General features: G+C 66.8%; 55 protein-coding genes (2 of these 55 cut by a window edge). 37 read left to right on the top strand and 18 right to left on the bottom strand.

What is annotated here, in order from left to right; all coding sequences use genetic code 11:
* The 3 genes in view from V6D40_RS06625 to V6D40_RS06615 are tightly spaced (each overlapping or abutting the next) and all read left to right on the top strand, a layout consistent with a single transcriptional unit that may run on beyond the window.
* Positions 1-1,519 carry the 3' portion of a valine--tRNA ligase gene (locus V6D40_RS06625; protein ID WP_334289578.1) on the top strand. 1,226 nt of this gene lie to the left of the window's left edge, so 1,519 of the gene's 2,745 nt are visible here — the last part of the coding sequence; its start codon lies beyond the left edge, outside the window; the stop codon is at positions 1,517-1,519.
* Positions 1,512-3,020: a bifunctional tetrahydrofolate synthase/dihydrofolate synthase gene (gene folC / locus V6D40_RS06620; protein ID WP_334289577.1), complete on the top strand. Its 1,509-nt coding sequence runs from the start codon at positions 1,512-1,514 to the stop codon at positions 3,018-3,020. The genes V6D40_RS06625 and folC overlap by 8 nt, the downstream gene beginning before the upstream one ends.
* Complete coding sequence (locus tag V6D40_RS06615; RefSeq protein WP_334289576.1) at positions 3,020-3,481, top strand: DUF4233 domain-containing protein; 462 nt, start codon at positions 3,020-3,022, stop codon at positions 3,479-3,481. The genes folC and V6D40_RS06615 overlap by 1 nt, the downstream gene beginning before the upstream one ends.
* On the opposite strand, the gene V6D40_RS06610 is transcribed toward V6D40_RS06615, so the two are convergent.
* Entirely contained in the window at positions 3,458-4,885 is a 1,428-nt protein-coding gene (locus tag V6D40_RS06610; protein WP_334289575.1) for an AMP-binding protein, read from the bottom strand. The genes V6D40_RS06615 and V6D40_RS06610 overlap by 24 nt on opposite strands.
* Before the next feature lie 54 nt (positions 4,886-4,939).
* Here V6D40_RS06610 and V6D40_RS06605 point away from each other — a divergent pair, with 54 nt between their 5' ends.
* The 20 genes from V6D40_RS06605 to holA all read left to right on the top strand — a co-directional run bounded on the left by V6D40_RS06605 (position 4,940) and on the right by holA (position 25,202).
* Positions 4,940-5,245, top strand: coding sequence for a hypothetical protein (locus V6D40_RS06605; RefSeq protein WP_334289574.1), 306 nt, complete (start codon positions 4,940-4,942; stop codon positions 5,243-5,245).
* 33 nt (positions 5,246-5,278) lie between these two features.
* Positions 5,279-5,689, top strand: a complete 411-nt coding sequence (gene ndk / locus V6D40_RS06600) for a nucleoside-diphosphate kinase (protein WP_087117669.1) — start codon at positions 5,279-5,281, stop codon at positions 5,687-5,689.
* A 256-nt stretch (positions 5,690-5,945) separates the two neighbouring features.
* Positions 5,946-8,765, top strand: coding sequence for a translation initiation factor IF-2 N-terminal domain-containing protein (locus V6D40_RS06595; protein WP_334289573.1), 2,820 nt, complete (start codon positions 5,946-5,948; stop codon positions 8,763-8,765).
* 184 nt (positions 8,766-8,949) lie between these two features.
* Positions 8,950-9,255: a 50S ribosomal protein L21 gene (gene rplU / locus V6D40_RS06590; RefSeq protein WP_334289572.1), complete on the top strand. Its 306-nt coding sequence runs from the start codon at positions 8,950-8,952 to the stop codon at positions 9,253-9,255.
* Positions 9,256-9,291: 36 nt separating this feature from the next.
* Positions 9,292-9,630 (top strand): 50S ribosomal protein L27, encoded by a 339-nt coding sequence (gene rpmA / locus V6D40_RS06585; RefSeq protein ID WP_334289571.1) that lies wholly within the window; start codon positions 9,292-9,294, stop codon positions 9,628-9,630.
* An 82-nt stretch (positions 9,631-9,712) separates the two neighbouring features.
* The gene (locus V6D40_RS06580) at positions 9,713-11,656 is read left to right on the top strand and encodes a hypothetical protein (protein ID WP_334289570.1); all 1,944 of its coding nucleotides are present in this window, start codon (positions 9,713-9,715) and stop codon (positions 11,654-11,656) included.
* A gap of 28 nt (positions 11,657-11,684) precedes the next feature.
* Positions 11,685-13,190 (top strand): GTPase ObgE, encoded by a 1,506-nt coding sequence (obgE, locus tag V6D40_RS06575; RefSeq protein WP_334289569.1) that lies wholly within the window; start codon positions 11,685-11,687, stop codon positions 13,188-13,190.
* Positions 13,191-13,272: 82 nt separating this feature from the next.
* Positions 13,273-14,430, top strand: coding sequence for an ImmA/IrrE family metallo-endopeptidase (locus V6D40_RS06570; protein ID WP_334289568.1), 1,158 nt, complete (start codon positions 13,273-13,275; stop codon positions 14,428-14,430).
* Positions 14,431-14,433: 3 nt separating this feature from the next.
* Positions 14,434-14,931 (top strand): DUF4411 family protein, encoded by a 498-nt coding sequence (locus V6D40_RS06565; RefSeq protein WP_334289567.1) that lies wholly within the window; start codon positions 14,434-14,436, stop codon positions 14,929-14,931.
* Between the two features lie 21 nt (positions 14,932-14,952).
* Entirely contained in the window at positions 14,953-16,074 is a 1,122-nt protein-coding gene (gene proB, locus V6D40_RS06560; protein WP_334289566.1) for a glutamate 5-kinase, read from the top strand.
* 11 nt (positions 16,075-16,085) lie between these two features.
* Positions 16,086-17,000 carry a D-isomer specific 2-hydroxyacid dehydrogenase family protein gene (locus V6D40_RS06555; RefSeq protein WP_334289565.1) on the top strand — a complete coding sequence of 305 codons (915 nt, stop codon included), beginning with the start codon at positions 16,086-16,088 and terminating at the stop codon, positions 16,998-17,000.
* Positions 17,000-18,244 (top strand): glutamate-5-semialdehyde dehydrogenase, encoded by a 1,245-nt coding sequence (locus V6D40_RS06550; RefSeq protein WP_334289564.1) that lies wholly within the window; start codon positions 17,000-17,002, stop codon positions 18,242-18,244. The genes V6D40_RS06555 and V6D40_RS06550 overlap by 1 nt, the downstream gene beginning before the upstream one ends.
* Positions 18,241-18,840 (top strand): nicotinate-nucleotide adenylyltransferase, encoded by a 600-nt coding sequence (nadD, locus tag V6D40_RS06545; RefSeq protein ID WP_334289563.1) that lies wholly within the window; start codon positions 18,241-18,243, stop codon positions 18,838-18,840. The genes V6D40_RS06550 and nadD overlap by 4 nt, the downstream gene beginning before the upstream one ends.
* Positions 18,841-18,897: 57 nt before the next feature.
* Positions 18,898-19,365 carry a ribosome silencing factor gene (rsfS, locus tag V6D40_RS06540; RefSeq protein WP_334289562.1) on the top strand — a complete coding sequence of 156 codons (468 nt, stop codon included), beginning with the start codon at positions 18,898-18,900 and terminating at the stop codon, positions 19,363-19,365.
* Positions 19,366-19,381: 16 nt separating this feature from the next.
* Positions 19,382-20,053 (top strand): histidine phosphatase family protein, encoded by a 672-nt coding sequence (locus V6D40_RS06535; protein ID WP_334289561.1) that lies wholly within the window; start codon positions 19,382-19,384, stop codon positions 20,051-20,053.
* Positions 20,050-20,838, top strand: a complete 789-nt coding sequence (locus V6D40_RS06530) for a DegV family protein (protein WP_334289560.1) — start codon at positions 20,050-20,052, stop codon at positions 20,836-20,838. The genes V6D40_RS06535 and V6D40_RS06530 overlap by 4 nt, the downstream gene beginning before the upstream one ends.
* A gap of 23 nt (positions 20,839-20,861) precedes the next feature.
* A complete protein-coding gene (locus tag V6D40_RS06525; RefSeq protein WP_334289559.1) occupies positions 20,862-21,800 on the top strand; it encodes a hypothetical protein in 939 nt (312 codons plus the stop codon).
* A gap of 157 nt (positions 21,801-21,957) precedes the next feature.
* The gene (locus tag V6D40_RS06520; protein WP_334289558.1) at positions 21,958-22,617 is read left to right on the top strand and encodes a ComEA family DNA-binding protein; all 660 of its coding nucleotides are present in this window, start codon (positions 21,958-21,960) and stop codon (positions 22,615-22,617) included.
* A gap of 2 nt (positions 22,618-22,619) precedes the next feature.
* A complete protein-coding gene (locus V6D40_RS06515) occupies positions 22,620-24,242 on the top strand; it encodes a ComEC/Rec2 family competence protein (RefSeq protein ID WP_334289557.1) in 1,623 nt (540 codons plus the stop codon).
* A 24-nt stretch (positions 24,243-24,266) separates the two neighbouring features.
* Positions 24,267-25,202, top strand: coding sequence for a DNA polymerase III subunit delta (holA, locus tag V6D40_RS06510; RefSeq protein ID WP_334289556.1), 936 nt, complete (start codon positions 24,267-24,269; stop codon positions 25,200-25,202).
* 67 nt (positions 25,203-25,269) lie between these two features.
* On the opposite strand, the gene rpsT is transcribed toward holA, so the two are convergent.
* Positions 25,270-25,545 carry a 30S ribosomal protein S20 gene (gene rpsT, locus V6D40_RS06505; RefSeq protein WP_334289555.1) on the bottom strand — a complete coding sequence of 92 codons (276 nt, stop codon included), beginning with the start codon at positions 25,543-25,545 and terminating at the stop codon, positions 25,270-25,272.
* A 190-nt stretch (positions 25,546-25,735) separates the two neighbouring features.
* Complete coding sequence (locus V6D40_RS06500) at positions 25,736-26,269, bottom strand: type II toxin-antitoxin system PemK/MazF family toxin (RefSeq protein ID WP_334289554.1); 534 nt, start codon at positions 26,267-26,269, stop codon at positions 25,736-25,738.
* Positions 26,270-26,386: 117 nt separating this feature from the next.
* Between V6D40_RS06500 and lepA the strand changes: the two genes are divergently transcribed.
* Positions 26,387-28,258, top strand: coding sequence for a translation elongation factor 4 (gene lepA, locus V6D40_RS06495; RefSeq protein WP_334289553.1), 1,872 nt, complete (start codon positions 26,387-26,389; stop codon positions 28,256-28,258).
* 5 nt (positions 28,259-28,263) lie between these two features.
* The gene (locus V6D40_RS06490) at positions 28,264-28,386 is read left to right on the top strand and encodes a hypothetical protein (RefSeq protein WP_334289552.1); all 123 of its coding nucleotides are present in this window, start codon (positions 28,264-28,266) and stop codon (positions 28,384-28,386) included.
* On the opposite strand, the gene V6D40_RS06485 is transcribed toward V6D40_RS06490, so the two are convergent.
* Positions 28,383-29,093, bottom strand: a complete 711-nt coding sequence (locus V6D40_RS06485; protein WP_334289551.1) for a CPBP family intramembrane glutamic endopeptidase — start codon at positions 29,091-29,093, stop codon at positions 28,383-28,385. The genes V6D40_RS06490 and V6D40_RS06485 overlap by 4 nt on opposite strands.
* A gap of 19 nt (positions 29,094-29,112) precedes the next feature.
* Here V6D40_RS06485 and V6D40_RS06480 point away from each other — a divergent pair, with 19 nt between their 5' ends.
* Positions 29,113-29,250, top strand: a complete 138-nt coding sequence (locus V6D40_RS06480) for a hypothetical protein (RefSeq protein ID WP_334289550.1) — start codon at positions 29,113-29,115, stop codon at positions 29,248-29,250.
* Positions 29,251-29,259: 9 nt separating this feature from the next.
* On the opposite strand, the gene V6D40_RS06475 is transcribed toward V6D40_RS06480, so the two are convergent.
* From V6D40_RS06475 to V6D40_RS06420, 12 genes are all read right to left on the bottom strand, one after another.
* Entirely contained in the window at positions 29,260-30,162 is a 903-nt protein-coding gene (locus V6D40_RS06475; protein WP_334289549.1) for a ribokinase, read from the bottom strand.
* Positions 30,159-31,502, bottom strand: a complete 1,344-nt coding sequence (locus tag V6D40_RS06470; RefSeq protein ID WP_334289548.1) for an ABC transporter ATP-binding protein — start codon at positions 31,500-31,502, stop codon at positions 30,159-30,161. Before V6D40_RS06470 ends, V6D40_RS06475 begins: the two co-directional genes overlap by 4 nt.
* Positions 31,489-32,259, bottom strand: coding sequence for an ABC transporter permease (locus tag V6D40_RS06465; protein WP_334289547.1), 771 nt, complete (start codon positions 32,257-32,259; stop codon positions 31,489-31,491). The genes V6D40_RS06470 and V6D40_RS06465 overlap by 14 nt, the downstream gene beginning before the upstream one ends.
* Positions 32,256-33,161 carry an ABC transporter permease gene (locus V6D40_RS06460; RefSeq protein WP_334289546.1) on the bottom strand — a complete coding sequence of 302 codons (906 nt, stop codon included), beginning with the start codon at positions 33,159-33,161 and terminating at the stop codon, positions 32,256-32,258. Before V6D40_RS06460 ends, V6D40_RS06465 begins: the two co-directional genes overlap by 4 nt.
* The gene (locus V6D40_RS06455) at positions 33,158-34,603 is read right to left on the bottom strand and encodes an ABC transporter substrate-binding protein (RefSeq protein WP_334289545.1); all 1,446 of its coding nucleotides are present in this window, start codon (positions 34,601-34,603) and stop codon (positions 33,158-33,160) included. The genes V6D40_RS06460 and V6D40_RS06455 overlap by 4 nt, the downstream gene beginning before the upstream one ends.
* A complete protein-coding gene (locus V6D40_RS06450) occupies positions 34,600-35,385 on the bottom strand; it encodes a GntR family transcriptional regulator (protein WP_334289544.1) in 786 nt (261 codons plus the stop codon). Before V6D40_RS06450 ends, V6D40_RS06455 begins: the two co-directional genes overlap by 4 nt.
* A 35-nt stretch (positions 35,386-35,420) precedes the next feature.
* Positions 35,421-36,404, bottom strand: a complete 984-nt coding sequence (locus V6D40_RS06445; protein ID WP_334289543.1) for an LLM class flavin-dependent oxidoreductase — start codon at positions 36,402-36,404, stop codon at positions 35,421-35,423.
* 20 nt (positions 36,405-36,424) lie between these two features.
* Entirely contained in the window at positions 36,425-37,843 is a 1,419-nt protein-coding gene (gene brnQ, locus V6D40_RS06440; protein ID WP_334289542.1) for a branched-chain amino acid transport system II carrier protein, read from the bottom strand.
* 76 nt (positions 37,844-37,919) lie between these two features.
* Positions 37,920-38,990, bottom strand: coding sequence for a trehalose synthase (locus V6D40_RS06435; RefSeq protein WP_334289541.1), 1,071 nt, complete (start codon positions 38,988-38,990; stop codon positions 37,920-37,922).
* A complete protein-coding gene (treS, locus tag V6D40_RS06430; protein ID WP_334289540.1) occupies positions 38,987-40,723 on the bottom strand; it encodes a maltose alpha-D-glucosyltransferase in 1,737 nt (578 codons plus the stop codon). Before treS ends, V6D40_RS06435 begins: the two co-directional genes overlap by 4 nt.
* Positions 40,724-40,743: 20 nt before the next feature.
* Entirely contained in the window at positions 40,744-41,877 is a 1,134-nt protein-coding gene (locus V6D40_RS06425; RefSeq protein WP_334289539.1) for a MalY/PatB family protein, read from the bottom strand.
* A gap of 11 nt (positions 41,878-41,888) precedes the next feature.
* Entirely contained in the window at positions 41,889-43,700 is a 1,812-nt protein-coding gene (locus tag V6D40_RS06420; protein ID WP_334289538.1) for an ABC transporter ATP-binding protein, read from the bottom strand.
* 84 nt (positions 43,701-43,784) lie between these two features.
* Here V6D40_RS06420 and V6D40_RS06415 point away from each other — a divergent pair, with 84 nt between their 5' ends.
* Positions 43,785-44,321 (top strand): hypothetical protein, encoded by a 537-nt coding sequence (locus V6D40_RS06415; protein WP_334289537.1) that lies wholly within the window; start codon positions 43,785-43,787, stop codon positions 44,319-44,321.
* Entirely contained in the window at positions 44,321-44,860 is a 540-nt protein-coding gene (gene idi, locus V6D40_RS06410; RefSeq protein ID WP_334289536.1) for an isopentenyl-diphosphate Delta-isomerase, read from the top strand. The genes V6D40_RS06415 and idi overlap by 1 nt, the downstream gene beginning before the upstream one ends.
* A 154-nt stretch (positions 44,861-45,014) precedes the next feature.
* Here the strand turns inward: idi and V6D40_RS06405 are convergent, their stop codons facing one another.
* A complete protein-coding gene (locus tag V6D40_RS06405) occupies positions 45,015-45,749 on the bottom strand; it encodes a carboxylesterase family protein (RefSeq protein ID WP_334289535.1) in 735 nt (244 codons plus the stop codon).
* A 29-nt stretch (positions 45,750-45,778) separates the two neighbouring features.
* On the opposite strand from V6D40_RS06405, the gene V6D40_RS06400 reads away from it, so the two are divergent.
* On the top strand, positions 45,779-47,758 hold the full coding sequence (locus tag V6D40_RS06400) for a M3 family metallopeptidase (protein WP_334289534.1): 1,980 nt from the start codon (positions 45,779-45,781) through the stop codon (positions 47,756-47,758).
* 11 nt (positions 47,759-47,769) lie between these two features.
* The gene (locus V6D40_RS06395) at positions 47,770-47,910 is read left to right on the top strand and encodes a hypothetical protein (protein ID WP_334289533.1); all 141 of its coding nucleotides are present in this window, start codon (positions 47,770-47,772) and stop codon (positions 47,908-47,910) included.
* Positions 47,911-47,912: 2 nt separating this feature from the next.
* Here the strand turns inward: V6D40_RS06395 and malQ are convergent, their stop codons facing one another.
* Positions 47,913-50,099 carry a 4-alpha-glucanotransferase gene (gene malQ / locus V6D40_RS06390; RefSeq protein ID WP_442891899.1) on the bottom strand — a complete coding sequence of 729 codons (2,187 nt, stop codon included), beginning with the start codon at positions 50,097-50,099 and terminating at the stop codon, positions 47,913-47,915.
* Here malQ and V6D40_RS06385 point away from each other — a divergent pair.
* The 7 genes from V6D40_RS06385 to V6D40_RS06355 form a co-directional block, all read left to right on the top strand.
* Positions 50,098-51,918 (top strand): AMP-dependent synthetase/ligase, encoded by a 1,821-nt coding sequence (locus V6D40_RS06385; protein ID WP_334289531.1) that lies wholly within the window; start codon positions 50,098-50,100, stop codon positions 51,916-51,918. The two genes, malQ and V6D40_RS06385, sit on opposite strands and share 2 nt — an antisense overlap.
* A 121-nt stretch (positions 51,919-52,039) precedes the next feature.
* Entirely contained in the window at positions 52,040-52,708 is a 669-nt protein-coding gene (locus tag V6D40_RS06380; protein ID WP_334289530.1) for a hypothetical protein, read from the top strand.
* A 22-nt stretch (positions 52,709-52,730) separates the two neighbouring features.
* Positions 52,731-53,876 (top strand): radical SAM family heme chaperone HemW, encoded by a 1,146-nt coding sequence (gene hemW / locus V6D40_RS06375; RefSeq protein ID WP_334289529.1) that lies wholly within the window; start codon positions 52,731-52,733, stop codon positions 53,874-53,876.
* Positions 53,877-53,879: 3 nt separating this feature from the next.
* A complete protein-coding gene (gene hrcA / locus V6D40_RS06370) occupies positions 53,880-54,896 on the top strand; it encodes a heat-inducible transcriptional repressor HrcA (RefSeq protein ID WP_334289528.1) in 1,017 nt (338 codons plus the stop codon).
* A gap of 14 nt (positions 54,897-54,910) precedes the next feature.
* Entirely contained in the window at positions 54,911-56,041 is a 1,131-nt protein-coding gene (gene dnaJ, locus V6D40_RS06365) for a molecular chaperone DnaJ (protein WP_334289527.1), read from the top strand.
* Positions 56,041-56,733 carry a 16S rRNA (uracil(1498)-N(3))-methyltransferase gene (locus V6D40_RS06360; RefSeq protein WP_334289526.1) on the top strand — a complete coding sequence of 231 codons (693 nt, stop codon included), beginning with the start codon at positions 56,041-56,043 and terminating at the stop codon, positions 56,731-56,733. Before dnaJ ends, V6D40_RS06360 begins: the two co-directional genes overlap by 1 nt.
* Before the next feature lie 13 nt (positions 56,734-56,746).
* Positions 56,747-57,334: the 5' portion of a PhoH family protein gene (locus tag V6D40_RS06355; protein ID WP_334289525.1), read on the top strand. It continues 456 nt past the right edge of the window; 588 of the gene's 1,044 nt are visible here — the first part of the coding sequence; it begins with the start codon at positions 56,747-56,749; the stop codon falls past the right edge of the window.

The raw sequence follows: 57,334 nt of genomic DNA, 5'->3' as shown, positions 1-57,334 counted from the left end.
CGACTGGGTGGACAACATGCACGACTGGACCATTTCGCGCCAGCTGTGGTGGGGCCACCGCATCCCAATCTGGTACGGCCCCGAGGACGACAACGGCGAACGCGACGTGGTGTGCGTGGGCCCGGGCGAGGAGGCGCCGGCGGGCTACGAGCAGGACCCGGATGTGCTGGACACCTGGTTCAGCTCCGCGCTGTGGCCGTTCTCCACGATGGGCTGGCCGGAGAAGACCCCCGAGCTGGAGAAGTTTTACCCGACCTCGGTGCTGGTCACCGCCTACGACATCCTGTTCTTCTGGGTCGCGCGCATGATGATGTTCGGCACTTTCGCCGGCACTCAGACCCCGGAGGTGCTGGGGGAGGGCAAGGGCGGCCGCCCGCAGGTGCCGTTCACCGACCTCTACCTCCACGGCCTCGTGCGCGATGAGAAGGGCCGGAAGATGTCGAAGTCGCTCGGCAACGGCATCGACCCGATGGACTGGGTCGAGCGCTACGGTGCCGACGCGCTGCGCTTCGCCCTGGCACGCGGCGCGAACCCGGGCGTGGACCTGCCGATCGGCGAGGACAACGCGACCAGCGCCCGCAATTTCGCCACCAAGCTGTACAACGCCACGAAGTTCGCGCTGATGAACGGCGCTGCGGTAGATGATCTACCGCAGCGGGAAACCCTAACCGACGCGGACCGCTGGATTCTGGACCGCGCTGAGGAGGTCCGCGCAAGCGTCGACGCCTACCTGGACGATTACCAGTTCGCCAAAGCCAACGAGGAGCTCTACCACTTCGCGTGGGACGAGCTGTGCGACTGGTACTTGGAGATTGCCAAGACCCAGATCCCGCGCGTCGACGTGAACGCTGACGCGTCGGCAGAAGAGCAGGAGCGCGGCCGCACCACCCAGATCGTGCTGGGTCGCGTCCTCGACGTGGTGCTGCGCCTGCTCCACCCGACGATGCCGTTCATCACCGAGGTGCTGTGGAAGGCACTCACCGGCCGCGAGACGATCACGCTGGCGCCGTGGCCGACCGCGGACGACACCAACGGCGGCGCCGAGTCCGACTTAGACGCCCGCCGCCGCGTGGAGGACGCGGTCAAGCTGATCACGGAGCTGCGCCGCTTCCGCGCCGACCAGGGCGTCAAGCCCAGCCAGACGGTGCCGGCCCGGCTCGACTTCGCGTCGGCTGACCTGGAGGGGATGGAAGGCGCAGTTCGCGCGATTGCTCGGGTGGAGGCGCCTGGGGAGGACTTCGCGGCGTCGTCAAGCATTGAAATGCGTCTCAGCCAGGCGACCCTGAACGTGGAGCTGGACACCTCGGGCACGGTGGATGTCGCGGCCGAGCGCAAGCGCTTGGAAAAGGAGCTTGCCGCGGCGCAGAAGGAGCTCGACACCACCGCCGCGAAGCTGGGCAACGACCAGTTCCTAGCGAACGCGCCGGAGCACGTCGTGGCGAAGATCCGCGAGCGCCAGCAGGTCGCGCGCGAGGAGTTCGACCGCGTCACCGCGCGTCTTGAGGGGCTCAATGGATAGCTCGGACAGCCTCGAAAACTCGGAGATCTACGAGGTCGAAGACAACGAGCACGGCCGGACGCTCCACCTCGGCAGCGTGGGCACCCCGCTAGGCGGCGAACCTGACAGCGCCGACGACGAGGAGTACGCCCCGCGCCCCGTCACCGAGGACGACTTGGCGGCGTTGGTCCAGGTCGAGGACGAGCTGAAGGCCCGATGGCCGGAGACCGTCATCGACCCCACTCTCGAGCGCGTGGAGCTGCTGATGGACCTGCTCGGCGAGCCGCAGAAGGCCTGCAAGGTCATCCACGTCGCAGGCACCAACGGCAAGACGTCGACGGTGCGGATGATCGAGTCGGTACTGCGCGCCTTCGGCAACCGCGTCGGCCGCACCACCAGCCCGCATCTGCAGCAGGTCACGGAGCGCATCGGCATCGACGGCGAGCCGATCCACCCGGCGGAGTTCGTCCGCGTCTACCGCGAGATCGAGCCGTACATCCAGATGGTGGACGAGCGCGCCGGCACCCCAATGAGCTACTTCGAGGTCATGGTCGCGGTGGCGTTCGCCGCGTTCGCCGACGCGCCGGTGGACGTCGCAGTGGTCGAAGTCGGCATGGGCGGGCGCTGGGACGCGACTAACGTGGTCGACGCCGACGTGGACGTGATCATGCCGGTGGGCCTCGACCACACGGAGTACCTCGGCGAGACCATCGAGGAGATCGCGGGCGAAAAGGCCGGCATCATCCGCAGCGCGGACGCGGTGGCTGTCATCGCTGACCAGGACGCGGACGCGATGCGCGTGATCCTCGAGCAGACCGTCGCGGTCGGCTCACCAGTTGCGCGCCTCGGCCAGGAGTTTGCGGTCGAGGACGCGGAGATCGCCGTCGGCGGCCAGCTACTCACGCTGCGCGGCCTGTCCGGCGTGGTGGACGACGTGTTCTTGCCGCTTGCCGGGCCGCACCAGGCGCGCAACGCCGCGGTGGCGCTGGCCGCCGTGGAGGCGTTTTACGGCGCGAACGCTGAACGCCCCCTCGACGCCGACACGGTGCGCGCGGGCTTTCGCCTCGCCAGCTCGCCGGGGCGCCTCGAGCGCGTGCACACCGCGCCGACCACCTTCGTCGACGCCACACACAACCCCCACGGCGCCCGCGCGCTGGCCAAGGCGCTGGAGCACGACTTCAACTTCACGCGGCTCATCGGCGTGCTCGGGGTGCTGGAGGACAAGGACGCCCGCGGCATCTTCGAGGCCCTCGAGCCTGTGCTGACCGAGGTCGTGATCACGCAAAATTCGTCGCCGCGCGCAGCCGGCGCCTATGATCTGGCGGAAACCGCGCGCGAGGTCTTCGGCGACGAGCGCGTCCACGTCGAGGAGCACCTGCCGTCGGCCTACGCGCTCGCGGTCGAGCTCGCCGAGGAGGAGCTGGACGAGCCGGGCGTGCAGTCCGGCAACGGCATCGTGATCACAGGTTCGGTGGTTACCGCCGGCGAGGCACGCGAGATGTTTGGAAAGGATCCGCAATGATGACCCCACGCAGGCGCGCGAAGAATGAGGCACCGCTGTACGGCCCGCTCGGCCCCGGCCACGCCCCAGTCAAGGACCCGATGAAGGCGCTGACCGGTGTGCTCTCCGGCACGCTCGTGATGGAGGCCATCACCATCTTCCTCATCCTGCTGGTGGTGCTGAAGGTGGATAACGGCGAGCTGTGGACCACATTCAACTGGGTCTACATCACCGTCATCGGCGCAGCCCACCTCATCATGGCGTTTCTGCAGCGCGTGCCCGGCGCGCTGTGGATCGATCTCGCGTTGCAGATCCCGCTGATCTTCGGGTTCTTCATCCACTGGTCGGTCACGGTGGTGGGTATCGTGTTCGGCATCGTCTGGTACTACATTGTGAAAATGCGCTCGGAAATGATGCAGCGCATGCGCTTCGGTTACCTGGTCACGCAGCACCTCGGCTCATCGGCCGACGGCGCCAGGTAGTTTTCGGCGCAGGATTTTGCCGGCGGCGTTGCGCGGGATTTCATCGACCCGCGTGACGCCGCGCAGCTTTTTGTACGGTGCCACGCGTGCCGCCACCCAGCGCATGAGGGCTTCGTTGCTTGTCGACGCCCCCCTGAACACCACAAACCCCCACGGCACGTCCTGACCGTCACGTTTCACCCCTGCCACCGCGGCATCGGCTACCTGCGGGTGGGTGAGCAGCACCGCCTCGAGCTCAGCGGGTGAGACTTGGTAGCCGCGGTACTTGAACACGTCTTTCACCCGGTCGACGATCTCGACGGTGCCGTTGTCCAGCTGGCGCGCGAGGTCCCCAGTTTTCAGCCACGCGCCTTCTTCAAGCGGGGGTTGACCAAGGTAGCCGCGCATGAGCTGCGGCCCGCGCACAAGCAGCTCGCCAGCGTCGCCCGCAGCGACATCCGCGCGGTGCTCGAGGTCCACGATGCGGTACTGGGTGTTGGGCACCGCAAACCCGATCGAGCCCGGGGTAGATTTCCCCGCGATGCCGACGTGGGTCACCGGCGCGGTCTCGGTCATGCCGTAGCCCTGCAGGATCGTGAGGTCTAGGCGGCGCTCCACCGCGCGGGCCAGGTCCTCGTCCAAGGAAGCGGCGCCGCACACCATGAACCGGCAGGCGTCGAAGGCGCGCTCGTCGAGCTGCTCCTTGGCTAACATCCGCGCGATCGGCGGCGCGATGAAGCTGAGCTCGATGGCGTGTTCGCGGTGGACGCGCACCATCTCCTCCAGGTTGAAGCGGGCGGTGGTGTGGACGTGGTGGCGCGCGGCGAGGGAGGAGAGAAGTAGCGTGTTCAGCCCGTAGATGTGGCTAAACGGCAGCGGCGCAAACGTGCGTGTGCCGCGCTCGATCCCGCTCGCGCGGAGCGCGGCGCCAAACTGCGCCGCGTTGGCGGTGACGGCTGCGTGGGTGAGCTGCACCGGTTTCGGCAGCCCCGTCGTGCCGGAGGAGAACGGGATGACCGCCACCTGCTGCGGGTCGATGCGCGCCGGCGGCGCAAACGAGTCGCGGGGCTGTTCGGCGGGGTCGATCACGCGCGCGGCGCGCGAGAGCGTTGTGAGGTGGTCGGCTTCGGCGCTAGTAAGCACATGCCCTAGCAGCACCGCTACGCCGCCCGCGCGGGCAATACCGAAAAGCCCCGCCGCGAACGCTGCGGAGTTGGGCTGCCGAAGCGCCACCACCTCGCCATCGGCGACCCCGGAAGCGACGCGCTCCGCCATGTCGCGCAGCTCGCCGTAGGAAAGCGTCCGGCCGGAGTCAACCTCCGTGATCGCAGGCAAAGCGGCGTCCGCGCCCAGCCCGCCGAAAACGAGAGAGAAGATGTCGGTGTTCGGCAGCGCGATGTCTGGCAGCGGACTGGCGTAGAACATGGTGCAAGCGTACGCGGGTGAATAACCGGGCATAAACGCGGTATAAACGGTGCCATGCGCTACCTCGCCTTCACCGTCGCCGCTGTGTTTTCCGTCGTCGCCATCGCGGGGCAGTGGATGGGTCTGCCGCGCGGCATCGCCGTCACCGCGATCGTCATCGCCGGCGTGTTTCTGCTCTGGGGGTTCTATGACGTCGCGTCCAAGCAGGAGCCCAAGCCGATTGTGCTCGACGACGAGCAGCGCGCCACTATCAAACGTATGAAGGCGGAGGGCAACCACCAGCTGGCTATCCAGCAGGTGCAGCTGTGGTTCCGGAATCCGCCGGCGGAGGAAGCGGCGCGCATCGTGCGCGAGGTGTAACGCGAAAAGGTAGGAAAAGGTAAGATCAGGCGCATGACTGAACGCACTCTGATTCTGATCAAGCCGGACGGCGTGGCAAACGGCCACGTCGGCGAAATCATCTCCCGCATTGAGCGCAAGGGCCTCAAGCTGGTGGAGATGGACCTGCGCACCGCAGACCGCGAGACCGCTGAGAAGCACTACGCCGAGCACAAGGACAAGCCGTTCTTCGGCGAGCTGGTGGACTTCATCACCTCCGCTCCGCTGGTTGCCGGCATCGTCGAGGGCGAGTCCGCAATCGCCGCGTGGCGCCAGCTCGCCGGCGGCACCCACCCGGTGGAGAAGGCTACCCCGGGCACCATCCGCGGCGACTTCGCCCTGACTGTGGGCGAAAACGTTGTCCACGGCTCCGACTCGCCGGAGTCCGCTGAGCGCGAGATCGCGATCTGGTTCCCGAACCTCTAATCGCTTCTTCCGCCGCACGCCCCGCGCACCCTGCGGGGCGTTTTTTCGTGCGCCGTGTGCCACAATGGTCACCGAGGCTTCGCCGCGCCCGCATCTTGTGCGCGCTGGAGCTGAAAAGCTTTCACAAATATTGAAAAACCGTTCCGCTCACGAACGGACCTGTCTTGAGCCGCTGTGCGGCGGCGGCGAGTTGTATCGCCAGCGCCCGGTGGCAGAGGTCGCGTTCGGTGCAGCGCGAAGACATAAGGAGCATAACGTGGCACGCAGCGACGAGAAGCCGAAGAAGAGATCCACCAAGAAGCGCACCACGAAGAAAGCGGCGAACCCGTACGCCGACTTCGACCGCTCGACCCTGTCCGAGAAGACGCGCGTGTTCCAGCTGGCGAAGGCGCTGAACGTCCCCTCGAAGGACCTGGTAGTGGCGCTGTCAGAAATGGGTCTGGTCAAGGTTGCCCAGTCCACGCTGACGCGAGCGGAGAGCGAGCAACTGCTTGACGCGCTGGCCGCAACGGCCGCCGCGCCCCGCGGCGACGAGGCCCCGGCAGCGGAGGAGACCGAGGGTGCCGCAGAGAGCGAAGCGGACGCGAAGATCCGCGAGCGCGTGCGCAAGGACGTCGCCAACGAGATCAACCAGATCGAGCGCAAGGTTGAGGCGGAGCTTTCGGCGCTTGACGACGACACCGTGGACGCCGCTGACGACGAGGACGACACCGACGAGGACGACACCGACGCGCTCGTCGACTCGGAAGACGTGCTGCTGACCGACATCGAGCCGGATGTCACCCCGGTGCCCGCCGAGGAGGCTGCGGCGTACGCGCCGCTGTTCAAGGCGCCCGCGCGCGGGGAGCGCCGCCGCGCCAGCCGCCCGAGCGGTAAAGACGCGCCTTCCTCCGCGCCCGTTGAGGAGGTTGAGGATCGCGTCGACGAGGTGGTCGAAGTCGCCGAAGCCGCCGAGGTGCTGGAAGAGCCGAAGGCGATCCAGGGCTCGTCGCGGCTGGAAGCGCAGCGCCGCCGCCGCAGCGAAAAGCGCGAGGAGGGCCGCAAGCGCTCCCGCATCGTCTCCCAGGCCGAGTTCCTGGCGCGCCGCGAGTCTGTGACCCGCCAAATGGTTGTGCGCGAGCGCGACCGCCACGACGGCCGCGGCCGCATCACCCAGGTGGGCGTGCTGGAAGACGGTCTGTTGGTCGAGCACTTCGTCACCTCCGACAGCCAGGCGTCGATGATCGGCAACATCTACCTCGGCCGCGTGCAGAACGTGCTGCCGAGCATGGAGGCGGCGTTTATCGACATTGGCCAGGGCCGAAACGGCGTGCTCTACGCCGGCGAGGTGGACTGGAAGGCGGCTGGCCTGGGCGGGCGCTCCCGCCGCATCGAGCACGCGCTGAAGTCCGGCGACCAGGTCGTGGTGCAGGTGACCAAGGACCCGGTGGGCCACAAGGGCGCGCGCCTGACCACCCAGATCTCGCTGGCCGGCCGCTTCCTGGTGTACGTGCCGGGCGGCCGCAGCGCGGGCATCTCCCGAAAGCTTCCGGCCCCGGAGCGCAAGCGGCTAAAGGAGATCCTGAACAACGTCGTGCCGGGCAAGGGCGGGGCGATTATCCGCACCGCCGCCGAGGGCGTGCCGGAAGAGGCGATCGCCGCCGACGTCAACCGACTGCACACGCAGTGGGAAGCAATTCAGCGCGAAGCCGAGAAGGAGAAGAACTCCAAGGGCGCCAAGCCGGTGACCCTGTACGAGGAGCCGAACCTTTTGGTCAAGGTGGTGCGCGACCTGTTCAACGAGGACTTCTCCGAGTTGGTGGTCGAAGGCCAGAAGTCCTGGAACACGGTGCGCTCCTACGTGGACACCGTGGCCCCTGACCTGGCAGACCGTTTGGTCAAGTTCAACCCGAAGAAGCACGGCGGCAAGGACGCCTTCGAGGTGTACCGGGTTGACGAGCAGATTCAAAAAGCCCTTTCGCGCACCGTGTGGCTGCCGTCCGGCGGCACTCTTATCATCGACAAGACCGAGGCGATGACGGTCATCGACGTCAACACCGGCAAATTCACCGGTTCTGGCGGCTCGCTCGAAGAGACGGTGACGCGCAACAATCTCGAGGCAGCCGAGGAAATCGTGCGCCAGATTCGCCTGCGCGATATCGGCGGCATCATCATCATCGACTTTATCGACATGATCCTGCCCGAGAACCAGGATCTGGTGCTGCGCCGCCTGAAGGAGGCGCTCGGCCGCGACCGCACCCGCCACCAGGTCTCCGAAGTCACCTCCCTGGGTCTTGTGCAGATGACGCGCAAGCGCCTCGGCACCGGGCTGGTGGAGACGTTCGCCCACGAGTGCGAAACCTGTGGCGGGCGCGGGCTGATCATTGAGGACGACCCGGTCGAGCCGGAGACCAAGAGCGAGTTCAAGGAGGAGCGCCGCCGCCCGGCGGGGGACCACCCGGCAGCCAAGGCGCGCGGGGCGCAGCACGACGACAGCGCTGACGCTGACACTGACACTGACACTGACGCTTCCCGCGGCGACGCGCTCGCTGAGGACGAGCTCGACCAGATCGCGGATTCGGTCATCTCGGAGAAGCAGGACACCGGCGAGAAACGCTCCCGCAGGCGCGGCCGCCGCGGCGGCTCCCGCGGCCGAGGCAAGCAGGAGCCGCAGCAGACGGAGAACACCGAGACCTCCGAGACTGCCGGCATCTCCTACGAGGAAGCGGTGGAAGAGTTCGAGGCCTCGCCGCGCCGCAAGCGCCGCACCCGCGGCAACTCGCGCTCCGACCACCGCCCGCGCCGGGAGAACTTCGAGAGCGCGAGCGAGCCGAGCGATGTGAGCGAGCCGAGCGAACCCAGTGAGCGGCCGGTCAGGAAGTCTGGCGCGCGAAGCGGTGAGGAGGGCGTCGACAAGCCGAAGCCCCGCACACGCGAGCGCCGCCGGGCGACCCGGAAGACGAGCGGGGCAGCGGCCCAGCAGCCGAAGCGCGCCGCAGCGACGCGGAAGCCGGCGGAGGAGCCGGCGGACAAGCCGCAGCCGGAATCCTCGCCGCGCCGGGGCCGCCGCCGGGCTACGCGTCGCACGTCGAGCTAGTTTTGGTGATTCATAAGTCGCCGGTGTAGTCTTTGACAGTCGCTGTTTCGGGGTGCGCCGCCTCGATGCCCACGCATGCGGGCACGGCTGGCCATCAACTACGGCCCCGAAACGCTTTCCATGTTCCATTCCGCCGCCGTGGCATGCAGGCAGCGGGCGAGTAAGAGATAAGGGGTAACCCTCTATGTACGCGATCGTCAAGACCGGCGGCAAGCAGTACAAGGTTGCCGAGGGCGACCTGGTCAAGGTCGAGAAGCTTGAGGGTGAAGCAGGCGACAAGGTCGAACTCACCCCGATCCTTCTCGTTGATGGCGCAGACGTCACCTCCGGCGCTGACAAGCTTGCAAACGCCAAGGTTGAGGCCGAGATTGTCCAGCAGACCAAGGGCAAGAAGGTCAACATTCTGAAGTACAAGAACAAGACCGGCTACAAGAAGCGTCAGGGCCACCGTCAGCAGCTGACGCAGCTGAAGATCACCGGCATCAAGTAAGCTGACCAAGACTTTTCAATCAAGGAGATTTGAACCATGGCACACAAGAAGGGTGCATCCAGCTCCGCGAACGGCCGTGACTCTGAGTCCAAGCGCCTTGGCGTGAAGCGTTTCGGTGGCCAGCAGGTTAAGGCCGGCGAGATCATCGTCCGTCAGCGCGGCACCAAGTTCCACCCGGGCGACAACGTCGGCCGCGGCGGCGACGACACGCTGTTCGCGCTCACCGCTGGCGCTGTCCAGTTCGGCATCAAGAAGAAGCGCCGCGTTGTGAACATCGTCCCGGCTGACGGCGAGGGCGTTGCTTCCGAGGTGCTCGAGGCTGCCGAGGCCGCAGGTGTGGTCGAGGAAGGCACCGTGGCGGAGGCTACCGCTTAAGGGCTTTCCGCTTGAAGGACGGACGCGTTGCCGGGTCAAACGATCCGCAGCGCGTCTTTTGCGTTTTGTAGACTGGCGCCTTATGGATAACAACACCTCCCGAGTGGTGGACCCGTCGTCGAACCTCGAGGCGGCACTCGCGTCTGTGGCGCCCGGCGACGGGCTTGTGCTCTCCGGCGGAGACTACTTCCTTCACCGCCCCCTCATTGTTGATGACCGCTTCTTGCAGGGCAACGGCGCCGACGTCGCCCGCATCCACGGCACGGTGGTGTTGTCAGGGGCGTCGCAGGTGTGGGCGATCGGCGTCCACGCACCCAAGGACGGCCCAGCCTTCGACGTGGTCTCTGGTTTTCCCACGCTAAATCATTGCGCGGCGCGCCTGCGCCCTGACGCTGAGAAGGTCGCGGTGCGAGTCAACGACGCCGGCCTTGAGCTCGATAGCTGCGTGGTCGAGGAGACCGAGGAGCGGCCCGCCCTCGTTGCTACGAAGGCGCACCTGCTTATCGAGCGATCCCGCGTGGGGTACATCAACGTCGGCGCCGAGTCGAAAGCGTCTGTTTCCCAGTCCACGCTGGGCGCGGTGCGCGTCAACGGCGGTGCGATTATGGCGCTCGACGGGGCCTGCGCCATTGCGCCTGCAGGTGGAGATTCGGCGCTGATGGTCGATTCCGGCGGCAAGTTCACCGCCCCGCAGCTCTACTTCAAGGGCGATAACCCCTACATCAGCGTCGACGACGCGTATGTGGACATCCCCCGCATCCAAACCGACGGCGAGCGCGTCCGCGTCAACGCCGAGGACGGCGCCCAGATCAACCTTGATTCGGAGATGTGCGTCGTTGCCGGCGGCGGGTCGAATGCGGGCGAGGTCCTCTGGCGCGCCGCGGACGGCGACAAGTTCGACGACCTCATCGTGCCTCAGCTCGCACCAGGGACGGTCGTGCGGATGGAGGAGGGCGAGTACGTGATTACGGGCCTGTCTATCCACGCCGGCCCGCTGACGTTTATCGGCCCTGGTACCGACGAGTGCACGGTGTGGGTGAGCGCCAGCGTCGATGTCGACGCCGGACAAGAGCTCAACGTCAGCGGTATGACGCTGATCCAGGCACCCGATGACATGGTCATTTACAACCACGGCGGCCGCGTCCGCGCCTACGAGGTGCGGTTCGTGCCGGGGCAGCACCCGATCAACATGGCCCAGATCGGCGCCGATAACGGCGGCGTGTTGGAGTTCGACGAGTGCGTGGTGGAGTCGCCGCAAAGCCGCCCCTGGGTCGGCGTGGTGGCGGCGGAGAACAGCGAGCTGTATTCGCAGGCGAGCATGCTTGGCTGGGTGCGCGTGGACGAGTCCACCGCCAACTTCGACGGCGACTGGATCTACTACCTCGAGGCGGAAGGCGCCACCATCACCGGTGAGGTGAGCATTATGGAAAACCACGCGGGCAAACGCGCGATTCACGCGAAGGCCGGCACCGACATCGATCTGACCGCGCTTGGGCTACTCGCCTACGACACGGAGCTCTACCTCGGCGACTCCGCGCTTCGCGCCGACGAGGTGGTGGCCGCGCCGAAGTCCGACTTCCGCGTCTACGCCGGGGGCACCAGCACGGTGAACGCGCCCGGTGCGCGGTTGTTTGAGCGCCGCGGCGGCGAGTGGGTCGACACATCCGAGACCGGTGGATCCGAAGCCGGTCAGCCTAAGCCGGCAGTGCGCGCGCCGCGCCCGGCGGCGGAGGCGAACCGTCTTACGGCGCGTCCGGTCGGCGCAGCGGCGGGCCAACCCGGCCCCGATGCGGCGTCGGCGGTGGTGGACAGCCTGAGGTCGAAGGGTTACACCTTTGACGAGGCGCAGCTGCGCCAAGCGCTCGCGTCCGTCAGCCCCGACAACCTGGGTAGGGCGGAGCGCAAGCTTGTCGACGCCATCTCGATTCGTCTCTTCCGCACCTACGGCGGCAACTTCGCCCCGGCGGGGGCGGAGGAGCGCACCACGATCACCGCGGACGATCTGCGCTCACTGGGATCTTTGTAGCGCGCGCGACCAAGTAGGCTGGCTGACTATGGCGCAATTTGTTGACCAAGCTGTTCTCCACCTGCAAGCCGGCGACGGCGGGCACGGCTGCGTGTCGGTGCACCGCGAAAAGTTCAAGCCGCTCGGCGGGCCAGACGGCGGCAACGGCGGGCACGGAGGCGACATCATTTTGGAAGTCTCCCCGCAAGTGCACACGCTGCTCGACTTCCAGTTCCGCCCGCACGTCAAAGCGCAGCGCGGCGCAAACGGCGAGGGCGACCACCGAAACGGCGCCCGCGGAGAGGACCTGATCCTCGAGGTCCCGGTCGGCACGGTGGTGCGAAGCGCCGACGGCGAAGTCTTGGCCGACCTCACCGAGCCGGGCACCCGCTTCGTCGCCGCCGAGGGCGGCTTCGGCGGTCTTGGTAACGCGGCGCTGGCGACAGCGAAGCGCAAGGCCCCGGGGTTCGCGCTGAAAGGCGAACCCGGTGAGGCCCACGACCTGATACTGGAGCTGAAGTCCATGGCCGACGTTGGTCTGGTGGGTTTCCCCTCGGCGGGCAAGTCGTCGTTAATCTCCGTGCTGTCCGCAGCAAAGCCGAAGATTGCGGACTACCCCTTCACCACCCTGGCACCGAACCTGGGCGTGGTTGACACCGGCAGCGACACCTTCACCATCGCTGACGTGCCGGGGCTGATCCCGGGTGCGAGCCAGGGCAAGGGCTTAGGCCTGGACTTCCTGCGCCACATCGAGCGCACCGCTGTGCTTGCGCACATCGTCGACGCCGCCACGATGGAGCCCGGCCGCGACCCGATTTCTGACATCGAGGCGCTAGAAGCGGAGCTTTCGTCCTACGCGGACGAGCTCGACGTCGACTCGGGCTTGGGCGATCTGCGCGACCGCCCCCGCCTTGTCGTGCTGAACAAGATCGACGTGTTGGAGGCGCGCGAGCTCGCGGAATTCCTCAAAGACGACATTGAGGCCAAGTTCGGCTGGCCGGTGTTTCTCATCTCCACCGTCAGCCGCGAGGGCCTCGACGAGCTGAAGTGGGCGATGTGGGAGATTGTCCAGCAGTCCCGCAAGGCTCGGCCGAAGTCGGCACGCGCCGCGGAGCCGCAGGTCATCCGGCCGAAGGACGCTTCGCGTTCCCGCGACACCGGCATCGCCGTCGAGCGCGACCCGATCTACCCCGAGGGCTGGATTGTCACCGGTGAAAAGGCGGAGCGCTGGATCCGCCAGACGGACTTCGAAAACGACGAGGCCGTCGGCTACCTCTCCGACCGTTTGGAGAAGGCGGGTGTGGAAGACGCGCTTCGCAAGATCGGCGCGAAGGAGGGCGACGTGGTCACCATCGGCGACATCTCTTTCGACTGGGAGCCATCGCGAGGCGGCGACCCGACACTTGCCGGCCGCGGCCAAGACGCGCGATTTGGTGGCACCGACCGCGCGTCCGCTGCCGAGCGCAAGCGTGCCTCGCAGGCCCGCCGCGGCCTGATCGACGAGTACGACTACGGCACCGACGAGGCCGCCGACACCGAGCGCTGGCAGGGGTAGGGGAGCGACGAAGCTCCGGCGGTGTGTGTTCCAGGGGTGCTATATTTTCGGGCAACCGACTCCGTAGGGAGGTGACGCACCCGTGGCCGCGCCAGTTCGCATCCCCATTGCCAAGCCAGTCTTGGACTGGGCGATTGCACGCACGGGTTCAACGGTTGAGGAGCTCGCACGATCTTCTGAATTCAACCAGATAGAGAATTGGGTGAATGGGACGAGCCAGCCGACCATCCGTCAGGCGGAAGCCCTCGCTGCTAAGGCGTCTGTGCCTTACCCTCTCCTTTTGCTGGCGAAGCCGCGTTTGCTGGACGTGCAGCTGCCTGATTTCCGCACGGTCGGTTCCCAACTGGTGGTCGATCCAAGCGTTGAATTGGCAGCGGCGATCGAGCGGGCACAACGGCAGCTGGATTGGTACCTCGAGTATGCGGACGAAGTCGGGTTGATGCCGCCAGGGATAGTGGGCAGTGCGACCTTGGGGCAGGCTGCCGAGAGTGTCGCTGAAAGAGTGCGGAATCTGCTTGGCTGGGTGCCTGGAAGCCGGGTCATTGGAGATCAAGCTATCGCGGCGCTGTCCTCGGCGATAGAAGAAAGCGGAGTGCTGGTTACCCGCAACTCCATGGTTGGCAACAATTCGTTTAAACCGTTGCGTGTCGAGGAGTTTCGAGGTTTCACGCTGATTCAGGACGGGTTTGCTCTGGTTTTCGTTAACACCCGTGACGCGAAATCTGCGCAACTGTTCAGCCTCGCGCACGAACTAGGTCACGCAGTCCTTGGTGCACCAGGGATCTCTAACGAGTCCAGCGAAGTCGCAAACGGGGCACCCCAGGAGATTGAGCGGTGGTGCAACGGGTTCGCCGCAGCGTTCCTCATGCCTGCAGAAGCGGTCCACTCGCTCGGGCTGCCGAAGGAAGCGGATTTGGAGGAGATCCAGCACGCAGCTCGGAGGTTTGGGGTCAGCGTCCCAGCATTCGTCTACAGGCTGAGGGAGCTCGGGCTAGCCTCACTTGAAACCGTGGATTCTTTGCTGGCTGAACACGCCGCTCTCGACATTCCCCTACGAGAGCGGTCAAGCGGCGGGAGCACCTTCCGCAATGTAAAAGCAAGGACGGGAGAGCGGCTGCTGTCTGCATTGCGGGACTCGATGGGCACGTCTCTGCTCCCAGTTCGCGACGCGCTGGATCTGACTGGGCTATCAAAGCGAACAGCTCTGGAACACCTCTTTGCCACGTTGGAAGAGAACTGATCCATGTACCTCCTCGACGCAAACGTACTCATTTCGGCTGCTGAGAGGAATTATCCGCCTGACGTTGTCCCCGGCTTCTGGGACCAACTACTCGACGCCGTAGCTAACGGTGAGGTGAAGATCCCGGAAGCTGTGTACAGGGAGGTGACAACGCTGGAAGACAAATGGCTAACCGGCTGGCTGAAAAACAACGTTGACCAGCGACGCGGTGACGTACTGTACGAAAACCTCGCCCAGGCCAGAATGCTGGCGCGCGTGGCGGATTGGGTGACTGACCCTGCACGCCCGTACGCTTCCCGACACGTCAACAATTTCCTTCGCCATGCTGATCCCCGTCTGATCGCTGCTGCGGCTACTGAGGCCGCAGTGGTTGTCACGTACGAAGAGCGGGTAGCAGATCCAAACTCTACAAAGGTGAAGATCCCCAACGTGGCAGATGAATTCGGCGTGGCCTGCGTTCTTCCCATGGAGATGTTTCGGTCACTTCGCCGGACGCTGTAGAGCCCCGTTTACACTGCACGTATGGCAGGTTCCCCTCTCAGACAGCAGATTTCCGCGGCGAAGCGCATCGTGGTGAAGCTGGGCACGTCCTCGCTTGTCGACGAAACGGGGCAAGTCTCCCAACCCAAAATCGATCGGATCGTAGACGCGATCGAGGCCCGCATTGCGCGCGGCAGCGACGTGGTTGTGGTGTCGTCGGGCGCAATCGCCGCCGGAATGGGGCCGCTGGGGTTGAAAGCCCGCCCTCGCGATTTGGCCACGAAGCAGGCAGCGGCTGCGGTGGGCCAGATCCACTTGGCGCAGTCCTGGGGCCAGTCGTTCGCGCGCTACGGCCGCACGATCGGGCAGGTGCTGCTGACCCAGTCGGACGCCGGGTCCCGGGAGCGGGCCCGCAACGCGCAGCGCACCATTGATCGGTTACGCCAGATCGGTGCGGTGCCGATCGTGAACGAGAACGACACGGTGGCGACCTCCGAGATGCGCTTCGGCGACAACGATAGGTTGTCCGCGATCGTAGCAACGCTCATCAGCGCCGACGCGCTCGTGCTGCTTTCGGATGTCGACGGCCTCTACACCGCCAACCCTGCGCTGCCCGGCGCACGTCGCATCGACGAAGTGGTCACCGGGGCTGACCTTGAAGACGTGCAGGCCGGCGACGGGGGCGTGTTCGGCACCGGCGGCATGGCGGCGAAGGTTTCCGCAGCCCGCCTCGCCACCCGTGGCGGCGTGCCGGTGCTGCTCACCGCATCCAGCGACATCGAGCGCGCGCTCGCAACCGCCGAGGGCGGCACCGTGTTCCACACCCGCCCGGAAAGCAAGCTCAACGCGTGGAAGTTCTGGGCGCTCTACGCGGCGGACGCGGAAGGGGTGCTGCGCCTCGACGCGGGAGCGGTCAAGGCCGTCACCCGCGGGGGGACCAGCTTGCTCGCCGTGGGCATCACCGGAATCGAGGGAGATTTCCACGCAGGCGACATCGTAGAAATTTTGGGTCCTGATTCGGAGGTGGTGGGCCGAGGCGAGGTTGCCTACGACGCCGCCGACCTCGCCGGCATGCTCGGGCGCCACACGTCGGAGCTCGAAGCCCACCGGCAGCGCCCTGTTGTCCACGCCGATTACCTGTCGAACTACGCTTCGCGCTTGTAATCTGGGCGTCTATGAAGTTCGCGTATTTGCCTACCCCCTGGGATAAGCCCGTTGCCGATCTCGAGGCCGCCGGCCACGAACTTGTTGGTCTGGACGAGGGGCCGGACCTGCTGCTCTTCGGCGGCGGGCCGGACGACTTCCCGCAGGATCTGCCTGAAAGCGTCAAGGTCGTGCAGATCGTCTACGCAGGGGTGGAGAACCTCCAGGAGATCTTTGCCAAGCACGCGGCTAACGGCGTGCGTTTCGCCAACGCGGGCGGGCTCTACGACGACACGGTTGCGGAGTCGGCTCTTGCGCTTACGTTGGCGGTGATGCACCGTCATCAAGCAGTAGCTCCTTCGTGGAACCAGAAGCAGCTTTTCGGCGAGACGGAGTACCTCTTCGACGACAAGAAGCTGGCCCTGATCGGCGCGGGCGGCATTGGCAAGAAACTGATCGAGTACGTGCGGCCGTTCGGCGTCGAGGTCACGGCTGTGAACCGCTCCGGCAACGAGGTCGAGGGCGCGGCGCGGACCGTGAAGATGGCGGATGCGGAGAAGGTGTGGTCGAGCCACGACATCTTCGTGCTGCTGACTCCGCTGACGGATGAGACGCGCCACATGGTGGACGCGGACACCCTGGCCCAGATGCCGGAGAACGCAGTGGTGATCAACGTCGGCCGCGGCGGCCTGATCGACACCGACGCGCTGACGGACGCGCTGCAGCGGGGCAAGATTGCCGGCGCTGGCCTTGACGTCACCGAGCCCGAGCCGCTGCCGGAGGACCACCCGCTGTGGGGCATTGACACGTGTGTGATCACCCCGCACACCGCCAACATCCCGCGGTTCATGAGACGCCGCATCGGCGGCCTAACCGCCGAGAACTGGCGCCTGTTCGAAGCGGGGGAGAAGATGCGAACCGAGATCGACGTGGAAGCAGGCTACTGATGGGAAACGAACGCGACGAGGTCCTGGCCAAGGCGCGCCGCGCCAAGGACGTCGCACCGGAGGTGGCCGCGCTTTCGCAGTCGGCAAAGAACGCGCTGCTTATCGACGCCGCCACCACGCTCCAAAACCGCACCGCAGAAATCCTCGCCGCCAACGCGCAAGACCTCGAAGCCGGCCGCGCAGCCGGGATGGACGAGGCGCTGCTCGACCGGCTGGCGCTGGATGAGGCGCGCATCGCGGGCATCGCCGACGGACTTCGCCAGGTAGCGGGCCTGAAAGACCCGGTAGGCGAGGTGCTGCGAGGCCACACGCTGGCAAACGGCATCAAGATGCATCAGGTGCGCGTGCCGCTGGGCGTGATGGGCATGGTCTACGAGGCACGCCCCAACGTCACGGTCGACGCGTTCGGCCTTGCGCTGAAGTCGGGCAACGTGGCGCTGCTACGCGGGTCCAAGACCGCGCGCCGCTCCAACGAGGCGCTGGTGGCCATCCTGCAGGACGTGCTCGCAGACCACGGCTTGCCGCGCGAAGCCGTGCAGCTTCTGCCGTGCGAGACCCACGATTCGGTGCAGCACCTGATCACCGCCCGCGGGCTGGTAGACGTGGTGATCCCGCGCGGCGGCGCGAAGCTCATCGAGGCCGTGGTCACCAACGCGACCGTGCCCACGATCGAGACCGGTACCGGCAACTGCCACTTCTATATTGACAAGGCCGCAGAGCTGGACTCGGCGATCGAGATGCTCCTCAACGGCAAAACGCGCCGGGTGAGCGTGTGCAACGCCACCGAGACGGTGCTGGTGGACGCGAGCTTGGACCAAGCCTCAAAGCAGCAGATTATCGACGCCCTGCACAACGCCGGAGTAACCATCCACGGCGACCCCGCGCTGGGGTTTGTTGAGGCGACCGAGGCCGACTGGGCCGAGGAGTACCTCTCGATGGACATCGCGTACAAGGAAGTCGACGGCGTCGACGGCGCGATCGAGCACATCGCCGCGTACTCCACCGGCCACACCGACGCGATCGCCTCCCGCGACGCGTACACGCTGCAGCGTTTCGCCGACCGGGTCGACTCCGCTGCGGTGGTGCTCAACGCCTCGACAGCGTTCACCGACGGTGAGCAGTACGGCATGGGCGCAGAGATCGGCATTTCGACCCAGAAGCTGCACGCGCGCGGTCCCATGGCGCTTCCGGAGCTGACCACCACGAAGTGGGTGCTCGAAGGCACGGGGCAGGTGAGGGCGTGACCCGCGCGGCACGGCGCATCGGGGTGATGGGCGGCACCTTCGACCCCATCCACCACGGCCACTTGGTCGCGGCGAGCGAGGCGGCGCACCGCTTCCAGCTCGACGAGGTGGTCTTCGTGCCCACCGGTGAGCCGTGGCAGAAGGCGGGCAGGTCCATCTCGCCGGCGGAAGACCGCTACTTGATGACGGTCATCGCGACCGCCTCCAACCCCCAGTTCAGCGTCTCGCGCGTGGACATTGACCGCGGCGGGCCGACCTACACCATTGACACGCTGCGCGATCTGCAGGTGGATTACCCGGACGCGCAGCTGTACTTCATCACCGGCGCCGACGCGCTGAGCTCGATCATGTCTTGGCACGACTGGGAGGCGATGTTCACCCTCGCCGAGTTCGTCGGCGTGACCCGGCCCGGCTACGAGCTGACCGAGGACATGCTTCCCTCGGACATCCAGCAGCGCGTCCACCTGCTGGACATCCCCGCGATGGCGATCTCGTCGACCGACTGCCGCGCCCGCGCCGCCGGGGGCAGGCCGGTGTGGTACCTCGTGCCGGACGGGGTGGTGCAGTACATAGCCAAGCATGAACTGTATGCCTGACGACGCTGCCGTTAGACTTACAGGTACCTAGTACCACAGACCTAAGGACCTACATTCTTGACTGCCACGCAACTGTCCATCGAGCAGGCGACCATCGCCGCCAAGGCCGCTGACGAAAAGCTCGGCGCGAACATTGCTGTCATCGACGTCTCCAACGTCATGGCGATCACCGACATCTTCGTGATCGCGTCCGCGGAGACCGAGCGCCAGGTCGCCGCGATCGTCGAGGAGATTGAATCCGAGCTCACTGACGCGGGCCTTGAGCCCAAGCGCCGCGAGGGCAACCGCGAGTTCCGCTGGGTGCTGCTCGACTACGGCAACTTCGTCGTGCACGTCCAGCGCGAGGCCGAGCGCGAGTTCTACGGCCTCGACCGCCTGTACTCCGACTGCCCCGTCATCGAGGTCGAGGGCTTGGAGCCGTACCAGCGCCCGGGCGCCTTCGCCGACAACGCCGGTGTGCGCGAGGCGGAGACGATCGAGGACTTGCCGCTCGCCGGGGAAGGCCCCGACGCGGACGAGTACTAGTTCGCGGACGCACACGGTGAACCGACGACTTATCCTGCTGCGCCACGGCCAGACGGAGTACAACGCCACCCGCCGCATGCAGGGGCACTTGGATACTGAGCTGTCCGACACCGGCGTGGAGCAGGCCCGCGCCGCCGCGCTGATGATGCGCGAACTCGGCGTCGGCAAGATCGTCGCCTCGGATTTGTCGCGCGCCCGCCGCACCGCGGAAATCGTCGCCGCCGTGCTGGGTCTGGACTTCACCGTGGACGAGCGGCTGCGCGAAACGCACCTCGGCCAGTGGCAGGGCAAGACCCATGCCGAGGTGGACAGCGCAGACGCGCGTGTGCGCGCCCACTGGCGCAACAACCCGGGCTGGGCGCCGCCCGAGGGCGAGAGCCGCCTGGACGTGGCGCGCCGCGCCCGCCCCGTGGTCGACGAGCTGATGGCGTCTTATAGCGGGTGGGACGACTCGAGCGTGCTGATCGTCGCCCACGGCGGGACGATCTCCGCGCTGACGTCGAACCTGCTGGGTCTTGCGCCGGAGCAGTACCCGCTGCTCAAGGGGCTGGGCAACACGAACACCTCGCGGCTTGTCGCGATGCCGCACTACAGCCAAGATGCCGATCCCACCGATTTCGACGCCGCCGAACCAGACAAGGTGCAGTGGTACCTCGAGGCCTGGAACCAGGGGTTGAGCATCTCGTGAGCGTGCGCGTTGTAGTCGATTCTTCCGCAAGTCTGCCGCCGGAGATCGCCGATGAGCTCGGCATCACCGTCGTCGACATGCACGTCATCGATGCATCCGAGGGGGAGGAGTCGACCTCGGGGCTCAGCGCCTTGGAGCTAACGGCGGCCTACGCCCGCCAGCTCGAGCGCGGCGGCGATGACGGCGTGGTCGCCCTCCACTTGGGCAAGGCAATGTCGTCCACGTGGTCCGCCGCCGTCACGGCGTCGGCGGTGTTTCCAGATACCGTTCGCGTGGTGGACACCGATGCCGTCGGCATGGCCGTCGGGGCGGCCGCGATGGCTGCGGCCACCCTCGCCAGGGAGGGGGCGAGCCTCGACGAATGCGAGGCGATGGCCGTGTCCACCCTCGAGCGCTCGGAGACGTGGCTGTACCTGCAGCAGCTCGATATCCTCCGCAAGTCCGGACGCTTGAGCGCGGGCACCGCACTGTCTGCCACCTTGCTCGCGACGAAACCCATCCTGCGCATGCGCGACGGCAAGCTCGAATTGGCGGCCAAGACGCGCACGCAAACCAAGGCGTTCGCGCGGCTGGCGGAGCTCGTGGTGGAGGGCGCCGACAACAAGCCCGTGTTCGTGGCGGTGCAGCACGCCGACGCGGCCGACGCCGCCGAGCAGGTCGCGCACACGCTTGAGGATGTGCTGCCGGACGGTTCCAAGGTGCTCGTGGAGGCGTTCGCGCCCGTCATCGCCACCCACACCGGTGCCGGCGCCATCGGTGTGTCGGCCGTGTTCAGCGCGACGTAGCGAGATTCGCTAGAGTTTTGCGCGTGCAAACCACCCTCTCGCGCCAGGCTCGAGTTGTCCTCGTCGCCCTGGTGACCGCGCTTGTCGCCACGTTATCTGTTTCCTTTACCCCGCAGGCGCCGAGCGCGGATGCGCAGCAGCGCTGCCCGTCGGTCGCCGTAATCGCCGCGCGCGGCTCCGGCCAGAATGGCCACATTTACCGCACCAGCTACGCAAACGAGGCACCGTGGGTGTCCAACGGCTGGGAAGGTGAGACGATCCGCGCTTTCCTGCGCCACGCTGAGAACCGATACCGCGCAACCCACGGCGGCGCCTCCCTGATGAAGGACGTTGAGGTGCTTGGCCTCGAGCCGCGCTACTACCCGGCCGCTTACCCCGAGTACTCCGTGCCCACCGTTCCGACCCCGGCAACGGTCATTCAAGCCTTGGACATCGCCCTCGAGTACGCGCTGCCGGTGCTGCGCACCGCGCGCGGTGCCGCAGGCGAGTTCACCGACTCGGTCCAGGCGGGCCGTGCCGGTGTGCTGCGCCAGATCAACGACTACGAACGCGCCACCGGCTGCCGCCCTGGCTACATCCTGGTCGGGTACTCGCAGGGCGCGATGATTCTTCTGGAGCACGAGCGTGAGCTCGCGCGCCGCGGCCAGCTCGCCGGTGCCGTGTACTTCGGCAACCCGAACACCGCCGCGGGCGACCCAGCGACCGTCGGCGTGGCCGGCGGCGGGTCGGGCGGCATGCTCGGCTGGCTGCCGTTCAACTCCCGCTCCGCAGCGGGGACCACCAACCGCGTCAACTACTGCCTGCCGCTCGACGGCGTGTGCGACCTGTCAGTGCAGACGCTTGAGGGTTCGGCGCGCCACAACGGCGGCAACCACGGCCGCTACTATCTGTGGCCGTCGCAGTGGGACAACCAAGTATCCGATTCGTTCGGCCGGTTCGTCGATCAGCGCCGCTACGGCTAAATCCACCACGTCCCGTTTCCAATAAGGCCCGTTGCGTTTTCAGCACGGGCGTTGCGTGTGGACAACCTTTTGGTGCCACGCTCGCGCCCGCCGGGTTATCCACAGGTGCGCCACCAGGGGCTTCCGCGGGTCGGGGAGCTGGCCGTACGGTTCGCCTATGAGCGCCGCCGACCGCATCAAAGAGCTGACCAAGCCCACCGGAGAAGAGGATCTCCTCCCCGTCGCCTACCCCGAACCTCGCCTCCGCGTGGAGCCGAAGCAAGCCGCGGTGTGCGTCTCGGCGGTGCTCGCCATCGTCGCCGGGTGGGCTGTCACGCGCACCCCGGACGCAGCCCCGCCGGCCCAGCAGTGGGAGACGGTTGCCGCCGAGGACGCGGTGCCGGAGCAACTGGTGGTCTCTGTGGTGGGGGAGGTGGCCAACCCAGGCCTGGTCACCTTGCACCAGGGGGCGCGCGTCGCCGATGCCTTAGCGGTTGCGGCGCCGCACGAGCACGCCGACCTGTTAGCGCTGAACCAGGCGCAGTTGCTTGTCGACGGGCAGCAGATCCTCGTCCTACCCTCCAACGCTGCCGCGCCGCCGGGTGCGGTTCCTGCCCTTTCGGTCGGCGCGGTCTCGGCGGGCGGGGGATTGGTCTCGATTAACGGGGCATCGGCCACCGAGCTGGAGACACTTCCCGGCGTCGGAGCCGCCACCGCGGCCGCGATTGTTGCGCACCGGGAGGCGAACGGTCCGTTCACCTCGCTCGAGGCGCTCATGGACGTCAAGGGCATCGGGCCCGCGAAGTTCGCGGCGCTCAAAGACCAGATCGCGCTGTAGCCGTGTCTGAGTTGCGTCTTGTTCCCGCCGCGCTCACGGTGTGGCTGGCGAGCATCCTGTGCGTGACCGTCGGCACCTGGGCGGGTCTTGCACTCGTCGCTGCAGCGGGCCTTATCTGCTTGGTCTGCGGCCACCCCGGTCAGTCGCTGTTGGCTGTGGGGCTCGGCTGCGCGTCGTGCGCGGTGGCCTCGGTGCGTGTGCGCGTGGCGCAAAACTGGGAGTTCGGGGAGCGCATCACGGGACGCGTCACTTCGGCGCCGAAGCTCACCAGCGGCGGATCGTGGCTGACCCGGATTTCGCCAGACGGGCACCCCTCCACCCTCGCCGTGTTCAGCACCCAATTGCCTGACGGCGTGGAGCCTGGCGCGACCGTCGTGGCAACCGGTGCCCTGAAGGCGTCCCGTGTCGCTGCCGTGAACCCGTACGTGTTCAACGGGGAGGTCGAGATGGTGCAGCCGCCTACCGGCTACGCCGCGTTTGCCGCGCACGTGCGCCGCACATTCGCCGAGAGTGTGGACGCAACCGTGGGCCCGAGCTCGAGGGGACTCATCCCCGGTATGGTGCTCGGCGACACATCGGCGCAGACGGCCGCGGAAGAGCAGGCGTACATTGCGACTGGCTTGAGCCATTTGAGCGCGGTGTCCGGAAGCAACGTCACCTACGTCACCACGGCCGCGGTGGTGGCAGCCACGTTGATCGGGTGCGGGCTGCGCACCCGCCTCGCGTGCGCGGCAGCGGCTCTCCTCCTTTTCGCAGGGTTGGTGGGACCGGAACCCAGCGTGCTGCGCGCGTCCGTCACTGGTTTGGTCGGTCTGGTAGCGGTTATCGCCTCGACGCGGGCAGAGCCGGTCCACGCGCTGTGCATCGCGGTGATCGCGCTGGTGCTTGCGGATACGGACCTCGCCGTCCATTACGGTTTCGCCCTGTCGGTGGCCGCGACCGCTGGGATCGTGACGCTGCACCCGCTGCTGTACCGCTGGCTTGCGCCAACTGGGTGGCCCGACATCCTTGTGCGAGCGGTAGCGGTGGCGATTGCGGCGGACGTGGTGACCATGCCGATCGTGTCCCTGATGGCGGGGGAGGTTTCGCTGGTCTCTGCCGCTGCCAACGTGCTAGTTGCGCCCGTCACGGGTGCGGTGACGGTGCTGGGGCTTCTCGCCGCGGTGCTGTGTCTTCTGCCGGGCGGCCTCGAGGTGCCGCTGCTCATCGCTATTGAGCCGTTGACGTGGTGGGTGCACGCCGTGGCCACCAACGGTGCGCGTCTGCCGTTTGCCAAGGTTGAAGCAGGGCCTGTGATGGTGCTGGTGGCCTACGGCTGGGTCATCGCGGGGCTGATGGCGAGGCGGCCGCGGATCACCTTTGCTATCACCGCGGGAGTGATCGGAGCGCTGCACCTCCAACCGCTGCCTGCGCCGGTGGTGGACCAGACCGCGCTGCGCGCCCACGTGGTGGCGACGCGCAGCGAGATCGAGCCGGTCCCGCCGGGAACCGAGCTGGTGGTGGTGCTAGAACCGGGCGCGCCCACGAAACGCCCGACGAAGACACCGGCCGGCATCCCGGTGATCTTCCCTAACCGCGACGGGGCGATTACGCTGCGCGCCGACGGGTCGCGCTCACCGCCGTGAACCCGTGCAGAGACCGCACTTACAATGGAGCGCATGCTCAACCCCGTGCACCTAGTGGTGGGTGAGGACGAGTTCCTCGCTGAACGCGCAACGAAGGACATCCTCGCCGAGGCGTCGCCGACGGCGGAAGTGACCACGCTGCGCGCCGTCGACGCCACTGCGGGCGAACTGGCGCAAGCGATGAGCCCGTCGCTGTTCGCCGAGGACCGCGTGCTCATCGTGGAGAAGACGGAACTGGCGGGCAAAGAACCTGTGGAGGCGCTGCTCAAGGCCTGCGTGGATGTCGCGCCGGGCGTCACCGTCATTATCAAGCACACCGGCGGCGGGCGGCAGAAATCGCAGCTGGAGAAGTTCAGAAAGCTCGCCGAGGTGCACCAGGTCGATCCCCTTAAGGAGCGCGACCGGCACGCGTGGCTCACCACCGAGTTCAAGCGCCACGGGGTGCGGCCCACGCCCGACGTGGTGGCGGCGCTGTTGGAATCGGTGGGCAGCGACCTGCGCGAGCTCGCCTCGGCCGTCAGCCAGCTGGTCTCGGACACAGAGGGTGAGATCACCGTGGCGTCGGTGCGCGATTACTACACCGGTGTTGCGGAGGTCGCAGGTTTCGATATCGCGGACCAGGCGGTGGCGGGAAGGGCGGATAGGGCGCTGGCGTCGACGAGGAGGGCGCTGCAGCTGGGCGCCTCGCCGGTCGCGATCGCTGCGGCGCTGGCGATGAAAGTCGGAGACATTGCCAAGCTCTACGGCGCGCGCGGCAGCCACGACCAGTTGGCCAGGGAGCTCGGCATGCACCCTTTCGCGGTGAAGAAGGCGATGCAGGTGGCGCGCCAGTGGTCGGGGGAGGCGGTGTCCGAAGCCGTGATCATCGTCGCTGACTTGGACGCGGCGGTGAAGGGCCAAGGCGGCGACGAGGAGTTCGAGCTGGAGAACGCGGTGCGGCGTATCGCAGAGCTGGTGTAGCGCGGCGCGGGCAAAAGGAAACGCCCCGCTGAAAATGATCAACGGGGCGTCGACAAGCCAAAAAGCTTTACGCTTCTTCCTGGCCCATCTTGTTCAGGGCGCGAGCCATGTTGGACTTCTTGTTCGCAGCGCTGTTGCGGTGGAACACGCCCTTGGTCACAGCCTTGTCCAGCTTGCGGGACGCGACGCGCAGCTGCGCCTCGGCGGCAGCCTTGTCGCCGGACTCCACAGCCTCGCGGAACTTGCGGATCTCCGTGCGGGTAGCCGAACGGATGGACTTGTTGCGGATGCGCGCCTTCTCGTTGGTCAGGTTGCGCTTCTTCTGCTGCTTAATGTTTGCCATGAGCAATCACCTCTTAATTCGATACTGATGGGTATGTCGAAGATCCGGCAGGGCTTTGCGCACGGCGCTTTGGGTATGAACGCGGACCCAAGGTCCTGCCCGCGTAGCGCCGCGCACCCTTAAACACCCGGATGCGAACAACTCCTCAAAGCTAGCAGCTCACCGCGGCCGGAACCAAAAGGCAAAAGCGCTAGCCCCAATCGAAGTGGTCGCGCAGTCTGTTGGCCACGCGCTCGAAGCGCAGCTGGGGCACGGTGGTGCCGCGGCGGTGCACGTCGGATTCAGGCACGCACAGGGTCTTGTCCAGGCGCACCCAGCACGGCTCGCCGGAGGCGTCCCACCCGCCGGAGCCGATGCCGAGCCAACGCGAGTCGTTGGCGTGGTCCTTCTCGGGCGAGATTAAAAGGCCCAGCACGTCGGTGCGGTCGCGGCCCACCACCAGCATGGAGCGCTCCGACGGCGGCTGCGACGGCACGGTCACCCACACCACCTCGCCGGGCTCCGCTCCGCCGTCCATGTCGGGGGCGTAGTAGATGTTCCGCGGAACCGCGGCGGTGGGTTTGACGTGCACGCGCGAAGCGAGGCGTTCGCGGCGCTGCGAGTTCGGGCGCGCCAGCCGCTCGTTCAGCAGCGCGAGGCCTTTCTCCAGCGACGGGTCCAGCTCGCGGGCGCGCTTCTTGTCGCTGGTGCTGCCCCAACCTTTGCCACGGAACCAGCGTGCCACCTTCGGCCTCCTTGCTACCGAACCTTTCGGAGCCACTTTAGGTGCAAAAACACGTGCCTACAAGCGGTTTGCGCCGATATTTCTCTTCGTCTGGCCACCCAGTAGGATGTGGTAATTATGGCTGCTCAAAAGAGGAACTTCGCGGAAGAGACGTTCACGGATCCGGCCCGGATCCGCAACTTCTGCATCATCGCGCACATCGACCACGGCAAGTCCACGCTGGCCGACCGTATCCTGCAGCTCTCCGGCGTGGTGGACGAACGCGACATGCGCGACCAGTACCTCGACAACATGGACATTGAGCGCGAGCGTGGCATCACCATCAAGGCGCAGAACGTGCGCCTGCCGTGGGTGCCGAAGACCGGCGAGCACGCGGGCGAGGAGTTCGTCCTGCAGATGATTGACACACCAGGCCACGTGGACTTTTCCTACGAGGTCTCGCGCTCCCTGGACGCGTGCGAGGGAGCTATTTTGCTTGTCGACGCGGCGCAGGGCATCGAAGCCCAAACCCTTGCCAACCTCTACATGGCGATGGAGAACGACCTCGAGATCATCCCCGTGCTGAACAAGATCGACCTGCCGGCGGCCGACCCGGAGAAGTTCGCTCTCGAGATCGCCAACATCATCGGCTGCGAGCCGGAGGAGGTGCTGCGCGTCTCCGGTAAGACTGGCCAGGGCGTGCCGGAGCTTCTGGACAAGGTGGTCGAGCTGATCCCGGCGCCGAAGTCCGAGATGGAGGACGGCTCGGATGCGGCTGATGCGCCGGCCCGCGCCCTGATCTTCGACTCGGTCTACGACACCTACCGCGGTGTGGTCACCTACATCCGCATGGTGGACGGCAAGCTTCTGCCCAACCAGCAGGTGCAGATGATGAACACCGGCACCAAGCTGGACATCTTAGAAATCGGCGTGGTGTCGCCGACGATGAAAAAGACCAAAGGCTTGGGCCCAGGTGAAGTGGGCTACCTCATCACCGGTGTGAAGGATGTGCGCGAGACCCGCGTCGGCGACACGGTGACCTGGGCTTCCAAGGGTGCCGACGACCCGCTCGAGGGTTTCGAAGAGGTTAAACCGATGGTGTACTCGGGCCTGTTCCCGGTCAGCCAGGAGGACTTCCCCGCGCTGCGCGAGAGCCTGGAGAAGCTCCAGCTTAACGACGCATCGTTGACCTTCGAACCCGAAACCTCCGTTGCCCTCGGCTTCGGTTTCCGCTGCGGATTCTTAGGCCTGCTCCACATGGAGATCACCCGCGACCGCCTCGAGCGCGAGTTCGACCTCGACCTGATCTCCACCGCGCCGAGCGTGACCTACCGCGTGATGCGCGAGGACGGCACGGAGCAGGTCGTGCACAACCCGTCGGACTGGCCGGGCGGCAAGATCGACGAGGTCTACGAGCCGATCGTGAACATGACCATCATCGTGCCGCAGGAGTTCGTGGGTACCACGATGGAGCTGTGCCAGTCCAAGCGCGGCACCATGAAGAACATGGAGTACCTCTCCGAGGACCGCGTCGAGCTGCGCTACATCATGCCGCTGGGCGAGATTATCTTCGACTTCTTCGACATGCTGAAGTCGCGCACGAAGGGTTACGCCTCGCTGAACTACGAGGAAGCCGGCGAGCAGCTCGGCGACCTGGTGAAGGTGGACATCCTGCTCCAGGGTGAGCCGGTCGACGCGTTCAGCGCGATCGTGCACAAGGAGTCCGCGCAGTGGTACGGCAACAAGATGACGAAGAAGCTCAAAGAGCTCATCCCGCGCCAGCAGTTCGAGGTGCCGGTGCAGGCGGCGATTGGTTCCAAGATCATCGCCCGCGAGAACATCCGCGCGCTGCGCAAGGACGTCCTGTCCAAGTGTTACGGCGGCGATATCTCGCGCAAGCGCAAGCTGCTGGAGAAGCAGAAGGCCGGTAAGAAGCGCATGAAGTCCATCGGCTCCGTCACTGTGCCGCAGGAGGCGTTCGTCGCCGCGCTGTCGACCGACGAAGAATAGCCTGCGTGAGCCAGACGGCGGCAAGCATTGCCAGCCTCAAGGTGTGGTCGCACGACACCTGGGAGCACGACGCGATCTGGGTCCACGGCGCCGAGGTGGCCACAGGCCTGTTCGCCATACTGGATTAGGCGCGGGCGCGGGCGAACCATCCGCTTAGCGCGGTCGCCGCCACCGTCAGCGCGATCGATGCGGCCGGGCTTACAGGGGCGAACTGCACAAGCAGGTTGCCCGCTGCGTGCAGCGCGATCGCCGCCTCAACGCCGCCGGTGAACCACGTCAGCCAGCCAGCGCAGGCGGTAAAGACGGCGATGTCCACGTAGCCCCACCCGTCGGTGGCGTGGAGGGGGAGAAACAGTGCCGCGGGCACGCCGTACGCCACCCACGGCGAGCGCGCCCACGTGCCGACGATCTGCGGCAACGCGCCGCGGAAGATGAGCTCCTCGGCGGCTGATTGGGCGGTGACCACCACCAGCGCGTAGGCGGTGAACCGCAGTGCGCGGGCGGGGTCGCCGAAGGCGATCATGCGCCCGCTCGCGGCGGCTGCGAGGGCGGCGGCGCCGTAGACGGCGCATGAGGCGGCGAGCGCTCGGCCGGCGACACCCCAGCGAATCCGCCTTTCGACAGAGAGCAGCTCGGCGGGGTTGCGCTTGGTCAACCACGCGGCGAGAAATGGGGCGGGGAGGGTGGTGGAGATCAACAGGGCGTCGGCAAGCGGGAAGCTTTCAAGCGTTTGGAAGAAGACCACCTGCAGCCCGAGGGCGATGACCGCCACCGCGACCAGCTCGACGACCGCGAACCGGCCAGGGCGCGCGGCGGCGAGGCGGTGGAAGGGCATGGGGACTACAATAACGCCCATGCAGACACCGGTTCCGCGCGAGCAGGCAAAGCTTTCGCCTGGGGAGTTTAAGGCGTTCGAGGCGTTGACCGATGAGTTTGAGCGGGTCGAAGAGCACGTGCTGGACCCCTCGCTGATGTTCTACATCACGCGCTAGCGCCACCCGCTACACATCGGGCAGTGGGTCGCTTTCGGCAGGGTAAGACGGCTGCGCGCCCGGCTTGGTCACAGCGAACGCGCCCACGCGCGCGGCGAAGCGGGCGGCGTCGAGCAGCGAGTCGCCGGCGACGAGGCGGGTGCACAGCGCGCCCGCGAAGGCGTCGCCCGCGCCGACGGTGTCCACGGCGGTGACGCGCGGAGTGGGGATGTTGTGCGTGCCGCCCGCGTCGGCGACCAGCGCGCCGCGCGCGCCGAGGGTGAGCACAACGGATGCGAAACCGGCGCCGACCAAGCGTTGGGCCAGCGCAGCAGGCTCCCCCGCAGGGTCTTCACCCAGCTGGGCAAGGATGAGGCCAGCCTCGTGCTCGTTCGCGATCAGCGGGTTGGCGGCAAGCAGCGCTTCACGCGGCACGTCGACCACCGGCGCCAGGTTCACCACCACGCGCCCGGCGGCCAGCGCGGCGGCGCGGGCGAATCCGTCTGCGGGGATTTCGCCCTGAAGCAGGACCAGCTCGGCGTCGCGGATAGGGGCTTGGTGCTTCTCCACGTACTGCGCGTCCACCGCAGCGTTCGCGCCCGGGACCACGATGATGGTGTTCTCGCCGGCGGCGTCCACGGTAATCACGGCAAGCCCTGTCACCGAGTCGACGGTCTCCACGTGGGCCAGGTCCACGCCTGAGCTGCGCAGCAGCGCGGTAGCGGGTTCGGCGTAGGCGTCGTTGCCCACCGCCCCGACGAGCGCCACCCGCGCGCCGAGCCGGGCAGCCGCAACGGCTTGGTTCGCGCCCTTGCCGCCGGCGGTGATCCCGCCGCCGGAGCCCAGCAGGGTCTCGCCGGGTGCCGGGTGCGCGGCGACGTTGACAGTCAGGTCGGCGTTGATGGAACCGACGACCGTAATGTGGGTGCTCATCGTGCCACCGACGCTATCAACTCGCGCGTGTATTCGTGGGACGGATTTGCCCAGATCGCCTCGGTGTCGCCGTGCTCCACGATGCGTCCGCTGTGCATCACGGCCAACCGCGGGCAGATCTCGCGCACCACCTGCAGGTCGTGGGAAATGAAGATCAGGGTGTTGTTCCCGACTGTGGCGCTGATCAGGTCGAGCACCTGGGAGCGAAGCGAGACGTCGAGGGCTGAGACCGGCTCATCCGCAAGCAGAATGTCCGGGTGCGGGGCCGCGGCGCGCGCGATCGAGATTCGCTGGCGCTGCCCGCCGGAGAACTCCCGCGGTTTGCGCCCGCCCGCGCCTTCTAACCCGACGGCGGCGAGCACCTCCTCGGCGCGCGCGGCGTCCACACCGGCCTCCCGCACCGAGGCCGCAACGCGCATCCGCGGGTCGAGCGACGAGTACGGGTCCTGGAACACCATGTGCATGCGCCCGCTCGTTTCCACCGCGCCGGCGTCGGGCGCGATAAGCCCGGCGATAGTGTGCAGAAGCGTCGTCTTGCCGGAGCCGGAGCCGCCGACGATGCCGAGGCGCTCGCCTGCGCGCACGGTGAGCGACACACCGTCGAGCGCCAGCGTCGACCCGCGGCGCACGGTGACTCCGCGAAGATCGACCACCGCCTCGCCGAGCGAGGCTGGGTCAACCGGTGCGGCCGGTTTCCCAGGACGCGCGGCGGCGGCCAAGGCGCGCGCGTAGTCGGAATCGGGCGGGACGATTTCACCGCGGTGGAAAACAAGCTGCCGCTGCGTCATGCGGCGCACCACGTTCAAGTCGTGAGAGATGAAAATCAGGCCCATGCCGCGCTCTTCCACCAGCCGGTCGATCAGGTCCAGGATGCGGGCTTGCGTGGTGGCGTCGAGGGCGGTGGTGGGCTCGTCGCAGATCAAGTAGTCGGGGTTCTGGCTCAGTGCCAGCGCGATCAGCACGCGCTGGCGCTGCCCGCCGGAGAGTTGGTGTGGGTAGGCGTCGGGGCGGTCGACGCCTACCTCTTTGAGCAGCTCTCGGGGCACGATCTTGCCCACCTTTTTCAGCGGATCCAGCGCCGTCATCGGTTCTTGGAAGACCATGCCCACTTTCGAGCCCCTGACGGCGCGGGTGACGCGGTCGGGGCTGTGGAGCATCTCGGTGGCGTCGATAAGCACCTTGCCCTTAGTCGGCAACTCCGAAAGGCCCATGATGGCCAGCGCGGTCAGCGATTTGCCGGAGCCGGATTCGCCGATGATGCCGAGGCGTTCGCCGGGGGCGAGGGTGAACGAGATGTCGCGCACGAGGTCGGCGATGTGCAAACGGTCAACGACGATCACGGTCGCCTCCGATCAGGTTGCAGGCGAGGACTGTGAGCGCTATCGCCGCGCCCGGCCACAGCGCGAGGTGGGGAGCGGTGGCCAGGTACGGCTGCGAGGCCTGCAGCATGCGTCCCCACGAGGCGTACGGCGCGGGCGCGCCGAGCCCCAGAAACGACAGGCCCGCCTCGGCGAGGATGGCCAGCGCGGCCGCGACTGTTGCTTGGGCGGCGAGCAGGTGCGCGATGTTCGGCAAAACGTGGCGGGCTGCGATCACCGGGCCCGGCACCTTCGCCATGCGCGCGGCGAGGATGTAGTCCTGGCTCATGACCTGCAGCGTGCCCACGCGCGCGACGCGCACGAAGCCGGGGATGCCCGCGATGCCGATCGCCAGCACCACGATCCACATCGACGCGCCGAAGACGGCGGTGAATACGATAGCCAGCAACAGGGCCGGGAACGCGAGCAGCAGGTCGGAAGCCCCCATTACTACCTTCCCGGCGCGGCGGCGCATGCCGGCGAAAATCCCCAGCGGGATACCGACAAGGGCAGACAACGCCACCGAGGCCGCCGCGACCGACAACGTCAAGCGCGCTCCTGCCATGATGCGGCTGAGCACGTCGCGCCCGAGCTCGTCGGTGCCCATCCAGTGCGCGGCGCCGAACGGCTGCAGGCGCTCGGCGGGCGCCGCCTGCAGCGGGTCGAACGGCGTCCAGAACAGCGAGAGCACTGCGGCGGCGCTAAACACCGCGAGGATGATGTAGCCCGCGCGCTTCACCGCTTACTCCTCGGGTCGATCACCACGTACAACAGGTCCACGATCAGGTTCACCACCAGGGTGAACGCCACCAGAAGCATCATCACCGTCTGCACGGTGGTGAGGTCGCGGTTGGCTACCGAGGTTAAAAGGAGCGTTCCCAGGCCGGGGATGGCGAACACGCGCTCGACCACCACCGCGCCGACCACCATGGTGGACAGTTGCAGCCCGGTCACGGTCAACACAGGCAGCGCGGCGTTGCGCAGGACAGAGGAGTAGAGCACATTGCTTATCGACGCCCCCTGCGCCCTCCCCGTGCGCACATAATCCTTGGACAGCTCCTCGGCCACCGCCGCACGCACGTAGCGGGTGAGGATCGCGCCCTGCACAACCGCGAGCGAGATCACCGGCAGCACCGCGTGCGCGGGCGTGCCCCACCCGCCCGCCGGCAGCCAGTTCAGCCGAACGGCGAAGAGCCCCACTGCGAGGATGCCAACGAGGAAGGACGGCACCGCCATCCCGACCTGGGTGGCGGCCGCGAGCACGGCGCTCGGCTTGCGGGCGAGGCGGATGCCGAGCGGAACCGCTGTCACGAGCGCGAGCGCCATCGCAGCAAGCGTGAGCGTCAGCGAAACCCCGGCGCGCTCTGCCACGGTGTCGCTGATCTCGCGGCCAGACGCCATGGAGATGCCGAAGTCGCCGGTGAGCATACCCGTGACCCAGTCGACGTACTGGACGCCGAGCGGGCGGTCGGTGCCGAGCTTGTGCGAGAGTTCGGCGACGGCCTCCTCTGTGGCGGTAACCCCCAGAGCCACGCGCGCCGGGTCGCCGGGAACCGCGCGCAGCAGGAGGAAAATCACCGCACTCGCCGCGGCGATGAGCAGCGCGAACCGTCCCACGGCGCGCCCAACTCGAGCGATCATGGCTCCTCCTTCAACGTGATTGTGTTCAGCGGCAGCGAGTCGGTGACGATGTTCGGGTCCACGCCGGAAACACCGTTGCGCAGCAGCACGATGTTCGGGGCGTTGACCAGCGTGAGCGCCGCTGCGTCCGCCATGATCTCGTCTACGGCTTCGCGCATGCTGGCCACGTCTCCGGCCTGGATCAGCTCGCGTGCGCGGGCCGAGTCGTAGCCCAAGTAGTAGTCGGGGTTAGCGAACATCGACGCCATATCCCGCGGCTCGACGTGGGCGATGATCGAGGCTTGGTAGTCCGCGCTTTTCAGCACCTTTTGCAGCCACACCGCGGGGAATTCGACGGTTTCTAAGGTGACGTCGAAGCCGACGTCCCGCAGCTGGCTGAAAATGAGCTCCGCCGCGGTTTGGGCGTACGGCAGACTCGGCACGGTGATGGTCAGCTGCGGCGTCCGACCGGCCAGTAGCTCGCGTGCGCGGTCGGGGTCGAAGGGGTAGTAGTCGGTGCCGGTGTACCAGGGGTCGGTGGGGGGCACTGGCGCGCCGCCCGTGTCGGTGGCCAGGCCGTCGTAGACCACGTCGTTGAGCGCGCTTCTGTCGATGGCGTAGGCGGCGGCGCGGCGCACGTCCGGGTCGTCGAAGGGGGCGGCGTTGTTGTTCATGGACAACAGGACCTCGCCGTTTGTGGTGCCCACTTCCACGCGGACGTCGTCGCGCAACGCCCCAATGAGCTGCGGGGCCTGCATTTGCCACACCACGTCCACGTCGCCGGCGCGCAGCGCGTTGACCGCGCTGGTGGCGTCGGTGAAGTAGCGGATCTGCGCGTCGTGCGCGACCTCGCCCCAGTAGTCGCCGCGGGCGTCGAAGCTGATCGCGGTGTTCTCGTCGAAGCGGGCGACCGTGTAGGGGCCGGTGCCCAGCGGGTCGGTGGCGAGGCGGGCGATGCTTTCCTCGCACATCATCGCCCCGGTGAAGGTGCCCATGGACCACAGCCAGCTCTCGCTCGGTTCGCTGAGGACCACCTGAAGCGTGTGCTCGTCCACCGCGCGGGCTTGCACCACCGGGTCCATCTGGGATTTCAACCCGTTCGCCCACTGAGTTTTCACGTAGTCGATGGAAAACGCGGCGTCCTCGGCGGTGAACGGCTTTCCGTTGGAAAACGCCACGTCGTCGCGCAAGTAGAAGGTGTAAGTGATGCCGTCGTCGGAGGTGTCCCACGAGGTAGCCAGAAACGGCTGGGGCACCCCGTGATCGTCGATGCGAACGAGTGTTTCGTACACGTTGCCCATCAGCGCCTGCGGGGCCGCGGCGCCGCCGGTGGCGGTGAAGTCGAGGCTCGCTGGCGGGGCGGAGGCAGCGACAGTGACGACGTCGACCTGCGGCGCAGGCGTGGCGCACGCGCTCAGCGCCGCCGCCACCGCGAGTGGGCCTGCGAGGCGGGGTGCGCTCATCCGATCTGCTCCGGGGTCATCTCCAGCCACAGCGGCGAGGAGTGCCCGCGCACGTTGTTCATGCCGAAGGTGATGTCGTCGGTGCGGTAACGGCGCAGCGCGTACTCAACCGGCTTGCCGGTGTGGGTGTAAGCGCGCAGCTCGACAGCGAGGATGGGGGCGCCAACCGAAACGGCCAACGTCTCCGCATCTGCCTCGGTTGCGCGCTCGATGGACGCGGCGCGCGAAACGTTGTTGAAGTTCACGCCCTCGCGCATCAAGGTGCGGTGGAAGGATTCGGCGTTCGGGTCGGTGCGCAGCACGGTCGCGGAAACAGCGGGGCTGAAAAAGATGTCCTCGGCGACTACGGGCGCGCCGTTGGCGGTGCGGATGCGGCGCAGGGAGACGACCGACGTGCCGTCTTTAAGCTGCAGTGCTTTCGCGATCTCCGGCTGGGCTGGGTGCAACCCGAACCACTTGAGGGACTGTCCCGGCACCTTGCCCATGCGCGCGACCCAGGAGGAGGTGGAGAGCACTTCCTCGAAGGTTTCGGTGCGCGTGCTAGACAGCACGATGGAGCGGCGCCCGCGGCCCGAGGAGATCAGCCCTTCGGAGCGAAGCGTTGCGACGGCCTGCCGAACCGGGCCGCGCGACGTCGCGAACTGCTCGCACAGCTCCGCTTCCGACGGCAGCGACTCGCCGACCGGCAGGCGGCCGGCGAAGATCTCGTCGCGGAGGTAATCAGCAATCTCCTGGTGCTGCTGCGGGCGGCGCAAGGGGTTGGATGACAAAGAATCCGACACGCGCATCAGCCTACATTGCGCGGGCGGGGGTGAATCTATGGGCGGTGGGCCGCGAGAATCTCCATGCTTCTCAGCACTTCCTCATGTGAGGGCGCCTGCAGCGACACCATAAGCTCGTCCGCCTTCGCAAGCTCTTGGAATTCTTTAAGGTACGCGGCCACGTCCTCACCCGTGCCCTTGGCGGTGTAGCGCAGCATGTCAATGATCTGCTGGCCCTGGTACGAGGCCACTACCGTGTCTAGCTGCTCGTTGGTCAGCGGGGTTCCCTGGCGGCCGACGAAGGTGCGCACACGCTCGCGGTGGACGAGCCGCTCCTGGCGCTCCGCGTCCTCGGCAGTGTCGGAGGCAATCACGTTGACCGCGGCGATGACGTACGGCTCCGGGTGACGCTCCGAGGGCTCGTAGTTTTCCCGGTAGTAGGTGGTCGCCTGCTCTAGGTGCTGCGGCGCGAAGTGGGAGGCGAACGAATAGGGCAGTCCGAGCTTTGCGGCGAGCGAGGCGCCGAACATGGAGGAGCCGAGGATAATCAGCGGGACCTCGGTGCCCTTGCCTGGGAAGGCGACGACACTCGGGATCGGCGACTCGTCGGACAACCACGCCTGCAGCTCGAGGACGTCCTGGGGGAAGTTCTCCGCGGCACGCGGGTCGCGGCGCAGCGCCCGGCCGAGCGTCTGCTGGTCGGTGCCCGGCGCGCGGCCGAGACCCAAGTCGATGCGGTCTGGGTAGAGCTCCGCCAGCATACCGAACTGCTCGGCGATGACGTAGGGGGAGTGGTTCGGCAGCATCACGCCGCCGGAGCCTAGGCGGATGGAGTTGGTCTTGGCGCCGATGTGGGAGATCAGTACCGCCGGTGAGGACGACACGATCGTGGACATATTGTGGTGCTCGGAGTACCAGATGCGCTTGTAGTCCAGCGCCTCTGCTTTTTGCGCGAACTCCACAGAACGCTGCATCGCCGCCCCGACGGTTTCGCCGGGACGGCGGATGCAGAAATCAATGAGGGAAAGTGGGGTAGTCATGACCCCACGCTACGCGCTTCCTACTCGGCGGCGACGGGGACCTCGCCCTCGACGGTGTGGTTGGTGCCCACTTCCATCGGCGCCTTCGGGTTCACGAAGTCGAGCACCAGGCCGATGACGAAGGCGGCTGCGACCGGGACAACCCAGCCCAGGCCAGCTTCGAACAACGGCGCCCAGGACACGATCGGGGACAGCGCGTCGGCAGCCCAGCCGAGGTTGACGAAGGTTTCAACGAGCGAGAACACGACCGCGGTCCACACCGGAAGGATCAGTGCCCAGGTAAACCGCGTCTTGGAGCGGAAGGCCGGCTCAATCAGGGTGACCAAGATCAGCGCGATGGCCGGCGGGTACAAAAAGCCGATGACCGGAGCGGCGATGGTCATGATGAAGCTCAAGCCCTGGGTCGCGAACACCATGGACCAGGTGGTGAAGCCGATGGCCCAGGCGCGGTAGGTGCCGAAGAAGTTCCCGGAGAAGTACTCGCTGGTCGCGGTGATCAGGCCGACGGCGGTGGTCAGGCAGGCGAGGAGCACGACCGCCGAGAAGACGGCTTGGCCGACGGTGCCCATGGTCAGGTTCGCTGCGTCCGCCAGAAGGCCCGCGCCGTTGTCGTACTGGCCCGCCTTCGGGATGACGCGGCCGATGCCGCCGAGGCCCAGGTAGACGAGCGCGAGCATGACGCCCGCGCCGATGCCGGCGATGATGGTGCCGTTGACAATCTCGCGGCCCTCGGCAAAGCCCTTGGCGCGCAGGTTGGAAATGATGACGATGGAGAACGCCAGGGCGGCGATCGAGTCCATGGTCAAGTAACCCTCGAGCAGTCCGGAAGTAAACGGGCCGTCGGCGTAGACCTCGCTCGGCGCGCTCGGTTCAGCGTTCCAGCGGGCGAGCGAGACGGCGATCATGATCACCAGCAGCACGACGAGCGCGGGCACCAGGAATTTGCCCAGTTTGTCCATGATGGTGGACGGGTTCCACGCCAGCGCCAGCGCGACGCCGAAGAAGATGATGTTGAAGACCGCGGACGCGAGCGTGCCCTCGAAACCGAACAGCGGGGTGATCGCTGTCTCCATGGAAACCGCGCCGGTACGCGGCAGCGCGTAGAAGGCGCCGATGGACAGGTACGCAAGCACGGGGAAAAGGAAGCCGAAGACGTGGCCGGCGCGCTTGGACAGGTCGCGCACGGACGCGCCCGACATGGCGATGGCGATCACGGCGAGCACCGGCAACAGAGCGCCGGTGCCGAGGAAGCCCAAGATGGCGGGCCAGAAGTTGTCGCCGGCCTCCACAGCCAACATGGGCGGGAAGATCAAGTTGCCCGCGCCGAAGAACATGGAGAAAAGGGCGAGCGAGGTGATCAGAATCGTTTTGGTGCTGCCCTGTTTGCGCCCAGCGCCGGTCTGACCGGCTTGCTCGGCGCGCACTGCTGTGGAGCCCATGAAAACCTCCGTTGGAGTCGTTGTGGGAAATCAATGATTTCGTACACAGTACCTTCCACGGAGTGTTTTTGGGAAGTTAGTCCCACACAATGGAACGAAGAGCGGTGAGGGGGATGTCCACCCAGTCTGGCCGGTTGTTCGCCTCGTACACCACTTCGTACGCCGCCTTGTCTGCGATGTAGGCCGCGAGGATGTCCTCGTCAACGCCGTCAATGCCGTCAACGCCGCCGTAGCCGGCTTTCAGCGCCGCGACGTTGTCGTCTTCCCAAGCCTTGCTGTGCCCGCCGATGTGGCGCGCGTAGCCGTAGGAGCGCACCATGCCGGCGAGATCGCGCAGCCTGTGGTCGGGCTCCACGCGCTGGGCAAGCGGGCGCGCGGGTTCGCCCTCGAAGTCGATGAGGTACCAGTGGCTCACACCGCCCCGGCGCTTCAGCGTCTGGCCCAAGTGCAGGTCGCCGTGCACGCGCTGGATTTCCAGCGGCTGGTTCAGCACCTCGTAGCGCGCGCGGATGGCGTCCTCAAACTCGGCCAGGACCGGCGCGCGGCGGATGGAGTCGGTGAGGCGGGAATTGAGCTCGTCGGCAAGCGAGATGCTCTCCCGCACCCCAAACTCGGCTGCGAGTGAGGCGTGGACGCTGGCGACGGCCTCGCCGAGAGCGCGCGAGTCGAGCTCGGCGCCGGAGGTGGCCAGCTCAAAGCCGTCGTCGCCGTCGAGCATCGCCTGCTGCATCGCAAGCGTCATCCCGTCAAAGGTCACGTACGCGGTCACGGGCGCGACGTGCGGGTTGTCGATGCGGCTCAGGATCTCCACATCCGGGTTTACACCCCGCTCGAGCTTGCGGAACACCTTCACCAACGTGCCGCCGACCACCAGGTTCGTGTTCGACTGCTCCGCACCCATCGCGCGCGCCTCACCGCGCACCAGCTCGCCGCGCACCTCACCCAGCTTGCCCAGGTGCTCCACGTAGGTGGTGGGGTTAGCGGCAAGCACGTCGCGGGCGCCGTCCGAAACCACTTGGTAGATGTCGTCGTCCACCTGCAACAGTTGCCACTCGTACGGCCCGAGGGGCAGCTGCTTGACGACGCTCACCCGCCCCACCCCCGACGCCTTCGCCCCGAAGAACCGCTCCTTTGAGATGTCGATCATCGCTGCTCCACCGCACCCGAGATGTCGAACCAGAAGAACCCGTGCGGGGCCAAGGTGACCAGCCACGGCAGCTCACCGATCGCGGGGAAGTCCACGCCGCCGGACAGCTCGCGCGGCAGGAGTCCGCTGTAGCGAGCTAACTGCATCTCCACCGGTTGCGGCCGAGACGACATGTTGTGCACGCACAGGATGCGCTCGGTGCGGCCCGTCTCGTCCGTGTATTCGCGGATGAAAGCGAGCACTTGGTCGTTGCCGTGCTCGACCTCGATGTAGGCACCGCGGCCGAACGCGCGGTACTGCTTGCGAATGTGCACGAGGGTGCGCACCCAGTGCAGCAGCGAATTCTCGCGGCTCTTCTGCGACTCCACGTTCACCGTGTGGAAGCCGTACTGATCGTTGCGCACCGGCGGCAGGTAGAGGCGCTCCGGGTCGGCGCTGGAGAACCCGCCGTTTCGGTCGTTCGACCACTGCATTGGTGTGCGCACCCCGTCGCGGTCGGCAAGCCAAATGTTGTCGCCCATGCCGATCTCGTCGCCGTAGTACAAAAACGGCGAACCCGGCAGCGACAACAGCAGCGCGTGGGCGAGCTCGAGGCGGTCGCGGTCGCCGCCCAGCAGCGGCGCGAGGCGTCGGCGGATGCCCACGTTGGCGCGCATGCGAGGCTCGAACGCGTAGGACTTGTACATGTAGTCGCGCTCGTCTTCGGTCACCATCTCGAGCGTGAGCTCGTCGTGGTTGCGCAAAAAGATGCCCCACTGCGCGCTCTCCGGGATTGCCGGGGTCTCGCGCAGGATGTCGATGATCGGCTGCGCCGTTTCCTTGTGCAGGCCCATGAAGATGCGCGGCATGACGGGGAAGTGGAACGCCATCTGGCACTCGTCGCCGGCGCCGTCCTCGCCCTGGCCGAAGTACTCCACCACCTCGTACGGCAGCTGGTTCGCCTCGGCCAAGAGGAAGCGGCCCGGGTACTCCTCATCAAACATCGCGCGCACGCGTTTGATGAACTGGTGGGTCTCCGGGAGGTTCTCGCTGGAGGTGCCCTCGCGCTCAAACAGGTACGGAATCGCGTCGAGGCGGATGCCGTCCATGCCCAGATCCAGCCAGAAGCGGATCACGTCCAGGACTTCCTCCTGGACCTTCGGGTTGTCGTAGTTCAGGTCCGGCTGGTGGGAGAAGAAGCGGTGCCAGAAGTACTGCTTGCGCACCGGATCCCACGTCCAGTTGGACTCCTCGGTGTCGATGAAGATGATGCGGGTGCCCTCGTACTGCTCCGGGTCATCGGTCCACACGTAGTAGTTGCCGTACGGGCCTTCCGGGTCCTGGCGGGATGCGCGGAACCAGGCGTGCTGGTCGGAAGTGTGGTTGATGGGGAAGTCTGTGATGATGCGGATGCCGCGTTTGTGGGCTGCGTCGATAAGCGAAACGAAGTCCTCCACCGTGCCGAACTCCGGCAGCACCTTGCGGAAGTCCCGGATGTCGTAGCCGCCGTCTTTGAGCGGGGAGTCGTAGAACGGCGGGATCCACAGGCAGTCCACCCCGAGCCACTCGAGGTAGTCCAGCTTCTCCTCGAGGCCTTTCAGCGACCCGGAACCAGTGCCGTCCGGATCGTAGAAGGCGCGCACCAGCACCTCGTAAAAGACGGCATCCTTGTACCACTCCGGGTCGGGGCGCTCCCACGGTTGCTCGGCGGGCGCGGGGGTCATGAACTGCGAGGCCTGCGGCGTTTGCTCCATGGCCCTAGAGCGTACTGGGTTTAGGCGCTCGTAATCGCACGAGCCATGCGCCCGACGGCCTCTTCGAGGATCTCCGGGCTGGTGGCGAAATTCAGGCGCGCCTTGTTGTCGCCGCCGGGGCCGAAGTCGGCGCCTTCGCTCATCGCCACGTTTGCGTGCTTGAGCAGCCAAGCTGCGGGGCGGTCCACGCCCAGCTCGGTGGCGAGCCTGGTGCCGCTGAAGTCCAGGAACATCAGGTACGTCGCGTCCGGCACCACGAACTCGATGCCGGGGATCGCCTCCGGCAGGTGCTCCACCAGCCAGTCGCGGTTCGCCTTGAGCAGCGCGACCTCCTCGTCGAGGAACTCGCGGCCGTCGTTGTAGCAGGCCTCCGCAGCGACGATGCCGAGCGTGCCCACGCCGTCCTTCGCCACGTGGTTCATCCCGTTCCAACGCTTGACGTCCTCGTCGTTGGAGAAGATGATCTGCGCGCATTTGAGCCCCGCGACGTTCCACGCCTTGGAGGTGGCGGTGACGGTGATGCACACGTCCGGATTGTTCGCCGCGGCGCACACGTGGGGTGCGCCGAACGTCAACGGAGCGTGGATCTCGTCGACGATGACGCGGCCGCCGTAGCGTCGCGCGATGGCGCAGATCTGGTCGAGCTCCTCGGCGTCGAACACGTAGCCGCCGGGGTTGAACGGGTTAGTCAGGATGATGCTGCCCGCGCCGTTTCTAAACGCGGCTTCGACCTCCATCAGGTCAAGACCGTTCACCGAGCCGACGTCGACGCGCTCGCGCCCAGCGGCCTCGGCGATCTCGAGGAAGGGGAAGTACGCCGGCACCGGCACAATGACCGGGCCTTCCGTGAAGTACTGAATGGACAGCAGCACGCCGCGCACCACGTCGGCGACGGGGAAGACATTTGCGGGATCCGGGCGCCAGCCGTAGCGGTCGGCGTAGAAGTCGGTGACCGCCTCGCCCAAGCGGTGGGCGCGCGGGGCGGGGGTGTAGCCGAACATTTCGCGCTCGCAGGCGTCGATAATCGCCCGCTTGACGGCCGGTGCGGTGGGGAAGTCGCTCTCCGCGATAAACAGCGGGATCACGTCCTCGCCGTACACCGTCCACTTGCGGGTGCCGCGGGCTTTCAGGGTGTCAAGGCTAGGAAACTGCATGGCACCCAAGGCTAGCGCTCTTGCGGCTCCTCGTCGTCCCCGTCCTCGGAGTCCACGTGGAAGCCGAAGGACTTCAAGCGCTCGCGGTCTGCAGCTGAAGACGAGGCGGTGAGCTGCAGAAGCTCCGAATAAATACCGCCGGACACGGCGAGCTCAGCCGGCGAGCCGATCTCGTCGATGCGCCCGTCCTTGAGCGTGATGATGGTGTCCACGTCGGCGATGGTGGACAAGCGGTGCGCGATCATGATCGTCGTGCGGTTCTTCATCAGCTCGTCCAGGCCGGCTTGCACCGCGCGCTCCGCCTTCGTGTCGAGGGCTGAGGTGGCTTCGTCGAGAATGAGGATCGGGGCGTCTTTAAGCATGGCCCTGGCAACCGCCACCCGCTGCTTCTGCCCGCCGGATAAGCGCAAACCCCGCTCGCCGATGACGGTGTCGTAGCCGTTGTCGAACCCGCTGATGAAGCCGTGCGCGTTGGCGCGCTTGGCCACCTCGATGACTTCCTCCAGCGTCGCGCCGGGTTTGCCGTAGGCGATGTTTTCCCGGATCGTGCCGGAGAACAGCGCCGGTTCCTGGAACACCACGCCGGTGGACGCGCGCAGTTCAGCGGCGGAGATCTCTGCGGCGTCGCGGCCGCAGACCCTCAGGCGGCCGGCGTCGATGGGGTAGAGGCCCAAAAGGAGGCTCACGATGGTGGACTTGCCGCCGCCGGACTCGCCGACCAGCGCAATTTTTTGGTGCTGGTGGGCGTGGAAGGTGACGTCGTCAAGCACCAATGCCCCCTCCTCATACCCGAAGCTGACGTGATCGAAGCTGACCACCGGCTCCGCAACCGGCAGGGGTGAGAGAGCGGGGTTGCGCGCGAACGCTTCCTCGACCGGCGCGTCCATGACCTTGAAGTAGCTCTTGGAGCCGGCGACGGCGCGTTGCGCGGAATCCACGATCCAGCTCATCATGGTCACGGGTTGGCGCACCATGGTCACCATCTGAATCAGCATGACCATGGTGCCGATGGAGAAGTGGCCGCCGAGCGTGCGCAGGAACAGGATCAGGTAGATGCCGAGGAAGATCGCGTTCATGACTAGGCCGCGTGCGGTGTCCATCGAGTGCCACCAGCGCGACTGCGGGCGCGTGATGTCCACGGTGGACTGGTAGTGGTCTGCGAACGTGTTCAGCTCGCGCGATTCGGCGACGAAGGACTTGGTCACCTTCATCTGCCCGACCACCTCAGCGAAGCGGCCGTTGCCCTGGTCGATGTGGTCGTTCTTCTCGCCCTCGAACGTCTGCCAGCGCTTCGACGTCAGCGCCGTCAGCCACGTGTAGAGGGGGAACAGTAGCGCGAGCAGCACCGCCAGCGGCCAGTAATAGAAGCCGGTGATAGCCAGGATCGCGATGACCTGGATCAGCATGGGCAGGAAGTTGTTCGCCATCGACTGGATGAACTGGGTGACGTTGGCGATCGAGCGGTCGAGTCGCGCGATGATCGTGCCCGTGACCTGGTTGTCGAAGTAGCGCTGCGGCAGCGACAGCAGCTTTTCAAAGTATCGCGTGGACAGGATCTGGCGGATGCGCGCAACCATGACGTCGCCCAAGTAGCCGGAGACGTTGCGCAAAACCGACGCTGTTGCCTCCGCGGCGAACAGGCCGATGGCCAGCCAGATCACCGTGCGCGCCTCGCCGCCTTCGACGATGGTGTCCGTGGCCTCGCGCAGCAAAAACGGCGACACCAGCCCGAGCGCCGCCACCAGCGAGGAGACCGCCACCACCGCGATGTAGTACGGGCGGAGTTGGTTTGCGCTGCGTAGAACACGGGTGATTGGCTGCATGCTGGTCACGCTACCGCGCGCTGTAGTATTGCGAGGAACTGCCCGAACACGTCTGCTTGGAGCCGCGCCCAAATGAACCACCGCATGAGATTCGCCGCGATGTTGCTTGTGCTGCCGCTCGCCGGCTGCGTCGCCGGCGGCGAGGACGACCCGGTCGCGGCCCAGCGGAGCGCCGAGGAGGAAGTCTCCGCCACCAGCACCATCGGGCGCCCCGCGCAGGAGTTCACCTCGTCCAGCGTCGAGCCGGCCCCGTCGACGGAGATCAAGGGCGCGCGCGTGGAGGACCCGGCGATGGAGCTCAGCTACAAGTGGCAGGGCACCTCGTACGCGCCGGGCGGCGGCTCGATCGTGGTCGTCGCGGTGACCAACGAGTCGGACGCGCCGATGCCGGTGGACACGCTGTCGCCGGAGCTGAAGTACAACGCTGGCGGCGGCGAGATGCGCACGGCGGAAGCCTTAAGCGCAGAAGAGGCGGACGTGGACATCATCGGCCTCGACCTGCCGCTCGGGCCCGGCGCCACGGTGAACGCGAAGTACGCCTTCGACGTGTCCACCGGCAACCTGTGGGACGCCCGCTTCACCATCGGCAACGTCACCTTCGAGGGGAACCTTAATAACTGATGGAGCTAGTGCAGCTTGTCGACGCTTACGGCAACCCCACAACCACCGCCCCCAAAGTCGACATCCACACTTCCCACACCCCCCTTCACCTCGCGTTTTCCTGCTGGTTGCTGGATTCGTCGGGGCAGCTGCTCCTCACCCGGCGCGCTCTAAGCAAGTTGACGTGGCCGGGTGTGTGGACCAACTCGTTTTGCGGCCACCCCGCGCCGGGCGAGCGGTGTGAAGAAGCGGTGACGCGCCGCGCCGGCACCGAACTCGGTCTGGCCAGTGAGGATTTGGTCTCGCTTGAACTGGTGCTTCCCGAGTTCCGTTACCGCGCCGTCGACTCATCCGGCGTGGTGGAAAACGAAATCTGCCCCGTCTTTGTCGCCCGGCTCGCCGACGGCGTCGTTCTCAACCCCAACCCCGCAGAGGTCGACTCGTTCGCGTGGGTCGCGCCGCAGGCGGTGGTCCGCGCCGCCGAGGAGACGCCGTTTCTTTTGTCGCCGTGGCTCGTCGAGGAGCTCGCCGACCCCCGCCTCCGCGCCGCCTTGGGTTAGCTCGGCTTGCGTTAGCGCGCCCTGCGGGCTGGGCCTCTCAGCGGGGGGCGTCCGAAGGATGGCGTCTCAAGGATGGCGTCCCAAGGATGGCGGAAGTAGCCATTTTTCACCGTAGATCCGCCATCCTTCGGACGCACTCCTTCATCCGCCCCCCTTAGCTGCCGCCGCGGAGGAAAGGGTTGCGCCACAGGTCATCGCCCACCCGGAGGGGTTCGACGGTGACGGGGCCGGGCGCTTCGTCTGCGAGCGCGGCGGCAAATGATGCGCCGCGCTCGTCGGCGCCCGGCGCGACCAACAGCGGCACGGCGGCGAGCTCGCCGGCGTCGAAGGGGAAGGGGCCGAGCGGGGTGGTGGCGGGTGAAAGCAGGGCGAGGCGCCTCTCCGCGCGCGCGAACTTCTCCGGCTTTCTCGCGGCGAGGTCATCCACCGCGGACTCGGTGAGCGGGATCCCGAGTGCTCCGCGGATGATCCACTTGCGCGACTGCAGCCCCCGGCGCGGAAACGCTGGCGCGATTGCGGCGGCGCGGCGGAAGTCGCCGCGGTAGTGATCGCGCCTGGTCAGCCACAACGCGATGGCCGCCGCTTCGCCCGACCCGACCACGGTGATGTTCGTCGGGTCGCCGCCGAAGGCCTCCACGTTGCGCTGCAGCCACACAAGGCTGGCCGAACAGTCGGCGACGGCGCGGTAGTGGGAAGGCGCGTCGGCGGGAAACTGCAGCCACCCGGTTAGCCCGGAGCGGTACGCAACCCGGGCGTGGACCAACCCGGCCGAGGCGGCGCTCACGGGGTCGGGGCCGCCCTCGCCCAGCCAGGCGACGACGGGGAAGTCGTCGCCGGGGCGTGCACCGTGAGGGGTGGTGAGGTGGGGGAGGGCGTCGGCAAGCAGCACGTGCTCCGATCCTAGCTATGGTGTTCCCTATGACGAACCCCCTGCTGCAACCCTCTGTTTTGCCCTACAACCTGCCGGATTTCGCGGCGATCCGCCTCGAGCACGTGGAGCCGGCGTTCGAGCGGGCGCTGCGGGCGCAGGCCGACGAGATCACCGCGATTGTGACGCAAGCCCAGCCGACGTGGGCGAACACGGTGGAGGCGCTCGAGCGCTCGGGGCAGGACTTGGAGCGCGTCACCGCGTGGTTTTTCAACCTGCAGGGCACCGACGGCGACAAGGAGTTCGACCGGGTCGCCGACGCCATCGTGCCGAAGCTATCCGCGCACGTGGATTCGATTTACCAGAACGAGGAGCTCTACCGGCGCATCAAGGCGGTGGAGGTGCCGGGCGATGAGGAATCGGGGCGGCTCCACGAGCTTTTGACCCGCCGGTTCGAGCGCCGCGGCGCGCTGCTCGACGCGGCCGGCAAGACCCGCCTGCAGGAGATCAACCAGCGCCTTTCGGAGCTGTCGGAGCGCTTCGGACGCAACCTGCTCGCGGACACGAAGGCGCTCGCCGTCGAACTGGCCGAAGAGGAACTCAAAGGCCTGAGCGAGACGCAGCTCGAGGGCTTGAAAGACGGCGACCGCTACGTCGTTCCCATCGAGCTGCCCACCACCCAGTCGCTGCAGGCGGAGCTTGAGAACCCGGCTGCGCGACGCAAGCTTTTCGACGCCTCGCGCGCTCGCGGCACCGAAACCAACCGGGAGATCGTGCTGGAAGCGGTGCGGCTGCGCCAAGAACGCGCGCGGCTTTTAGGTTTCGCCTCCCACGCGGATTACGTCATCGCGGAGGAGACAGCCGGTACCGCCGCAGCTGCCCGCGGGCTGATCGCTGACCTCGCGCCGGCGGCCGCCGCGAATGCCGAGGCGGAGCGCAAGCTCGCCTCCGAACTCGCCGGTTACGACGTTGACGGGGCGGATTGGCCGTACTGGCAGGCGCGCAGAAAAGCAACCGAGCTCTCGGTGGATGAAGCTGAGCTGCGCAAGTACTTCCCCTTGGAGCAGGTGCTTGTCGACGGCGCCTTCCACTCCGCCCACCTCCTCTACGGCATCAGCGTGGACAAGCGCCCCGACCTGCGCGGCTACCGCGACGTCGTCGACGTGTGGGAGGTCAAAGACGCCGACGGCACCGGTCTTGGGCTCCTGCTCACGGACTACGCGGCGCGCGAGACCAAGCGCGGCGGGGCGTGGATGAGCTCGTTCGTCGACCAGTCCGAGCTGCTGGGCACCCGCCCGGTGGTGGTGAACGTGATGAGCGTGACCAGCCCGCTTTTGTCTATTGATGAGGTGACCACCGTCTTCCACGAGTTCGGCCACGCGCTGCACGGGCTGCTGTCCAACGTGCGCTACCCCTCACTGTCCGGCACCAACGTGCCGCGCGACTGGGTCGAATTCCCCAGCCAGTTCAACGAGAATCTGGCGTTCGCCCCCGAGGTGGTGAGCAACTACGCGCGCCACGTGGATACCGGCGAGGTGATCCCGGAGGAGCTGGTAGAGGCCGTGCGCGCGTCGCGTCAGTTCGGCCAGGGCTTCGACACGGCCGAGTACCTGGCAGCCGCGGCGATTGACTTGGCGTGGCACAGCCTGGAGGGCGAGGTGCCCACGGATGTGGCCGCAGTCGACGAGTTCGAGCGGGAGGCGCTGCGCGCTGTGGGGTTGGATGTGGAGGGGCTGGAACCGCGCTATCGCTCGACCTGGTTCAACCACATCTTCGCCGGCGGCTACTCCGCCGGGTACTACTCCTACCTCTGGGCGGAGGCGCTGGACGCCGACGGTTACGAGCTGGTGAAGCGCGAAGGCATCAACCGCGCGGTGGGCCAGCGCTTCCGGGATACGGTGCTTTCGCGCGGCGCGTCGCGCGACTACGCTGCGGCGTACGAAGCGTTTCGCGGCCGAGCCAAAGACACCCGCCCGCTGCTCGTGCGGCGCGGGCTTGCCGGCGCGCAGGTGGCAGATATCGTCGAGTAGGGTTACACACCATGGCAAACCCAGAAGAGCTGCGGCGCGAGGACCAGAAGCTGCCTCGGCCGCAGCGCAAGTACCCGCGCTCGCTGGTCACGCAGGTGATGTGGATCCTGATCGCGATCGTGGTGATCGCGGCTATCGCCGGCGCGCTCTAGCGCTACCGGCGCCGCGAGGCCTCGGCCACGTCGTGGAACAGGGGCAGGTCTTTCAAGTCCTCGATGAGGATGGCGTTTCCGTGTGCGTCGCTAAGCGGGATGCACCAATTCGAGTACTGCTCGGCGTTGGTGCCCGGCTGGTTCTGAATGCGCACGTCGCCGACCATGTCCACGAGGTTGGTGCAGGTCATCGCCGACGGGGTGGAGGCGATGAAGCGGGTGAGCCCCACCAGCAACGCGTTGACGTCCTCGTACTCGCCCAAGTCGCGGTCGAGGAAGTCGAGCTCCGCAACCGAGGTGCCGTCGAACGCGCCCTCCGACTGCGCGTGGGCGAGCACCTGGCTGATCCACACCGCGTCGTTGGCGTTGAGCTCGTCGAGGGTCTCCTCGACCAGGCCCAGCTTGTGGCGCAGCTCGTTGTGTGCGCCCTTCATGTAGCCCGCGGTCGGCGGCAAGTCGTGCGTGCCGATCGCCGTGAGCGAGAGGTTGCGGTACTGGTTCGACGGCAGCGGCGAGTTGTCCCACGGCGTGGATTCGAACCACAAAACGGTGGTGCCGAAGATGCCCTTGTCGCGCAGCACGTCTTGGACCCACGGCTCGAAGGTGCCCAGGTCCTCGCCGACGACGACGGCGCCCGCGCGCTGCGCCTCGAGCGCGAGCACGCCCACCATCGCCTCGTAGTCGTAGTTCATGTACGCGCCCTCGGCGGGCGAATCCATGCGCGGCAGCCAGAACAGACGGAACAGCCCCAGCACGTGGTCGACGCGGATGCCGCCGGAGTGGCGAAGCACGGTGCGCAGCAGGTCGCGCCACGGGGCGTACCCCTCGGCGGCGAGCTTCTCTGGGTTCCACGGTGGCTGGGACCAGTCCTGGCCCTGTTGGGAGTACTGGTCCGGCGGGGCGCCGACAGAGGCGTCGGCAACCAGCACGTCGTGCAAAGTGTGCGCGTCGGCGCCGTCGGGGTGGATGCCCACGGCAAGGTCCGTCATGATGCCAATCGACATGCCGGCGGCCAGCGCGCGCTCCTGGGCCACGCGGCGCTGCTCGTCTGCGATGAACTGCAGCCACATGTAGAAACGGGTGGCCTCGGCCAGCGGGTCGCCTTTCTGCGGGCCGGCGTGGCGGGCGGGCGCGGCGTTGAGCGCCTGCCCCGCGCACCAGCGGGCGAACTCCTCTAAGCCCTCGCCCTCGTCGAAGGTGAACAGCTCGAAACCCCGGGTGCGCTCCTCGTCCTCGCTGGACAGGTAGAACAACTCGCGCAGCACGTCGAGCTTGACCTGGAACACGGTGTCGCGCTCCAGCGGCTCCGCCGAGCGGTTCATGGCTTTCAGCGGGGCGATCAGCTCGTCGATCTCGGCGCGCTGGTCGTCGGCGAGCCAGGAAAACTCCGGCACCGCCTCCACGGAGATGTAGATGGGGTTGACGAAACGCCGGGAAGTAGGCAGGTACGGCGAGTCCTCCACCGGCGGCACCGGCTGCGCGGCGTGCACCGGGTTGATCAGCAGGTAGTCCGCGCCCTCAGCGGCGACGACCTCTGCTAGGCGCCCCAAGTCTTCAAAGTCGCCCACACCCCAGGACTGCTCGGAGCGCACCGAGTACAGCTGCGCCATCACGCCCCAAACCGGGTCGTGGATAAGCCGCTGGTTGGTCTCCAGCTGCTCCGGCACCACGATCAGCGTGGCGGTCGCGTGGACCGTGTCGGATTCTAGGTGCAGCTCGTGCCAGCCCACCGGCAAGTCGCCGGGAACGTGGAAGGTGGCCTCGCCCCACACCACGCCGTCGGCGCCGGTGACCGGCGGGGCCCAGTTCTCGTCCTGGTACGCGTCGCGCGAGGAGCCGTCCTCTAAGCGGATCCAGCAGTGCGCCCAGTGCCCGTCGTGAACGTGGACGTTGAAGTGCTTCTCGTGCCCCGCGGTCGCCACCACGGTCGGCGGCAGCGGGCGGGTGGCCAGCTCTAGGCGGCGCGCATCCAGGTGGAACTGGAGTTCTTCTTGCGACGGGTCGTCGTCAAGCGTGAGCCCCAACGCGCGCAACAGCTTGACGTAGGAGACCAGCGGGGGTGAGGTGATCAGACCGTTCGAGGCGCGGTAGGTGGTGCCGAAGCCATAGGCCTCGGCCAGTTCGAGCAGCAAGTCACCGTTTCTCACATCACGCGATTCTGCCACAGCGCGCGGTAGAATTGCCCGCATGCCGTCGAACTCTTTCACCACGGAACTTGGTTTCACGCTCACGGACAAGGACACGCCGATCCGCCGGTTGGTCGAGATGTGCCAGACCCAACCGCACCTTGTGCTGTACTCGCGCCCGCGCAACTACGAGTGGGTCTCGGTCACGGCGGGAGAGTTCATCGAGGAGGTCTTCGAGGTGGCGAAGGGGCTCATTGCCGCCGGTGTTGCACCGGGGGACCGCGTCGCGATCTTCTCCTCCACCCGCTACGAGTGGGCGCTGGTGGACTACGCCATCTGGGCCGCGGGCGCGGTGACCGTGCCGATCTACCCGACGAGCTCCACACACCAGATCCAGTGGATTCTGGAGGACTCCGGCGCGAAGATCGCGTTCAGCGAAACGCGCGACCACACTGAGCTGCTCACCCCCTTCCTGCCGGACGGTGTGTACAAGAACTCGAAGCTGGAGCGGGTCTACGAGTTCAACGCCTCTGGCACGGAGATCATTAAGTTCGAGGGGAGGAGCATTGAGCAGGCGCTTGTCGACGAGCGTTGGCAACCCCTGACCCACGACGACCCAGCATCCATCGTCTACACCTCCGGCACCACCGGCCGCCCGAAGGGTGTGAAGATCACGCACGGTAACTGGGCCTACCAGTGCTGGGCGCTGCTAGAGAACAAGATCGGCCAAGTATCCTTCCCGGGCCAGCGCATGGTGACGTTCCTGCCGCTGGCGCACGTGCTCGCGCGCGCCGTGTCGATCGCGTGGACGCTCTCCGGCGCGACCCAGTCGCACTGGTCCGACACCTCAACCTTGACCGTGGAGCTGCAGCGCGGCCGGCCGAACTTGGTTGTCGGCGTGCCGCGCGTGTTTGAGAAGGTGCGCGAGGGTGCGTACCGCAAGGCTGCGGACGGTTCCGCGCTGGGCAAGCGCGTCTTTCTCGAGGCGGAGAAGGCCGCGATCGACTACTCCAAGGCGCTGGACACCGAATCCGGCCCGACCCGGGTGCAGAAAGCCAAGGTCGCCCTCTACGACAAGCTGGTCTACAGCAAGATTAAGGAAGCGATGGGCGGCTCCGTCTGGTACGGCATCACCGGCGGCTCCGCCATGAACCCGGATCTCAGCCACTTCTTCCGCGGCATGGGTGTGCCCATCTACGAAGGCTACGGGCTGACCGAGACCTGCGCGGCTGCCTGCGTGAACAACGCCGACGCCAACAAGATCGGCACCGTGGGCCGGCCGATGAACGGCTACTCCGTGCGCATCAACGACGACGGCGAGATCGAGTTCGCCGGCCCCGGCGTGATCTCGGAGTACTGGAACAACCCGGAGGCCACCGCCGACGGGATCACCGACGGCTGGTTCAACACCGGCGATCTTGGCGAGGTGGACGACGAGGGCTTCGTGCGCATCACCGGCCGCAAGAAGGACCTGATTGTCACCGCCGGCGGCAAGAACGTCTCGCCGGGCCCGCTGGAGGAGATCATCCGCCAGGACCCGCTGATCTCGAACGCGTTGGTGGTGGGCGACGGCAAGCCGTTCATCGGCGTGCTGGTCACCCTCGACGAGTCGGAGCTGAAGCGCTGGAAGGCGAACCACAACATCCCGGCCAACCGCAAGTTGTCCGAGCTGGCGCAGGACCCGGCCCTTCGCGCCGAGGTGCAGGACGCGGTGAACATGGCCAACGCTACCGTCTCGCGCACCGAGGCGATCAAGAAGTTCCGCATCTTGGACCGCGACCTGTCCGAGCAGAACGACGAGATGACGCCGACGATGAAGGTGAAGCGCAACGTGGTCTTCCAGCGTTTCCAAGACGACATCGACAAGCTCTACCAGCGATAGGAACCCGCGCCGGCGGGCGGCCAACCGGCGCGCCTTCCCGACGCGCGCGCTTGCGTGGCATAGCATCCCCTTCTAGCACTTGACCGGCTATTCACACCTGTTTCAAAGGGGGCGCACACACATGCACAAGACCGCCGCTGTGCTGCGCCACCGCGAACTGACACAGGAGATCTACAACATCGGCGACGAGGTTGCGGAATACGCCGAGCACATCGCGGAGGCGATCGCGGATTACGACGGCGAGCTTGCAGACGACTGCCTGGCCGAGTTCTCCGAAATCGTCGACGACGCGCGCCAGGACGCTCGCCGCGTGGTCGGCGAGCTGATCGGGCTGCGCCAAGCGCTCACCTCCGGGATGCGCGCCGGGCAGCTTTCGGCCACCGCGGGGCCGGAGGAGAAAATTCCCGAGCCGGAGTACCTCGACGGCAGCGGGCTGATTGACCTCTTCCCGCTCGAAGCGCCGTACTCCGTGCAGACGATGCAGGACGCCCTGACCGGGCGCACCGACTTGGTGGTGCAGCACATCGGCGAGGTCGTCGCTTACGTGCTGGAGCAGACCGAGATGGTCGCCCGCGAGCTGGGCGCGGTCAGTCTGCCGCACCTCTACGCCCGCGCCGGCGAGCTGGTGGAGGCCGCCGTGGAGGGTTGGATGGACACCGTGTGCATGGACCACCCGGCGTTTACCCGCACGATGCGCGGCTCCAACCCGCCGGAGTTCTTGGAGGAGCGCGCGCGCATTGACGCCGTGGTCGCCCGCGTCGCTGCGAAGCGCAATCGCCGCGGCGCGTAAGCGCGCTGTACCTTAGCTAGGCGTGAGCGGTTTCGGCATCTACATCCACGTCCCCTTCTGCGCGTCGCGCTGCGGGTACTGCGACTTCAACACCTACACGCCAACCGAGGTGGACACGTCCCACGCGACGTACCTCGACGCGTTGGAGCGCGAGTTGGAGCTCGCCGCGCCGATTCTCGCATCCCAGGGTTTCGGTCCCGCCGACACCGTCTTCATCGGCGGCGGCACTCCCAGCATCCTCGGCGCCGACGGTTTGGGCCGCATCCTCACCGCCGCGCGCAACACCATCGGCGTGAAACCGGGCGCGGAGATCACCACCGAATCCAACCCGGAGTCCACCAGCCCCGCCTACTTCGAGGGCCTGCTGCGCCACGGCTTCAACCGCGTGTCGCTGGGCATGCAGTCGGCCTCCACGCCGGTGCTCAAAGTGCTGGACCGCCGCCACACCCCAGGCCGCGCCACCGCCGCCGCGCGCGAAGCGCACGAGGCGGGTTTTGCGCGCATCAACTTGGACATGATCTACGGCACGCCGACCGAGACCGACGACGACGTGCGCGCAACCCTCGACGCCATTTTATCCACGCCCGTCGACCACGTCTCCGCCTACAGCCTGATCGTGGAGGACGGCACGGCGATGAGCCGCAAGATCCGCAAAGGCCAGCTGCCGGAGCCGGACGAGGAGGTCTACGCCACCCGCTACGAGCTCATCGCAGCATCGCTCGAGGAGAACGGCTTCGACTGGTACGAGGTGTCCAACTGGGCCAAGCCCGGCGGCGAGTGCGAGCACAACCTTTTGTATTGGCGCGGCGGCAGTTGGTGGGGCGCGGGTCCGGGGGCGCACAGTAGCGTCGGCAAGCAGCGCTTCTACAACGTCAAGCGCCCGGAGCGCTATGCCGACGTGCTTTCTGCTGGCGAGCTGCCCGTCGCCGAGCGCGAAGAGCTCACCGACGACATCCGGCACTTCGAGGCGGTCATGCTGGGCCTGCGCCTCAAAGAAGGCATCCCGTCGGCGCTGGTCACCGCGCCCACGGAAAAACACGAGCGGCTCGGACTTGTCACCCGCGGCGAGCGGCTCAAAGTCACGGACAAGGGCAGGTTGCTTGTCGACGGCATCGTCACCGACATCCTCGCCCAAGAACCACCCGCAACCGCGGACGGTACCCTGTAGCCCATGAGTGCGGCTGATGCGAGACGAAGGGCAGTGCTGCGGGCGATTGTCGCCGACTACATCGCCAGCCAAGAACCAGTCGGCTCCAAAGCGCTGGTGGAGCGCCACAACTTAAAGGTCAGCCCGGCGACAGTCCGCAACGACATGAACGTGCTCGAGAGCGAGGGCTTCATCGAGCAGACGCACGCGAGCTCAGGGCGCATCCCCACCGAGGCCGGCTACCGCGCGTTCGTGGACGCGCTGCACGACGTCAAGCCGCTGTCGTCCGCCGAGCGCCGCGCGATCATGACCTTCCTCGACTCCGGGGTGGACATGGAGGACGTGCTGCGCCGCTCCGTCACCCTGCTCGCGCAGCTGACGAACCAGGCTGCCGTGGTCCAGCTGCCCACGCTGAACGTCAGCCGCGTCAAGCACTGCGAGGTGGTCGCGCTCACCCCGACTCGCCTGTTGCTCGTGCTGATCACGGACTCGGGCCGCGTGGACCAGCGCAACGTGGAACTCGACGCGCCGTTGGACGACGAGGGCGTGCGGGTTCTTCGCACCCTGCTCAATGAGGTGCTTGACGGCAAGACGCTCAAAGAGGCCGCGGAGTCGTTGGCCGAGCTTCCCACTCGGGCGCCGGCGCAAATTCAGGCCGCCGCCCGCCGCGCCACCGCGGTGCTGATCGACACGCTGGTGGCCACCACCTCCGACCGGCTGTTAATCGCCGGCGCCGGCAACCTCACCCTCTACGGTGCGGGCGACTTAAACTCCGTCATCGCTGCGCTGGAGGAGCAAGTGGTGGTGCTGAAGCTGCTCGCCAGCGCGCAGGAGCTCGAGCACGTCTCCGTACGCATCGGCAGCGAGAACGAGGACGAGGAATTATCCCGCGCCAGCGTTGTTACTACAGCGTACGGAGCTGGCGCCGAGGCGCTTGGTGGCTTAGGGGTTGTCGGTCCGACGCACATGGACTACCCGAGTACCATTCAAAAGGTTGCAACGGTGGCGAGCTACATCAGCCGCATTCTCCGCGGCGAGTAGGAGGGAAAAGGATTTTGGCTCGGGATTATTACGGCATTCTCGGCGTCGACCGGGAGGCCACCGAACAGGAGATTAAGAAGGCGTACCGCAAGCTGGCGCGCAAGTACCACCCGGACGTGAACCCGTCCGAGGAGGCCGCGGAGAAGTTCGCGGAGATTTCGTTGGCGCAAGAGGTGCTGCTGGATCCGAAGAAGCGCTCCATCGTGGACCGCGGCGGCGACCCAATGGACCAGGCTGCTGGAGGCATGGGCGGCGGCTTCGGCGGGGGCCTGGGCGACATCTTCGAGGCCTTCTTCGGCGGCGGGGGCCAAACCCGCCAGCCGCGTTCGCGCGTGCAGCCGGGCAACGACGCCCTGCTGCGCACCACCGTCACGCTCGCCGAGGCCTACTCCGGCGTGAAGCAGACCGTCGCCGTCGACACCGCCGTGGTGTGCGACAAGTGCCACGGCACCGGCTCCGAGACCGAGTCGAAGCCAGTCACCTGCGACTACTGCCACGGCACCGGCTCGGTGGAGGAAGTCCAGCAGTCGTTCTTGGGCAACGTGATGACTACCCGCGACTGCCCGAAGTGCCGCGGCTACGGCGAGATCATCACCGACCCGTGCCGCCAGTGCGCGGGCGACGGCCGCGTGCGCGCCACCCGCGACCTGACCGTGAACATTCCGGCGGGCATCGCTTCCGGCATGCGCATCCGCATGGCGGGCCAGGGCGAGGTCGGCCACGGCGGCGGCCCGGCCGGCGACCTCTACGTCGAGGTCCAGACCGAGCCGCACCCGTACTTCCTGCGCGACGGCAACGACTTGCTGCTGCGCTTGAACGTGCCGATGTACGACGCGGCGCTGGGCACCGAGATCGCGGTGGAGAACCTCGCAGGCGGCGAGACGCTGATCGAGGTTCCCGCCGGCACCCAGCCTGGCGATGCGATCACGCTGCGCGGCGAGGGCATGCCGCAGATCCGCACCGACCGCTTCGGCGATCTGGTCGCGCAGGTGCAGGTCGTCGTGCCGACTGACCTGAGCGCCAAGGAACGCGACGCTTTGCGCGACCTGCGCGAGGGCAGCGCTGACAACACCGAGGTCCACACGGAGGACGGCCCCGCGCACGAGGGCTTCTTCTCCCGGATGCGCGATCGGTTCCGCCGCTAGTGTCGCTGCCGTACTTCGTCTCACCCGACCCGCGCGCCGGCGTGCTCGAGGGTGCGGAAGCCCAGCACGCGCACGTCAAACGCATCGAGGTGGGGGAGCGCATCGTGCTTACCGACGGTCACGGGCTCACCACCACCGTCACCGTCACGCACACCACCAAGTCGCAGCTGCGCGGAGACGTCATTGCGGAGGAGGTGGTGCCGGCGCCCACGCCGCGCGTGACGGTGGTGCAGGCGATTCCGAAGTCGGAGCGCGCCGAGCTTGCCGTCGACCTCGCCGTTCAGGCCGGCGCCGACGAGATCCTGCCGTGGATCTCACACCGCACCATCGCCCGCTGGCCCGAGAACAAGCAGGCCAAGCTGGTGGAGAAGTGGCGCAACCAGGCGGTCGCCAGCGCGAAGCAGTCGCGCCGGGCATGGATTCCTGAAGTTGGGATGCCGGTGGGCTCGGGGTGGCTGGGGGGCGTCGACAAGCAAAAGCTTGTGCTGCACGAGGACGCGACCGTCTCTTTAAAGGATGTCGACCTTGCGGACGAGCTCTTCCTCGTCGTCGGGCCGGAGGGCGGCATCGGCGCGGACGAGCTGGAGTTGATCGGCGGCACCCCGGTCAAGCTCGGGCCCGAGGTTCTACGCACGGCGAGTGCCGCGTTTGCCGGGCTCTGCGCGATCGGAGTGAGAACAGCTCGCTGGTAGTCTGAGTGGCATTATGGAAGAACTTGTTACCCGCAAGATCGATCTGGATTCGGCGTACGCGCAATCCGTCCTCGGGATCAACGATGAGAACCTGCGGGTACTCAACCAGAACCTTGGGGTGGACGTGCACGCGCGCGGCACCACCGTCACCGTGCGCGGCGAGGACCACCGCGTGGCGCACGTGTTGCGCGTTCTAGATGAACTCGAGTCGATGGCGCGCCGCGGCGTTCCCGTGACCTCCGACACCGTGGTGCACGCCGTGCGGATCATGGAGACCGACGCGCCCGAGTCCGCCGCAGAGATCCTCGGCGCGGAGATCGTCGCGCGAAAGGGCAAGGTGATCCGCCCGAAGACTGCCGGACAGCGCCGCTATGTGGACGCGATCGACGACAACACGATCACCTTCGGCATCGGCCCCGCCGGCTCTGGCAAGACGTATCTTGCGGTGGCGAAGGCCGTCCAAGCGCTGCAGAACAAAGAAGTCAAGCGCATTATCCTCACCCGCCCGGCCGTCGAGGCGGGGGAGAAGCTGGGCTTTCTGCCCGGCACGTTGAGCGACAAGATCGACCCCTACCTGCGCCCGCTGTATGACGCGCTGCGC

Origin of the sequence: Corynebacterium sp. Marseille-Q4381 (assembly GCF_036881695.1) — a bacterium.
GTDB lineage: Bacteria > Actinomycetota > Actinomycetes > Mycobacteriales > Mycobacteriaceae > Corynebacterium.
Note: the sequence above shows the minus strand (reverse complement) of the source record. Positions and strands in the feature narration are given on the sequence as shown.

Coding starts and splice junctions, on each gene's coding strand:
- V6D40_RS06580 (WP_334289570.1), top strand. CDS start 9,713: ATGGATAACAACACCTCCCGAGTGGTGGACCCGTCGTCGAACCTCGAG.
- holA (WP_334289556.1), top strand. CDS start 24,267: ATGGAGCGCATGCTCAACCCCGTGCACCTAGTGGTGGGTGAGGACGAG.
- proB (WP_334289566.1), top strand. CDS start 14,953: ATGGCAGGTTCCCCTCTCAGACAGCAGATTTCCGCGGCGAAGCGCATC.
- V6D40_RS06380 (WP_334289530.1), top strand. CDS start 52,040: ATGCACAAGACCGCCGCTGTGCTGCGCCACCGCGAACTGACACAGGAG.
- ndk (WP_087117669.1), top strand. CDS start 5,279: ATGACTGAACGCACTCTGATTCTGATCAAGCCGGACGGCGTGGCAAAC.
- V6D40_RS06415 (WP_334289537.1), top strand. CDS start 43,785: ATGAGATTCGCCGCGATGTTGCTTGTGCTGCCGCTCGCCGGCTGCGTC.
- V6D40_RS06555 (WP_334289565.1), top strand. CDS start 16,086: ATGAAGTTCGCGTATTTGCCTACCCCCTGGGATAAGCCCGTTGCCGAT.
- V6D40_RS06425 (WP_334289539.1), bottom strand. CDS start 41,877: ATGCAGTTTCCTAGCCTTGACACCCTGAAAGCCCGCGGCACCCGCAAG.
- V6D40_RS06385 (WP_334289531.1), top strand. CDS start 50,098: ATGCCGTCGAACTCTTTCACCACGGAACTTGGTTTCACGCTCACGGAC.
- V6D40_RS06460 (WP_334289546.1), bottom strand. CDS start 33,161: ATGATCGCTCGAGTTGGGCGCGCCGTGGGACGGTTCGCGCTGCTCATC.
- rplU (WP_334289572.1), top strand. CDS start 8,950: ATGTACGCGATCGTCAAGACCGGCGGCAAGCAGTACAAGGTTGCCGAG.
- V6D40_RS06420 (WP_334289538.1), bottom strand. CDS start 43,700: ATGCAGCCAATCACCCGTGTTCTACGCAGCGCAAACCAACTCCGCCCG.
- V6D40_RS06395 (WP_334289533.1), top strand. CDS start 47,770: ATGGCAAACCCAGAAGAGCTGCGGCGCGAGGACCAGAAGCTGCCTCGG.
- folC (WP_334289577.1), top strand. CDS start 1,512: ATGGATAGCTCGGACAGCCTCGAAAACTCGGAGATCTACGAGGTCGAA.
- V6D40_RS06550 (WP_334289564.1), top strand. CDS start 17,000: ATGGGAAACGAACGCGACGAGGTCCTGGCCAAGGCGCGCCGCGCCAAG.
- V6D40_RS06615 (WP_334289576.1), top strand. CDS start 3,020: ATGACCCCACGCAGGCGCGCGAAGAATGAGGCACCGCTGTACGGCCCG.
- V6D40_RS06475 (WP_334289549.1), bottom strand. CDS start 30,162: ATGAGCACCCACATTACGGTCGTCGGTTCCATCAACGCCGACCTGACT.
- V6D40_RS06605 (WP_334289574.1), top strand. CDS start 4,940: ATGCGCTACCTCGCCTTCACCGTCGCCGCTGTGTTTTCCGTCGTCGCC.
- rpsT (WP_334289555.1), bottom strand. CDS start 25,545: ATGGCAAACATTAAGCAGCAGAAGAAGCGCAACCTGACCAACGAGAAG.
- treS (WP_334289540.1), bottom strand. CDS start 40,723: ATGGAGCAAACGCCGCAGGCCTCGCAGTTCATGACCCCCGCGCCCGCC.
- V6D40_RS06485 (WP_334289551.1), bottom strand. CDS start 29,093: ATGCCCTTCCACCGCCTCGCCGCCGCGCGCCCTGGCCGGTTCGCGGTC.
- malQ (WP_442891899.1), bottom strand. CDS start 50,099: ATGCGGGCAATTCTACCGCGCGCTGTGGCAGAATCGCGTGATGTGAGA.
- V6D40_RS06445 (WP_334289543.1), bottom strand. CDS start 36,404: ATGACTACCCCACTTTCCCTCATTGATTTCTGCATCCGCCGTCCCGGC.
- V6D40_RS06400 (WP_334289534.1), top strand. CDS start 45,779: ATGACGAACCCCCTGCTGCAACCCTCTGTTTTGCCCTACAACCTGCCG.
- idi (WP_334289536.1), top strand. CDS start 44,321: ATGGAGCTAGTGCAGCTTGTCGACGCTTACGGCAACCCCACAACCACC.
- V6D40_RS06520 (WP_334289558.1), top strand. CDS start 21,958: ATGAGCGCCGCCGACCGCATCAAAGAGCTGACCAAGCCCACCGGAGAA.
- V6D40_RS06480 (WP_334289550.1), top strand. CDS start 29,113: ATGCAGACACCGGTTCCGCGCGAGCAGGCAAAGCTTTCGCCTGGGGAG.
- obgE (WP_334289569.1), top strand. CDS start 11,685: ATGGCGCAATTTGTTGACCAAGCTGTTCTCCACCTGCAAGCCGGCGAC.
- V6D40_RS06455 (WP_334289545.1), bottom strand. CDS start 34,603: ATGAGCGCACCCCGCCTCGCAGGCCCACTCGCGGTGGCGGCGGCGCTG.
- V6D40_RS06565 (WP_334289567.1), top strand. CDS start 14,434: ATGTACCTCCTCGACGCAAACGTACTCATTTCGGCTGCTGAGAGGAAT.
- hrcA (WP_334289528.1), top strand. CDS start 53,880: ATGAGTGCGGCTGATGCGAGACGAAGGGCAGTGCTGCGGGCGATTGTC.
- brnQ (WP_334289542.1), bottom strand. CDS start 37,843: ATGGGCTCCACAGCAGTGCGCGCCGAGCAAGCCGGTCAGACCGGCGCT.
- V6D40_RS06610 (WP_334289575.1), bottom strand. CDS start 4,885: ATGTTCTACGCCAGTCCGCTGCCAGACATCGCGCTGCCGAACACCGAC.
- rpmA (WP_334289571.1), top strand. CDS start 9,292: ATGGCACACAAGAAGGGTGCATCCAGCTCCGCGAACGGCCGTGACTCT.
- lepA (WP_334289553.1), top strand. CDS start 26,387: ATGGCTGCTCAAAAGAGGAACTTCGCGGAAGAGACGTTCACGGATCCG.
- V6D40_RS06435 (WP_334289541.1), bottom strand. CDS start 38,990: ATGATCGACATCTCAAAGGAGCGGTTCTTCGGGGCGAAGGCGTCGGGG.